This is a genomic window from Lysobacter sp. A289, assembly GCF_054072675.1.
The window spans coordinates 340,361-390,005 of record NZ_JBSVRN010000002.1; the positions used below are offsets into that span (position 1 = coordinate 340,361).

Sequence of the window (49,645 nt, forward strand, 5' to 3'; positions counted from 1 at the left end):
GTCACCGTCCCCGAGGCTCATGGCGGTGCCCAGCGTGTGGAGGATGTCGCGATGCAGATAGCTGTCGGAGAATCCTGCGGCGATGGCATCCTCCAGAACCTTGCGCGTCATGGTTTCCGCGGCCGCCGGGTCGAGGTAGACGGTCGCCTGGGCGACGCTCAATCGCGCGTCGAGCAGGTCTTCCTCCGGGACATCGTTGGCAGCGGCGATGGCGACCGCTTGCTCGCTTACATCGACGGCTTCCTTCAGCCTGCCGGAGTTCCAGTGGATCTCGGCCAGCTGGCGTTTCGCCAGTACCCGCTCACGCGCGCCCGCGCCTTGCCCCACGCGATGATCTTCGAGCAGGCTGAGGGCCGCCAGGAGATCCTCCTGGGCGAGATCGTAGCGACTGAGATGCTTGCGCGCCGTTCCGGTGAGGATGAGGATATCGGCGGCGGCCAGGGGATCATTGGCCAACAAGTCGGAACGCGCACGCCGTGACCCTTCTTCGAGCAGTTCCAGCGCATCAGGTACGTCCCCGACCGCAGGCTCGGTGGACGTGAACACCTGTTCGAGGAAGTCGCGCACCAGCACCGCGCGCTGTGCTTGCACGTTCGCGTTCTCGGCCTCGCGCCGGGCTTCGCCGGCCTGCCACAGCGTGGCGCCGACGCCCGCACCGAGGCTGGCCACCAGCAGCACCGCTGCGGCCACGCCGCCTTTGTTGCGTGCGACGAACTTGCGCACGCGATAGCCCAGCTTCGGCTTCTGCGCCAGCACCGGCTGGCCATCAAGCCAGCGGCGCAGGTCGTCGGCAAGCGCCTCGGCGGTGGGGTAGCGCTGCTCGGGTTCCTCGGCCAGGGCCTTGAGCAGCACCCGATCCAGGTCGTTCTTCAGCGGGACGTAGTGGCGGTGGTAGGCGTCGTCGATGCTGCGTACCAGCAGCGAGGGGCGGGTGGTGTCGGTGCCTTCGGTCGCCTCCTGCGGGGCGCGCCCGGTCAGCAGCCGGTGCAGCAGCGCGCCCAGCCCGTAAACGTCCATTGCGGTGCTGGGCGGGTCGCCGCGCAGCTGCTCGGGTGCGGCGTAGCCTGGCGTGAGTGCGCGCCACATCGTCTGCGTGCGTTCGACTTCGGCATCGGCGAACTGGCCGATGCCGAAGTCGAGCAGGCGCACGTGGCCACCAGTGTCCACCAGCACGTTGGAGGGCTTGAGGTCGCGGTGGATCACCAGGTTGCGGTGCGCGTAGGCCGCTGCGCCGCAGACCTGCAGGTACAGGCGGACGATCGCGCGTGCGTCCAGTGCGTTCGCGTCGCACCAGCGGTCGATGCGCTCGCCTTCGACCAGCGGCATCGCCAGCCAGAACGTGCCGTCATCGGCCACGCCCGAATCGATCAGCGCGGTGACGTTGGGGTGGTTCAGGCGCGCCAGGATCGCGGCCTCGCGCCGGAACCGTTCGCGCCCGGTGGCGCCGAGCGCGCCCAGGGTCAGGATCTTCACCGCGGCCTTCTGGCGCGTCATTCCCTGTTCGCGCCAGGCGCGGTAGACCACGGCCATGCCGCCGCGACCGAGTTCGCTGTCCAGCGTCCAGTCGCCCAGGCGGCATCCGGCCAGGTTGCTGCCACCGGGGTCGAGCGAGGCACGCGGACGCTCGTGTGCGGTGATCAGCTGGACGAGGCGCCGGCGCACCGGTTCGGGCAGCGCCTGCGCCGCCAGCCAGGCCTCGCGTTCGGTTTCGGTTTCGGGCAGGTCAAGCCACTGGCCGAAGGCGGCGTCAGCGGCCTGCCAGTGCGCAATCTTTTCGGGATCCATTGTCGTCCTCACGAGATTTGGCGGCGGGGACTGACAGGTCCCGCGAAGCCTCAGGGCAGCGTCAACTACAGGTGCGCGGTCACTTCAGGCTCAGTCGTCTCCATCGTCGAGCATGGCCTGCAGGAAGGCGCGGGCGCGCTCCCATTCGCGGTAGACCGTGCGCTCGGAGATCTCGAGCAGGCCTGCGATCTCGCCGAACTCCATCCCGGCGAAGTAGCGCAGTTCCACGATCTGCCGCCGCTGTGGGCTGATCGCCTCCAGCGCGTCCAGGCTCTGGTCGAGGATCAGCACATTGGTCAGCGCAGCTGGCGCGTCCGGGATCTGATCGTCGAGGCTGACCATCACCTGCCCGCCGCCGCGCTTTTCACTGGCGCGCTGGCGCGCGTGTTCGACCATGATCCAGCGCATCGCCTTGGCCGAGGCGGCGAAGAAATGGTTGCGGTCGGCAAGCGACATCGGCGAGGACTGGCTGATGCGCAGGAACAACTCATGCACCAGCACCGTCGGCGTGACCGTCGACTGGCGACCGTACAGGCGTGAGCCGGCGAGTCGGCGCAGTTGCGGGTACAGCGACTCGAACACCGCGCCCAGTTGCGCGGGATCACCGCCGCGAGCGAGCGCCAGCAGCCTGGTAATGTCTGCGTCGGACACGTCGCCCTATTCTCCTGTAGCCCCGATCCGAAGCTAGCAGTTGGGTGTGCACCGCGCAATCGCGCCCCACCGGCATTTGTGAACTACCCGGTTTTCTTTTGCACTGCAGCGTGCAACCCGACTAACAACTCCTTCACAGTTGAGCCGCATCCCGACGTGGGGGAGGGAGCAGGCCCGTTACCGGTTCGACCGGGACGGGCCTTTTAGTTCGCGCCTTTTTCTATGGACCGCAGCCGGACGCTCCAGTGCGATCATCTGTCGATGAACCCGTCCTCCGTACCCGATCGTCCAACCTCACATCGTGCGCTGTCCAGTCTCGACGAAGCCGCTCTGTCCCATCTGCAGCGCGCGTTGGAACAGTTGCGCGTCGGTGCGGCGACCAGCGGCGTTGTGCTGGATGATGCGGCAATCGAGCGTTGCCGCCCGGTTGCCCTTGCCAGTGATTTCGCGATCACGACCCTGGCGCGGCAACCCGGGCTGCTGGCGGCTGTGCTGGACGACGACGGTGCCGCCATCATGCCGCCGCCCGAATTGCACGCCGACAACCGCAACCAGTGGCCGATGCTGCTGCGCCGCTACCGGACCGCCCAGTCCACCCGATTGGTGTGGCGCGATGTGCACGGCCTGGACGATGTAAACGCGACCCTGGCCGGCAGCACCGCGTTGGCCGAAACCTGTCTGCGACTCGCCCTGGATGCGCTGGAGCAGGAATTCTCCGCCCGCCACGGGGTCGTGCGCGACGCGGACGGCAGCGTGCAGCGGCTGGTCGTGTTCGCACTGGGCAAGCTGGGAGGTGGCGAGTTGAACTTCAGCTCCGACGTCGACCTGGTGTACGGCTATGACCAACCCGGTGAGGTGACGCTGGCGGCCAGTGACGGCGCGCGCGCACTCGCGGCGGAAACCTGGTTTTCCCGCCTGGGACAGCAATTGGCCAAATTGCTCGACGAGGTCACCGCCGACGGCTTTTGTCACCGCGTTGACCTGCGCCTGCGTCCCTATGGCAACGCAGGACGGGTCGCGTGGTCGTTCCCGGCGATGGAGCAGTACTTCCAGCGCGAGGGTCGCGACTGGGAGCGTTACGCCTGGCAGAAGGCGCGGCCCGTGGCCGGCGATATCGAGGCCGGCGGACGCTTCCTGGAAACGCTGCGACCATTCGTGTACCGGCGTTACCTCGACTATGGCGCGCTGGACGGCCTGCGCACGATGAAAGCGGCCATCGCCGCCGAGGTGGCGCGCAAGGAGTTGGCCGATGACATCAAGCGCGGCCCCGGCGGTATCCGCGAGGTCGAGTTCCTGGTCCAGGCGCTGCAGCTGATCCGAGGCGGGCGGGAGCCGGCATTGCGCCAGCGCGCGCTGCAACCGGCGTTGGCGGCGCTGGTGGAAGCTCACCAGATAGAACCAGAGGCCGGTGCCGCATTGGCCCAGGCCTACCGGTTCCTGCGCCGGCTTGAGAACCGTCTGCAGATGCTGCGCGACCAGCAAACCCACGCGTTGCCCGACGACGCGAGCGACCGGGCCCGGATCGCGGCGGGCCTGGGCTATACGGACTGGAATGGCTTGCATGAAGCGCTGGACGGTCACCGCGCGGTGATCAACGAGGAGTTCAATGCACTGCTGGCGCCACGTGAACGCAAGCAGGCACCAGGTGCGCTGGCCGATTACTGGCTGGCCTTGCCCACCGCCGGCGATGTCGAGGTGTTGGCCGATGCCGGGTTTGATGATGCGGCACAGGCGGACGGGTTGCTGCGTGACTTCGCGCGCAGCCTGGGGGTGCGCGGGTTGTCGGACATTACCCGTGGACGTCTGGACCGGGTATTGCCGGCCTTGATCCAGGGGGCCGCGACCTCCAGCCAGCCGCTGCTTGGTCTGCGCCGGATGCTGGCACTGCTGCACAACATCCTGCGTCGTAGCGCCTATCTGGCCTTGCTGGATGAGCAGCCCGCCGCATTGGCGCGCCTGGTCGAGGTGGTCAGCCAGAGTGCGCTGCTGGCCGAGCGCCTGGCGTCATATCCGCTACTGCTTGATGAGTTGCTGGATGCCCGCATTGGCGGCCCGTTGCCGGGCCGCGAGGCGCTGATTGCCGCCTGTACCGCGGTGGCGAGCCACGTCGACGATAGTGCCGTCGATGCTCCGGAGGCGGTGCTCAACAAGTTGAACGAAGTACGCCAGGCGCTGAGCTTCCGCATTGCCATGGCGCACCGTGATGGCCGGCAACCGGCCGATGCCAGTGCTCGCCAGCTGGCGTGGTTGGCCGACGGTGTCATCCGGCGGGTCGTGGCATTGGCGGAGGGTGAGATCAATCGTGCCCACGGCCGCTTGCCGGGCGCCCGTTTTGCAGTGCTGGGCTACGGTTCCCTGGGCGGCGAGGAGCTGGGTTTTGGATCCGACCTGGACCTGGTGTTCCTGTATGACATCGACACCAGCAGCGAGCCCGGCGGGCACGATGGCGATATCAGCGACGGTCATGGCAATGACGTGATGTCCGATGGCAAGCGCCCGCTGGACGCGTCGCGCTGGTTTGCCCGACTGGCGCAGAAGGTGGTTGCACTGCTCGATACTCCGTCGGTTGCCGGTCGCCTGTACGAGGTCGACGTGCGCCTGCGACCCGACGGTGCCAAGGGCCTGTTGGTTTCCAGTTTGGCGAGTTTCTCCGAGTATCAAAGCCAGCGCGCCTGGAACTGGGAGCATCAGGCGCTGGTCCGCGCCCGCTGCGTGACCGGCGATCCCAGCCTGTGTGCCAGCTTCGGCAAGCTTCGTCGCGACATCCTCGCGCGCCCGCGTGATCCGGCGACCGTGCGCGCCGATGTATCGAAAATGCGCGTGCGGATGCGCGCCGAGCTCGACCGCAGCGAGAGCCCCGGGTCGCCCGGCGCGCGTTTTGATCTCAAGCAGGGCGAGGCCGGTCTGGTCGACCTGGAGTTCCTGTTGCAAGCGCTGGTGCTGGACCATGCTGATGTCGCGCCCGGGCTGTTGGGGCCGCGCGACACATCGGGCTTGATCGAGGCGATGCACGAGGCCGCGGTGTTCGACGACCCGACCCGGGCGTCGCTCCAGGCGGCGCATGCCACGCTGCTGGCGCGTGGCCTGGAATGCAGCCTGGATCGTCGGGAGCGTCGGCTGCCACTGGACGAATCCATCAACCTGGCGCGCACAGCGATCCGCGCCGCGGTGCAGCGCCATGGCCTGGAATTCAATTTCGCTGGAATTTAATCCTGCGGGAACTTAAACCCGATTGAGCCGGCGCTGTACTTCGGCGGCCACGCGCGCCGTCTCGCGCAGTGGGGTCACCGCAAAGGGCGCCATTGTGTCGTCGACCGGGCGCACCCGGCCGGAGCCGAGCAGGGTGTCGAGGAAGCGCCGGGGCCGGCCCTTCAGTTGCTCCAGGCCGGCGACGAACACCGGCACATTGGTAGCGCATGCCTCCGACAGCATGTTGACCGAATCGGCCGTGCACACGATGCGGTCCGCGCACGCCAGCAGCCCCGGATAGGGATTGGCGCCGTCGCCGGGCCCGCTCCAGACCATGCCGCTGCGGCCGGCGACATGGTGACGAAGCCGGCCTGCCAACTCCGCCGGTGTCCGGCGGGAAGTCGTAACCAGCAGGCAACCGTCTTCGGCTTCCGTGCAACGTTGCACGCGGGTGGCAATGGCCTCCAGCATCGCCGGCTCGTATCGTGCGTGCGCACTGCTACCGCCCAGCAACAGCGCGGTACGCGGTTGCGGCAGGGTCGCCAACGCGCTGAACCGGCGTCGCGCGGCAGCCAGCCATTGCTCGTCGACAGGATGCAGGCTGCCCAGCAACGGAATCACGTTGTCGCCTTCCAGTTGGTCATGCTCCGGGGCGATTACCAGATCCCAATGCCGGGTCGCGATCCGTGGGTCCAGGATTTGCACGCTGCGAGACCCGAGCCGACGCAGCAACCGGGTCGCCAGTGCGGCTTGACGGCCGCAGCCGATGGCCAGCTCCGGTGGTTTCGACAAGGCTTGGGCGAAGTCCGGGCCGAATGCCCAGCGTGCCAGGATGGATCCACGCGGCGCCGTCCACCGCCAGGGTGCACGGGCGTGCAGCGTCCAGTCCCGCGCTGGCCGAGACAGAGCGGCCGCCAATGCGTGGGCCTGGCGCAGATTGCCGGCGTGGCCATCGGTCAGGACCCAAGTGGATCCCTGCGGGTTCAATCGTTCCATTTTTGCACGTAATCCGTTTTAAAACGACCAATGGCAATGGATAATCGAGACCATACACTTGTCGGGTACGCGGCAATCCCGCCGTGCGGCCACCGACCAGCGGCAATGACGGCAGGTGCCGTTTCCCGACTCAGACTTGTCCGATCCAATGGAGATCATAAATGCCCCAGACCCGACACGACGCGCTCGATCAGCCGGCACTTGACCAGCTGTTCCGCACCGCCCGCACCCATAACGAGCTGGGAGGGGAGGTCAGCGACGCGACCTTGCGCCAACTGTATGACCTGGTGAAGTGGGGTCCGACCAGTGCCAACATGAGTCCGGCGCGTTTCGTGTTCGTGAAATCGGCCGATGCCAAGGCCAAGCTTGGCCCGGCGCTGGATGAGGGCAATCACGCCAAGACCATGGCCGCGCCGGTCACGGTGATCGTCGCCTTTGACGAGGACTTCCACGAGAAGCTGCCGTACCTGTTCCCGCACACCGACGCCAAGGGCTGGTTCGACGGCCCGCGCGAGAACCGCAGCCCGGCGGCGTTCCGCAACGGCAGCCTGCAGGGCGCCTACTTGATACTTGCCGCGCGTGCGCTGGGCCTGGACACCGGCCCGATGTCGGGTTTCGACAACGCGAAGGTCGACGAGGCATTCTTCAAGGGCACGGCGATCAAGTCCAACTTTCTGGTCAACCTCGGCCATGGCGACATCGGCACGTTGTTTCCCCGTTCGCCGCGACTGTCCTTCGATGAGGCGGCGCGGATTCTGTGAACCACTCAACACCACCTGACATTACGAGGAGTTACATCATGTTCAAGCGACTGATTCTTGTTGCCGCCCTGGCCACCGCCAGCACCGCGGCCTTTGCCGCTCCAGTCACCTACCAGCTCGATCCCGCGCATACCGACGTGATCGCGCAGTGGAACCATTTCGGCTTCTCCAACCCCAGCGCGCACTTCGGCAACGCCGACGGCGTGCTGGTGTATGACGCCGACAACGTTGCCGCATCCAGCGTGCAGGTGACCCTGCCGATGTCGGGCCTGGACAGCTTCACCGCCGACTTTGACGAGCACCTGCGCAGCGCCGATTTCTTCGATATGGCGGCATTCCCGGCTGCCACTTTCAAGAGCACCAAGGTCGAAGCCGCGGGCGAAGGCAAGCTGAAGGTCACCGGTGAGTTGACTATCAAGGACATCACCAAGGCGGTAGTGCTGGATGTGACCCTCAACAAGGCCGGCGAGAACATGGGCGGGCAGCTGGCCATCGGTTTCGATGCCACCACCACCATCAAGCGCACTGATTTCGGCGTCGGCATGTACGCCCCAGCGGTAAGCGATGAGGTGCGGATCCGCATCACCACCGAGGCAACGGTGCCCAAAGTCGAAACAGCGGAGTAACCTCCGCGCATGATCATCGAACGCCCTTCCGACAGTCGTGGCCACGGGCCGGAACAGGTGGATTGGCTGGACAGCCGGCACACCTTTTCATTCGGTAGTTATTACGACCCCGAGTGGATGGGCTTCGGTGTCCTGCGGGTCATCAACGAGGACCGCGTCGCCCCCGGCGCGGGTTTCCCGACCCATCACCATGGCAACATGGAGATCCTCAGTTACGTGTTGTCGGGCTCGCTGGCGCACCGCGACAGCAGCGGCGCCGAGGGCGTGGTCCCGGCGGGTGGCTTGCAGTGGATGGGTGCCGGCCACGGGGTGGATCACAGCGAGTACAACCACTCCTCGACCGAGCCGGTGCACTTCCTGCAGATATGGCTGCAGCCTGACCGGGTCAACGCGCCGCCGGGTCACGCGTTGCGGGAAGTGACCCGCGGCGAGGGCTGGCAACTGCTGGCCTCGCCCGATGGCGCAAACGGCAGTATCGCGATTCGCCAGGACGCTCGTCTGTACAAAGTCGAGCTTGAGCCAGGCTTGGCGGCGTCGCATGCCCTTGACCCCAAACGCCGCTATTGGCTGCATGTGGCCAGCGGTGAGGCGGTGGCGAATGGTCGCGAACTTGGCCCGGGTGATGCTCTGGGTTTCAGCCAGGAATCGGTGCCGCTTCAGTTGGTCGGCAGTGGCGCACGGACGGCCGATGTGCTGCTGTTCGACTTGCCCGGCGCAGCTGACTGGTAAACTGGCGCCCTCGCAGCAAATTCTCGATGCCCGCCATGACCGCAGCCCACGACCACCCCACCCAGGCTAACGCCGAACGGCATTACACCGTCACCCGCGCCGACCTGCCGTTGAGTTGCCCGTTGCCGTCCATGGCGTTGTGGAACTCGCACCCAAGGGTCTACATGTCGATCGAGGAAGACCTGGAGAGCGATTGCATGTACTGCGGCGCGCACTTCGTCCTGGTCGACTGATCCTCGCGCCATGCGCCCGTTGACCGTGGTCCAGCTGTTACCTGCGCTGGAGTCCGGCGGGGTGGAGCTGTCGGCCCTGGAGGTTGCCGGGGCGCTGGTGGAAGCTGGCCACCGCGCGATCGTGGTCTCCGCCGGCGGGCGTCTGGTGCCCCGCTTGCAGGCACTGGGGGCGGAACACGTCACGCTGGATATCGGGCGCAAATCATTAATGACCCTGGGCCAGGTGCGCCCGCTGCGAGCGTTGTTGAGCCGGCAACCCGTCGATATCGTCCACGTGCGTTCGCGCCTGCCAGGCTGGGTGGCCCGGTTGGCGCTGGGGCGCATGTCGCAGTCTCGGCGGCCGCATCTGGTCAGCACCGTGCATGGCCTCAACTCCCCATCGCGCTACAGCCAGGTGATGACCCGGGGCGAGCGTGTCATCTGCGTCTCCGATACGGTTCGCAAGCACGTGTTGCGGCATTATCCGGGCACCGATCCGGACAAGTTGCGGGTGATCCCGCGCGGGATCGACCCGGCCCGGTTCCCGCGCGCGCCGCAGCCCGATTCGGCGTCGCGTGAGTGGGCGGCCAAGCAACATCCGGCATTGACGGGTGAGGGCCCGTTGCTGTTGTTGCCCGGTCGTGGCACCCGGTTGAAGGGCCACGCGGACGCATTGGCCCTGTTGGCGCAGCTGCGTGGTGACGGTCTGGACGCGCGGCTGTGGTGTGCCGGCGCGCGCCAGCCGGGACGGGAGGCCTACATCGCGGAACTGGAAGCGAAGGCCGCGGCGCTGGGTATCGGCGCAGCGATCGCCTTCACTGCGCCCACCGATGCCATCGCACGTGCCTACGCGGCCAGTGACCTGGTGTTGCAGCTGTCGCGCAAGCCCGAAGCGTTTGGCCGCACCGTGATCGAAGCGCTGTCGGTCGGTCGGCCCGTGCTGGGGTGGGCGCATGGCGGGGCGGGCGAGTTGCTGGAGCAGCTGCAACCATGGGGAGCCGTACCGGCGTTCGACGAGCGCGAACTCCATCGGCGTGCCCGGTGCCAGCTTGCGCCGTCGCCGTCGCCGGGATCGACCGCGGCCGCCGCGATGCCAGCGGTTACGATGGACGACCTGTCGCACTACACGCTGCGCGCGATGCAGCAAGCCACCTTGGCCGTCTATGCCGAACTCATTGACTGACACCCCCATCGATACGCCGTCCCAATCGGGTCGTGCAGGTCATTCCGGCCCCGCTCAAGGGCCCGTCCAGGGCTGGCGCTGGGCACCCGCGTGGATCCTGGCCTATGTCATCTTGTGGCCGGCGCCTGGCTATGCCGAAGGGGTGCTGGTGCTGGGCGCACTGGTCGCGATCATCAAGCTGGTCGGTTCGCGGTTCCGTGGCGGCAGCGCGCTGTTGAGCGGACAGGCATGGGCGCTGACCAGCGTGCTGTTCTTCGCCTACTGGTTGCCGGAATTGTTTTCCGCGTTCGATGCGGTCGATCCGGGACGCGCGATGCGTGAAGCCGCTGTCGATCTTCGCTACTTGCCGTTCCTGTGGCTGGTGGCGTCGGCGGTGGCCAACGAGCGCGGTCGCCGGATCACCTTTGGTGGCCTGGCGATCATCGTGGGGGTCTGGACCGTGGATGCGCTGGCACAGGCGCTGACGGGTACCAGTCCGCTGTTCTTTGGTATCGACACCATCAAGCACGCGATCAGCGGTTACGGCATGTGCAGCGCAAAGGAGCTCGCCGGGCTGGATCGCCTGAGCGGCATCCTCGGGCCATGCAACCTGAAGCTGGGCCTGGTCATCGCCAGTTTGTCGCCGTTTATTTTGTACGCCGCCGGTCGCCGGTTCGGCAGTGGCGGCTGGCTGGTCGCGGCGGCAGCGGTCGGGGTGGTGGTGGTGCTGGCCGGCTCGCGCGCGTCGTGGCTCACCTACGCGCTGGTACTGGTGCTCTCGGGCTGGCGCCTGCTTGGGTGGAAGAAGCTCTTCGGCGTATTCGCCTTCGGTGCGCTCATGCTGGTGGTATTGGGGATTGCGTCACCGGATGTGCGGCAGCGGCTGGTGCGGACTACCCACGTATTTGCCGCCGACCAGGCGGGTGTCGATCGTGCCTTGTCGGGCCGTACCCGGATCTGGGGTGCGGCGGTGTGCATGGCCGGCCGCCATCCGGTCAACGGCGTGGGCGCCCGTGGTTTTCGCGAGGCGTTCCCGGCCTGCGATCCGCAAAGCGGCGAGGTGCCGCAATGGGGGGAGGGCCCGGCACTGCATGCGCACCAGATCGTGCTTGAGATACTCAGCGAGACCGGTGGCCTGGGCCTGTTGCTATGGCTGGCAGGCGTTGCCTTGGCCTGGCGCGCGTGGAGCTTTGCCGATGCGGCCGCGCGCGAGCGTGCCCGGCCGGCGATGTTGGCGTTGGTGGTGACCGTGTTCCCGATCAACACCCACCTGGCGTTCTACTCGACCTTCTGGGGCGGACTGACCCTGCTGCTGGCTGCCCTGTATGCAGGCAGCTTGCTGTCGGTGGGCAACCAGCAGGATCGATCGCCCCAGCCCTGACCGCATGACGCCATCGGCATGGTCTGGGCTCAAGACGATTCGCCGGCCTCCGATGGTAGGTACGGTGACCGCATTCCGGGCGGGCGCCGCTTGAACCGCCGATGGATCCATAAATACTGGGTGGGTGCTTCGCGCACCATGGCCTCGATCGCGGCATTGACCCGGGCACTGTCGACGGTCGCATCGGCCGATGGAAAATCCTCCAGCGGCGCACCCAGCCGCAACACATAGTCGCCACCCTCACGACGATGGAAGAACGGCACCACGGCGCAGCCGGTCAGGCGGGCGAACTGGTGGGTGGCGGTGATCGTGGCCGCTGGTACGCCGAAGAACGGCGCGAACACGGTGTCCTTGCCGCGCATGTCCTGATCGGGTGCGTACCACAGGATCCCGCCCTGCTTGAGATGGCGCATCGCCGGACGCAACTCGCCGTTGGCGAACATGGCACTGGCATAGCGCAACCGCCCGCGCTTGACTGCCCATTCCATTACCGGGTTCCGATGGGGGCGATACATACCGGCCAGCGGCAGGTGATCGCACATCAACCGGCCGCACATTTCCAGGGTCAGGAAGTGGCCGGATACCAGCAACACGCCGCGTCCCTGCGCGCGCAGCGCCTGGATGGATTCGACGCCTTCGATCCGTGCGGTACTTCGCATCGGCCTCGCCGACCCCCACCAGGCACGGGCAAATTCGAACAACCCGATGCCCAGGTCGCGAAAGGCCTCACGCAGCAGCACGTCACGACTGGCTGCATCGAGTTCGGGAAAGCACAGCTGCAGATTGATCGCCGCCGCGCGCCTACGCTCGGTTGTCAGCCGCAGCGCAATGGCGCCGATGCCGGCACCAAGCGCGCGTTGCGCTGCCCACGGCAAGCGCGCCACGAGCCATAGGCCGCCGAGCAGCAGCCACGTTGGCCAGTGGCGCGGACCGAGCGGGGCGGCGCCAGGGGAAACGGGAGAACGGATGGGAGCGGAGGTGGGCATGGCCCGATTCTACCGGCGCAGCCCGGATCAGGCTGCCTGTGCAGTATCCTGAGCCGATGCGAAGCGAGCTGACCGAGCGCCTGTTGCGCGGCCTGTATTCGGCCGTGCTGTACTTGTTGGTGCCGCTCACTGTGTACCACCTGATCTGGCGTGGCTTCCGCCAGCCTAGCTATCTGCTGCGCTGGAACGAGCGTTATGCGCGTTACCACGATGATCCCCACCGGCAAACGTTGTGGGTGCATGCGGTGTCGGTCGGTGAAGTCAACGCGGCTGTACCGCTGGTCAACGCGCTGCGTCGTGGCCGCCCCGACCTGCACCTGCTGGTGACTACCATTACCCCCACCGGCTCGGAGCGGGTACGCGCGTTGTGGGGCCACGATGTCGAGCATGTCTACTTGCCGTACGACCTGCCCGGTGCGGTGACACGGTTCATCGGCCACCACCGGCCGCGCGCGGGCCTGATCATGGAAACCGAGCTGTGGCCGAACCTGCTGTTTGGCTGCCGTGACCATGGGGTGCCGGTCTACGTCCTCAATGCGCGGCTGTCGGAGCGCTCGTTGCGCGGCTATCGGGTGCTCGCACCACTGGTGGGGCGAGCGCTGCGCACGGTGACCATGGTGGCGACGCAGTCATTGGCCGATGCGGTGCGCTTCGTGCGACTGGGCGCGCGAAGCGACCAGGTGGTCGAGGTCGGGAACCTGAAGTTTGACGTGACCGTCCCCGAGGGGTTGGACGAGTTTGCGGCCCGGTTCCGCGAGCAGTGCGGGAATCGGCCGGTGTGGATCGCGGCTAGTACCCACGAGGGTGAGGAGGCCGCGGTGATCACGATTCATCGTCACTTGCGCGAGCGGTTTCCGGATCTGCTGCTGGTGTGGGGGCCGCGGCATCCGGAGCGATTCCGGGTGATCGCCGATCATGCGCGCGCCGCCGGCTGGAAGGTATCGACACGCTCGCGCGGAGTGCTACCAGGATCGGACGATGTGGTGTTCGTGGTCGACACCCTGGGTGAGCTGGTGCACTTTTATGCCTGCGCCGACGTGGCCTTTGTCGGCGGCAGCCTGCAGCCTATTGGTGGCCATAACCTGCTGGAGCCAGCTGCGGTTGGCACCCCGGTGGTGACGGGTCAGCACCTGCACAACTTTGCCGAAATCTCCCGCCAACTCGATAACGCCGGCGCTTTGCGTATCGGTGCAGATGTCGATGGCGTGCAACAGGCATTGTCGATGCTGCTGGATGACCCGTCATTGCGTCGCGCCATGGCTGACAACGGTCGCAAGCTGGTAGAGACAGGGCGCGGCGCGCTGGCCCGGACGATGGCAATGCTGCAACCGACGCTGGCGCCGGGTGCGTCGGGGCGGGACGATCCGGCCGAGGATCGGCCCGCGTCGGCTATTGCCGGATTGGAGACTGGACCTGCGCCTCGGCGTCGGCGGTGAGCAGGCGGTTGATGTCCTGCACGTCGTCGATGTCCAGGGTGCCGGCGGCTTGTTCCAGAGTCAGGCGCTGCTGCAGGTAGTTGTAGCGCGCTAGCGCATACGCCTGTTGTGCTTGGAACAGGTTCTGCTGGTTGTTGAGCACGTCCAGGACGGTGCGGGTACCGACCTCCAGGCCGACCTGCGAGGCGTCGTACGCTGCCTGGGCGGAGACCAGCGCCAGGCGGCGTGCCTCGACCTCGCTGATGCCGGCAACCAGGGTCTGGTAGGCATTGCGGGTATTGCGCTCAAGCGCGCGCTTCTGCTGCTCCAGCTCGTCGGTGGCGATGTCGCGCTGGCTGATGGCCTGGCGAACCCGTGACTGGGTGGCGCCGCCGGAGAAGATCGGCACGTTGAGGGTGATGCCGATTTCCGGGCCCCGGCTTTCGCTCTCGATCGGGCTGGTGACCGAATCGGGCAGGTCGCTGCTGCTGAAGGTGCGGTCGCCGGTGGTCTTGCCCTTGCTGTAGCCGCCGTTGAGGTACAGGGTCGGCAGGTGGGCGGACTGCGCCGTGCGGACGTTGGCCTCGGCCGACTCGACCTGGAGTTGCTTGGCCTGCAGGGCCGGGTTGGTCTCGAATGCGGTCTGCACCCAGGAATCGACACCCTCGCTGACCGGTAACTGCGGCTGGAAGTCCGCCGGCAGGCCCTTGACGTTGTTGACCTCGGTGCCGGTGATCTCGGCCAGGGCCTGATAGGCATCGGCGACGCGGGTACGCGCCAGGATGGTGTTGGCACGCGCGCTGTCGTACTGGGCGCGGGCCTCATGGACGTCGGTGATCGGTGCCAGGCCGACTTCCAGGCGCTTGGAGGCGAAGTCGAACTGCTTCTGAAGCGCTGTCTCGGCGGCTTCTGCGGCGGCCAGGGTCTCCAGCTCGACCAGCACGTTGAAATAGGCGGCCGAGGTGCGGGTGATCAGGTTGTCACCGGCGGCCTGGAGCTGGAAGTCGCTGGCCCGGCTCAATGCGTTCTGGCTACGCAGCGAGCTGAAGCGGGACATGTCAAACAGCATCTGGGTGCCGTTGATGCCGACGCTGCGTGTGGTGGTCTCGCTTTCGATATCACCACTGAACTGGACCGGCTCGCCCTGGTCATTGAATTGGTTCTGGGTCGCCGGACCGTCGCTGCGCGAGCGACGGATGCTGGCGCTGCCGTCGATCTGCGGCAGCATCGCCGCGCGCGCCTGCACCGCGCCTTCCCGGGTGAACAACCGGTTGGACTCGGCGGCGGAGAACTGCGGGTCGCCGGCACGAGCCAGCTCGTAGGTCTGCAACAGGTCTTCCGCGGCGGCGGTTGCCGGCAGCAGGGCGAAGGCGAGGGCGAGAACGAGTGGGCGGTGGATCATGCGGAGTCCTTTCAATCAGAATTCGAAGGCGGGCACCGGAGCTGCGCCTGCAAGATAGGGAAGGTCGGTCTCGAACAACGATTCAATCCGTGGTCCGTTGGCCTCGTTGTATACCAGCACGGCCTCCATTGCCGGCGCCCGGCCGCGCACGATGAACATGCGTCCGCCGGGTTTCAGCCACTGCAGGAAGGCATCGGGAATGGTGTCGACCGCGCCGGTCACGCAAACGGTGTCGAAGCGGCGTTCGGTCTGGTATTCAAATGCGTCGGCATGCAGCACCTGGATGTTGGCCAGGCCACGGGCTTCCAGTCGTGCGCGCGCGGCATCGGCCAGGTCGGTGTGCCGCTCCAGGCTGAGCACCTCACGGCCGAGCCGCGACAGGCACGCGGTCAGGTAGCCGCTGCCGGTACCGATCTCCAGCACGTCTTCGCTTGCCGTTACCAGCAGCCCCTGCAACGCGCGGCTCTGCACGACCGGCTTCATGATGACCTCGCCATGGGCCAGCGGCAGGGTGATATCGGAATAGGCCAGGTTGCGGTGGATGTCCGGTACGAAGTCCTCGCGCGGAATCTTCACCAATACGTCGAGTACGCGTGCATCCAGCACGTTCCAGGGCCGGACCTGCTGTTCGACCATCAGTTCGCGGGCCTTGGCGTAATCAATCATGCTCATGGGGTCTCAAGGATTGCTGGTGTCAACTGACTATTGTAGCGGCGTGCGCGGCGAACAAATCAGGATCGGTTGAAGCATCGGTGCGACCAAGCACAGGATCGCCCTCCCGTGGGCCGGTTTTGAGTGCCGGAAGTCACCGCGACGCAAGTCATGGGCGGGCGGCATAGGCCCGCAGGAACATATCGACCGCGGCGACCAGGTGGGCGTGTGTCAACGCCGGATCGACGTCCTGGCAACCCAGCAGCAACCGCGCGTGTGGCTCGCCCTTGAGCAGCGAGATCAACTGGCTCGCCGCGTGATTGACCGAGTCGGCATCGGCAGCGTCAATCACCAGCTCGCCGGTAGTGACGCGACGTCGCAACAGCTCGGCCACCGCGTCGTGGATGCGTTGTGGCCCGGCCTCCCAGAATTTGCGCGCCAGCGCCGCGTCGGCCATCTGGGGGGTGCACAGCATGCGGTGGGCGGCAATGGCCTGCGGGCTGCTGATCAGGGCATGAAACGCGTGGGCAATATCCAGCAACCGTTCGCGCAGTGGCGTCTGTGGTGAGGGGGTGAACATGGCAGGCGGGAGCTGTTGGTCGCAGTACGACACCACGGCCGCCGAAAACAACGATTCCTTGTCGCCGAAGTGACTGTATACGGTGAGCTTGGAAACGCCGGCTCCGGAGGCGATCTGGTCCATGCTGGTGCCGGCGTAGCCGTGTTCGACGAACATCCGCTTGGCGGCGTCGAGGATGGCCGTGCGCTTGGCCATGTCCTTGGGTCGGCCCGGCCCGGCCGGTTTTGCAGGCAGTGGGGCGCCGACGTCGCGGCCGGCCTTGGTGCCCGGCGGCGCACGGTGATCGTCAATGGGTTTGCGCTCAGGCATGTATTAAATACTAGACTAAGAAGTCTTGTATTTATACAGTACCATTCGGTTCATTAATTCCTCAAAGAAGGTGCTTCCCATGCGCAGCCGCTTTGCGATTGAGGCGATCCGTGCCCGTTCACTGATGGCCGGCGCGCTTGTGGCTGGACTGCTTGCAGGGTGCGGTTCCAGCGAAACGGCCGACGTGTCGGCGCGGCCGGTGCTGGTGACCCAGCCAGTCGCCGCCGACGCCGTGCATGCCTCGCTGGCGGGGGCGATCCGTGCCCGCAAGGAAAGCCAGCTGTCGTTCCGGGTCGGCGGTCAACTGATCGAGCGCAAGGTGGACGTGGGCGATCACGTCAGCCGTGGCGATGTGCTGGCAACGCTCGACCCGGATGATTTGAAGGCACGGGCGAATTCGGCCCAGGCACAACTGGCAGCCGCCCAAGCTGAATTGGAACGCGCGCGCGCGGATCAGGCGCGCTACGCCGTACTGGCCAAGGACCAGTTGGTCAGCCGCTCCAGCATGGATGCGCAAAACGCCGCCGCCACCGCCGCGCAGGGCCAGGTGGATGCGGCACGGGCTGAGCTCGAGGTCGCCAGCAACCAGGCCCAATACAGTCGGCTGCGGGCACCCGCCGATGGGGTGATCGCCGAGCGACAGGCCGAGACGGGACAGGTCGTGGCCGCCGGACAAACGGTATTTACCTTGGCCGCCGATGGTACCCGCGAGGTGGCTTTTGCGGTGTCCGAAGGACAGGTGGCGGCCACCAAGCCGGGACAGGCGATACAGGTCGAGGTCTGGTCCAAGCCGGGCAAGCGCTGGCCGGGTGTGGTCCGCGAGGTCGCGCCGGTGGCCGACCCCGCTTCGCGAACCTTTGCCGCGCGGGCGAGCGTGGATGCGCCGGCCGGGGTGCTCGCGCTGGGCCAGAGCGCACGCGTATTCCTCCCGGGCCAGGAAACCGACGCGCTCAGCATCCCGCTTACCGCGCTGCAACCGGGGAGCAACGGGGTTGCAGTATTCGTGGTGGATCCGCAGACCTCGACCCTGAAACTGCTGCCGGTCAGCGTCGGCGCCTACGGCAGCCAGACCGTTCCGGTGCTGGACGGGCTGGATCCGGATGCCTGGGTTGTCGCCGCCGGTGGTCATCTGTTGCGCGAAGGCCAGACGGTCCGCCCGGTGGATCGAGATAACCGCGACGTGGCGACGGCCGGCGCGCGCCACTGACCGCCCGCGATACCGAACCGAGGATCTTCCAGACCATGCGTTTCAATCTTTCCGAGTGGGGTTTGCGGCATCGCAGCCTGGTGGTCTACGCGATGCTGGTGCTGGCCATCGCCGGTGCGTTTTCCTACCTGAATCTTGGGCGCAGCGAGGATCCGGCGTTTACCTTCAAGGCGATGGTGATCCACACCGTATGGCCGGGTGCGACCGCCGACCAGGTCGCATCGCAGGTCACCGAGCGGATCGAGCGCAAGCTGATGGAAACCGGTGAATACGATTTCATCCAGTCGTACTCGCGCGCCGGCGAGTCGCAGGTGATCTTCGCGGCGCGCGACTCGATGCGCTCGGCCGAAGTGCCCGAGCTTTTCTACCAGGTTCGCAAGAAGATCGGCGACCTGCGCCCGGAGCTGCCGGAGGACATCGTCGGGCCGTTCTTCAACGATGAGTTTGGCGATACGTTCGGCAACATCTATGCATTGACCGGGGAAGGATTTGATTACGCGGTACTGAAGGACTACGCCGACCGCGTCCAGCTCGCGCTGCAGGACGTGCCGGACGTGGGCAAGATCCAGCTGTTCGGGGTCCAGGACGAGAAGATCTGGATCGAGCTGTCCAACACCAAGCTGGCCACGCTGGGGGTGTCGGCCGCGGCGGTGCGCGAGGCCTTGCAGCAGCAGAATGCGGTGGTGCCGGCGGGCTTCTTCGAGACCGCCAGTACCCGGGTGCCGCTGCGGGTGAGCGGGCAGTTTGAATCGGTCGAACAGATCCGCCGCTTCCCGGTCCGGGTCGGCGATCGCACGTTCCGGCTGGACGACGTGGCCGAGGTCCATCGCGGCTTCTCCGACCCGCCCCAACCGGGCATGCGTTTCATGGGCAAGGACGCGATCGGCATCGGCGTGGCCATGCGCGACGGTGGCGACATCCTCGCCCTGGGCGAGACGCTGGAAGCCGAGTTCGAGCAACTGCAACAAACCCTGCCGGCCGGGATGGAATTGCACCAGGTGTCCGACCAGCCGGCGGCGGTGGAGGACTCGGTGGGCGAGTTCGTGCGGGTGCTGGCCGAGGCGGTCGCGATCGTGTTGCTGGTGAGCTTCCTGTCGTTGGGCTTTCGCACTGGTCTGGTGGTGGCGTTGTCGATCCCGCTGGTGCTGGCGATGACCTTCACCGTGATGGACGTGTTCGGCATCGGCCTGCACAAGATATCGCTGGGGGCGTTGGTGCTCGCACTGGGACTGATGGTCGACGACGCGATCATTGCCGTGGAGATGATGGCGATCAAGATGGAGCAGGGTTTCGATCGCTTGCGTGCAGCCGCGTTCGCATGGGAGTCGACCGCGTTCCCGATGCTGACCGGCACCCTGATCACCGCCGCCGGGTTCCTGCCCATCGCGATGGCCGCCTCCAGCACTGGCGAATACACCCGGTCGCTGTTCGAGGTAGTCACCATCGCGTTGCTGGTGTCGTGGGTCGCGGCGGTGTTGTTTGTCCCCTACCTGGGCGACAAGCTGCTGCCGCACATCGAGCGCGATGAAGGCGGGCGCGGCAGTGCGCCCAAACCCGGCTCGCTGGCGGCGCGCTGGCAAACGCGACGCCAGCGCTGGGCAGATCGACACCCCGCGTTTGCCGACTGGATCGCCCCGTTGCCACCCGACGATCCGGGTACCGGCGAGCATGATCCCTACGCGACCCGCTTCTACCAGCGCTTCCGCAGTTGGGTGGTCTGGTGCGTGCGCCATCGCTGGCTGGTGATCGGGGCCACCGCAGCGGCGTTCGTGGTCTCGCTGATGATGTTCCGCTTCGTGCCCCAGCAGTTCTTCCCCGATTCGGTGCGGCCAGAGCTGATGGTCGACATGGAGCTGGCCGAGGGCAGCTCGCTGCGTGCGACCCAGGCACAGGCCGAGCGGCTTGAGCAGATGCTTGCCAGCCGCGACGACCTGGTCAATTACACCGCGTACGTTGGCACCGGGTCGCCACGGTTCTACCTGCCGCTGGACCAGCAATTGCCGGCCGCCAACTTCACCCAGTTCGTGCTGATGCCCGAAAGCCTGGCCGCGCGCGAGGAGATCCGCCGCTGGATGATCGAGGAAGTGGTGCCGCGTTTCCCCGAGCTGCAGATGCGCGTGACCCGCCTGGAGAACGGCCCGCCGGTGGGCTACCCGGTGCAGTTCCGGGTCTCGGGCGAGCACATCGACCAGGTGCGGGAGATTGCCTACGCAGTGCGCGCGAAGATCCGCGACAACCCGCACGTGGCCAACGTCAACCTGGATTGGGACGAGCCGGGCAAGGTGGTGCGCCTGCAGGTCGACCAGGCCCGCGCGCGTGCGCAGGGCATCACCTCGGCGCAACTGGCGCAGGTGCTGAGCGGATCGTTGTCGGGCATCCAGGTCAGCACCTATCGAGAGGGCAATGAGTTGATCGGGGTGATCCTGCGCGGTGGCGATGCCGAGCAGGTCGATCTGTCGCAACTGGGCAGCCTGATGGTGCCGACCGCCAGCGGCCAGAGCGTGCCGCTGAGCCAGATCGCGACCCTGGAATACGGGCTCGAGGAGGGCATCATCTGGCACCGTGACCGCAAGCCGACGATGACCGTGCGCGCCGACATCTACGACGGCACCCAGCCGGCGACGGTGATGGCGCAGATATCACCCACCCTGGATGAGATCCGTTCCGGTCTGGCGTACGGCTACTCGGTGGAGATCGGCGGCAGCGTGGCGGATTCCACCCGCGGCCAGGACTCGATCACCGCTGGCGTGCCGTTGTTCCTGTTCGTCGTGTTCACCCTGCTGATGCTGCAACTTCGCAGCTTCTCGCGCAGCATCATGGTGCTGCTGACCGCGCCGTTGGGGCTGATCGGCGTGACCCTGTTCCTGCTGGTGTTTCGGGTGCCATTCGGCTTCGTGGCGATGCTGGGCACGATCGCGCTGTCGGGGATGATCATGCGCAACTCGGTGATCCTGGTTGATCAGATCGAGCAGGATCGTCGCGACGGACATGAAACCTGGGATGCGATCGTGGAAGCGACCGTGCGCCGTTTCCGGCCGATCGTGCTGACCGCGCTGGCGGCGATCCTGGCGATGATCCCGCTGTCGCGCAGCGCATTCTTCGGGCCGATGGCAACCGCGATCATGGGCGGCCTGCTGGTGGCCACGGTGCTGACCCTGCTGTTCCTGCCGGCGCTGTACGCGGCCTGGTTCCGGGTCAAGGTGCCGCAGGAACTCCAATGAAACGAAGGTAGGGCGCAATAGCCGCCTTGGCGGCGTATTGCGCCGGATGTCGAGGTCGCCGCGTCGTTGGCATTCCGGCGCAATGCGCTTCGCTTATTGCGCCCTACGGATACAAACGCCGGTAGTTATTCGGCGCCCCAGGGTGCCGGCGGCGTGTCGACGGGGTTGGTGAGGTCGAAGCGCACCCGGAACAGGCGGTCGGTGTCGGCACGCCCCAACTCGTAGGTGTAATGCGCGTCCGGCTCGATCTCGATTGCCCAGACGTTGCTATTGGATACCTGCATGCCCTCGCGGGTGAACATCTGCTGCGAGAACGCATCCACCGGGAACTCCTGGCGGTTGGCGGTGCCTTCGCTGGTGGTGTCTCCACCGTACATGGTCACCGGGTCGTCGCTGCCGTCGGCCAGGCGGTGGTCGTGCTTCAGGCGCAGGCCGTCGACGGTGCGGGTGACGATCCAGGTGCGCGAGCGATCGTCGCCGACGTGGAACGGGATACGGATCTCCTGATCGCTGCAGTCGCGCACATGCATGACCAGCGGCTGGCCGGCGAACGGATCGTCGCCAGTCGGCGCGGGAGTGTCGGCGACCACCTCGCCGGCGAAGGCCTTGCCGCACAGCATCGCGAGGTTGGCCATGAAGACATCCGCCGGAGCTTGCTCGCTTGCGGCGGTCGGCGTCGGAGCCGCGGGCCCCGGGGTGGCGACGTCGGCAGAGGGTGGGGAACCGATGTCGCACGCGGCGAGCGCGATGACAAGAGCGGCCAGGGCGGGTATACGCAGGATTTTGTTCATCCACGCAAGGTAGCCATCAACAGCGGTTCCGGCAAGCGGGCTCGCTCAACCCGTATGCAGTAGTTGGGATCTGTGGATCCTATCGCTGACTGCGTGGCACGAGTGGATTGAACCGAGTGGCTTCAAGGACTTTTTGACAGCACCAGACCTCAAACGCTGGCCCCAAGCCGCCCTGCATGGTCAAATGCTGATTGAAGCGGGGGTACCGGCGGACATCGCCGGTTGAGACAGACCCTTCGAACCTGACGCGGTTGATACCGCCGTAGGGAGCTTCGCCGGACGCTCTGCGTCCGTGCGCCGCCGCTTCGTGCGCCAAGCGAATCTCTCGCAACAGGCCGCCCGCACGCGGACTGTCCTCATGAAGCGGACGAAACCCATGAATGCAGCAATTCCTTCCGGCCCGTCTGGCCGTTCCGGCGACCAGCGTGAGCTGGTACAGCAAGCCGACAAACTGTCTGCCGACGTGATCCGGCCGATCCCCGGCTCGCGCAAAGTACACATTGCCGGCTCACGCCCGGACCTGAAGGTCGCGATGCGCGAGATCGTACTCGCCCCCACGCCGACCCTGTTCGGCGGCGAGCAAAACGCACCGCTGGCGGTGTATGACACCTCCGGTGCCTATACCGATCCGTCGGCTACCATCGACCTGGCCCGCGGTTTGGCGCCCTTGCGCGCGGTCTGGATTGCCGAGCGCGGTGATACCGAAGTGCTGGAAGGCCTGTCGTCGCAGTTTGGTCGTGGACGCGAAGGCGATGCGAAGCTGGACAAGGTGCGTTTCGGCAACCGCCCGCTGCCGCGCCGCGCGGTGGCAGGCGCCAACGTCACCCAGATGCACTACGCGCGGCGCGGCATCATTACTCCGGAGATGGAATACATCGCGATCCGCGAAAATCAGCGGCTGGAAGCGATCACCGAGGCGCACCTGCTCAAGCAGCATCCGGGGCAGAGCTTCGGCGCCAACATCCAGAAGGTCATCACCCCGGAGTTCGTGCGCGACGAGGTCGCCCGTGGCCGCGCGATCATTCCGTGCAACATCAACCACCCCGAAAGCGAGCCGATGATCATCGGCCGCAATTTCCTGACCAAGGTCAACGCCAACATCGGCAACTCGGCGGTGTCGTCTGGTATTGCCGAGGAGGTCGAGAAGCTGGTCTGGTCGATCCGCTGGGGCGCGGACAACGTGATGGACCTGTCCACCGGCAAGCACATCCACGAGACGCGCGAGTGGATCATCCGCAACAGCCCGGTACCGATCGGCACGGTGCCGATCTACCAGGCGCTGGAGAAGGTCGATGGCCGCGCCGAGGAGCTGACCTGGGAGATCTTCCGCGACACGCTGATCGAGCAGGCCGAGCAGGGCGTGGACTACTTCACCATCCACGCCGGCGTGTTGCTGCGCTACGTGCCGCTGACCGCGAATCGCGTGACCGGCATCGTCAGCCGCGGCGGGTCGATCATGGCCAAGTGGTGTCTGGCGCATCACAAGGAGAGCTTCCTTTACGAGCACTTCGAAGACATCTGCGAAATCATGAAGGCCTACGACGTGGCGTTCTCGCTCGGCGACGGCCTGCGTCCGGGCAGCATTGCCGACGCCAACGACGCCGCCCAGTTCGCCGAACTGGAAACCTTGGGCGAGCTGACCCGGATCGCGTGGAAGCACGACGTCCAGACCATGGTCGAAGGCCCCGGCCACGTGCCGATGCACCTGATCAAGGAGAACATGGACAAGCAGCTGGAAGTCTGCGGCGAGGCGCCGTTCTACACCCTCGGGCCGCTGACCACCGACATAGCGCCGGGTTACGACCACATCACCAGCGCGATCGGCGCGGCGCTGATCGGCTGGTACGGCACCGCGATGCTCTGTTACGTGACGCCCAAGGAACACCTCGGGCTGCCGAACAAGGACGATGTGCGCGAAGGCCTGATGGCCTACAAGATCGCCGCCCACGCGGCCGACCTCGCCAAGGGCCACCCCGGCGCACAGGCGCGCGACAACGCATTGAGCAAGGCGCGCTTCGAGTTCCGCTGGGAAGACCAGTTCAACCTTGGCCTGGATCCTGAACGTGCGACCAAATACCACGACGAAACCATGCCAAAGGACGCGCACAAGTCGGCGCATTTTTGCTCGATGTGCGGCCCGCAGTTCTGCTCGATGAAAATCAGCCACGACGTGCGCACGACTTTTGGGGGCGGTAGCGCCGCCGAGCCTGGGCCGGTTGAGGGCCAGGCAATCGAAGACGGCATGGCGCAGAAGGCGGCGCAGTTCCGGGCCGCCGGCGCCGAGGTCTATCGCAAGAGCTGACCGCTACCGGCCCGGAGGCGGTCGCATGGGACACGCGACCGCCTGGCCAACTTGTCAGGCGCCAGGGATTGGCGGTCAGTCGCGGGTACGGCACACTCGCGCAATGGGAAATTACGGCTATCTGTATCGGCGTTGGCAGTTGATCGCCAAACGCCACCCCTCGGCGTTCCTGCTGGCGGCCCAGTTGCTCAGCCTGTTGCTGTATCCGGTGTTCGACGGCCGCCACAGCCAACGGGTGCTGTTTGGTGCGTTCGGCGTGTTGGTGCCGCTGCTGGCGGTCTGGGTGGTGTGGCGCAGTCCGGCCATCAAGTGGGTGGCGTGGCTGGTTGCCGTGCCGGCGATCGGGATATCGGTCGCCTCGATCGTGATGGGTAGCAATGACTTGCTGGTGATCTCATCGGCGCTGGAATCGGTGTTGTATTTCTATACGGCCGGCAGCCTGATCGTCTACATGATGAACGATCACCTGGTCAGCGCCGACGAACTGTTTGCGGCGGGTGCGACCTTCACCCTGCTCGCGTGGGGTTTCGCCTTCGCCTACATGGTCTGCCAGGCGGTATTGCCGGGGTCTTTCAGCAGTTCCATCAACCCGGCGCAGTCGCGGCCATGGATCGAGCTGCTGTTCCTGAGCTTCACCAACCTGACCGCCACCGGGCTGGGCGACGTCACCCCGGTCAGTTCTTGGGCGCGGGTGCTGGTGATGCTGGAGCAATTCGTCGGCTTGGGTTATATCGCCGTGGTGGTGTCGCGCTTGATCGCGCTGACCGTGAGGCGGCACAGGGAAGACATGGTCGCAGCGGCCAAGGAGTTCCCAGAGAACCAAACCGAGTTCCCGGACTGAACCGTCCCTGAGCGCGAGGCGGGTCGGTTTCATGGCCGACGGGAGCTGTAACCCGCGTTGCTTGGCGCTAATGGGCGAAAGGCTTTGCGCAAGAGGCTGAGTCTTCGACTTTCGACACGGGACAGGTGGGGCGTGGAAGGTCAGACTTGCCGGCTCTGATGTTTTTCTTGTGGCAGCTCCCTTGTCTGAACGTTTGCGCGTAGGCCAATGTACGGTGGATATCTCCCTGCGCGAAGTGACGGCGCCGGGAGCACGCCGCCCACGCAGGATCACGCCCAAATCGCTGAGCGTACTGCTGGTGCTGGTTGCCAACGCCGGCAAGGTGGTCAGCCGCGATGCCCTGCTGGCCCAGGTCTGGCCGGACACCTTGCCCGGTGACGACGTGGTCACCCAGGCAATAACCCTGCTGCGGAAGGCGTTCAACGAGCTTCGCGAAAGCCCCCAGTACATCGAGACGATCGCAAAAAGCGGTTACCGGCTGCTGGCAGAAGTGGAGTGGTTGGACGACAACGTGGAAACCGCCACGGTCCCAGCCCCTGGGCTGTCGCCGGACGCCGCGAGCACCCGGGAGTTCTTCCAGGTTGATGCGGCGAAGACGCCTGCCGTGCCCAGTCTGCTTGCGCCGGTGGCGGTCACGGCCGGGGAGCCACGGCTGGATCGCGCCGACGATACTCCTGTGGCCGTGCGCGGCAATCCGGGCGTGATTGTTGGCGTGTTGGTACTGGTGGCAGGCCTGGTTGCGGCGCTGGTGTGGTGGACCTGGCCTTCCCGTGACGTGGCGACTTCCGTAGCGACGCAGCCATCACCTTTCCGGTACCAACTGAAAACCCGCCTGATCACCTCGGCGCCGGGCTTCGAGTTCTCGCCTACGCTCAGCCCGGACGGAGGAATGGTGGCCTATATCGCGGTGCCTGCCGGGCAGCGCAACATTGCGATCATGGTTCAGCCCACTGCGCCTACGGTGCCGACCCAATTGACCCATCCCGTTGGCGTGGCCGACGACCACAGCCCAGAATGGTCGCCCAACGGTCGCGAGATCGCGTTTTTGCGAATCGTGCCCGGACAGAGCTGCCACGTGCTCGTGGTGCCGGCCACTGGCGGTGCGGAACGCGTCGTGGGCACGTGCGACCCGTCCGATCCTCCAGGTTTCGATTGGACCCCGGATGGTCGTGGCCTGATCTTCGGTGGTGGCGGTCTGGTTGATGGGGGATCCGGGTTGCAGGTTCTGAACCTCGCCAACGGTGAGGTTCAGAACCTGGAATACGATGCTGATCCGAACCATCAGGACTTTGCCCCCCGTTATTCGCCTGACGGACGCTGGATCATCTTCGTGCGCAATTCGCCGTTGGGTGATTTCTGGCGCTTGTCGGCAACCGGCGGTACCGCCGAGCGATTGACCTGGATCAATGCCGAGATTCGCGGTTGGGACTGGAGCTCAACCGGTCGGGCGCTGGTCTATGGGCGACGCGATCACAGCAGCAGCGGACTCTACCGTTATGGCCTGGACACCGGGGCGCATACCAGTCTGGGAGTCGAGGATGGCGAGCAGCCAGTAACCGCGGCCAACGTGTCGTCATTGGCCTATGTTGTGCGACGCAGCTACTTCGGCATCTACCAATTTGACCTGGATGCAGGCAGCCCGGGCAAGCGTTTGTTCGCTTCCTCCGGTCGTGACCGGTTGCCCGCGATCGCGCCGGACGGGCGGCAGTTGGTGTTCACTTCCGACCGCTCCGGGGAGTTCGGCCTGTGGTGGGCGGAGTTGGATAAGCCTGACTCCTTGCGACTGATCGAAAGTCTGCAACCGGAATCCCGCTATCTGCCGGCATGGAATGCAGACAACAGGCGAGTGCTGGTGGTCGGACGTTCCGATGACGACCAGCGCTCCCAGGAAAACGGGGTGTATGAGGTAATCCCGAAACGGGGCACCGTCACACGACTTCCGGTTCCTGCGGCCCATCCGGTGCAGGCGGTATACCTGCCTGCGTCGGGTGGGAATGACGACGAGCGGCTGCTGGTATTGGCCGATGGTGGCGAAGGCCATCTGGGCTTGCATTTGTATGACCGGAGCGAGCAGCCATGGCGGCTGGTGGCGTTTCTGGATGGAGTGTCCAATGTCCAGATCGACAACGCGAACAGGCGGGTAGTGTTTTCGCGGCCAAGCGAGAGAGGCTTGTGGCAGGCTGATTTCCGCCTTGATGCGGATAGCGTCAGGGCGGTTGACTCGCTACGCTCGCTTGCCGTATCCGATCGCTCCTGGGCCCTGGCCGGCGATCGTGGGGTCTATGTTCGTCGCCGCACGGCGCGGTGCCCCGCGCTTTTGCTTGGTCAAGCGACACAACAAGACGGTTCGCAGTCGGGTGGCGCAATCGTCCAGTCGCGCTGTCTGGACCGGAACCGCCGCGCGGCGACCCACGGGTTCAGCATTGATGGGAGTGGCCGCCGGCTGTATATCACCCTTGCCGAATCCGACGGAGGCAACATCGGCTTCGCGACCTTCGAGACGCCGCCGGAGACGATGTGGCCTGGAGTTATCAAGTAATTGATTTTAAAGGGAAATAGCCTTTCGTAAGTCTTTCGCCACCAGAGTCGGCACAATTTCGGCCAAGTTTCCGCAAACCTTCAGGAGTCTGTGGACAGATTCGGCAAACCTATAGGCCTCTACAGGTTGCATAGGCAAGACATTGGACAACACATCGTGGGCCGATCGGGGCCAGCAGCTGCGGATCGATACGCCGGTGGTCAGTTCCCAGGCGAGTTGTATCGGCGTTTCGCGACTGGGCAGCATGCAGATGCCGGCCGGCACACTGACCATCTGGCTGCAACTGCGCGGCAGCTCTTGGGTGGAGGGGCGCGAAGGCCGGTTCCGGGTACGTCGGGGGGACTGGATTGCCTTTGACCGCGACTCCAAACCGCTGGTCCAGGCAGACCGGCACGGCGTTTGTGTTGGCTTGAGCCTGGGCGATGACGCATTGCGCGCCGCCGGTGCGCTGGCACAACCGGGCTTGTACGCCGGCCGGGGCCATATCGAGTTGCACGATGCGCGGATGGCGTTGCGGTTATGGCGCGCCTCCAGCCGGCGTCTGGCCACAGTCGATGGTGACGACGCTATCGCCTCGGTGGCCGCACTGCGTCCGCTTCTGCTGCAGTTGGCGCTGATCCAGAGTGAAATTACGGCCGGCATACCGCGCTGCCCCGGCCGCTCCCGGGCGCGCAAGCGCCAGGTGTTCGGACGGCTGCAGCGCGCCCATATGTATCTGGACGGCAACCGCGACCGGATCGTGCGCATCAGCGAGCTGGCCGAGTTGACCAGCTACTCCAGTTGGTACTTCTCCAAGACCTACCATGCGCTATATGGCGAAAGCCCGCAGTCCGCTTCTGCGCGGATGCGGATCGAGCGCGCGGCCGAGTTGCTGGGCAGCAGCCAAATGATGATTGGCGAGGTCGCCGCCGCCAGTGGTTTCGAAAACTGCTGCAGTTTCGCGCGGGCGTTTCGCGCCCGCTACCAGATGTCTGCGACCACCTACCGGAAAAGAATGGCCGCCTGACTCAGGCCGGATTCGGCAAAGTCAGGCGGCGGTTGCGGCAAAGCAGTAAAAGCTCTCGCGACGTAGCGTTGACGACGCGTTTAACACGCTCATAACGTTATTGGAGAGAGATCCATGAATCACCGCAATTTGCGCCCCTCGATGCGGCTTGGCTTGCTGCCGGCTGGTATCGCGATGGCACTTGTGCCGGCCTTTGCCGGCGCGCAGGAAGCCGCTCCCGCTGAGCAGGCAACCACCCTTGACCGGATCGAAGTCACCGGTTCGCGTATCCGCCAGGTCGATCTGGAAACCTCGCAGCCGGTGCTGACCATCAGCCGCGAAGACATCCAGAGGCAGGGCTTCAGCTCCGTTGCCGACATCCTGCAGAACATCACTGCCGCCGGCACCCCGCCGATCAGCCGCTCCGAGCCACTGGCCTCCGGCGAGAACGTTGGCGGTTCCTACATCGACCTGCGTAACCTCGGCGCATCGCGCACCCTGGTGCTGGTCAATGGCAAGCGCCTTGGTATCACGACCAGCGGCCTGCAGGACATCTCGCAGATCCCGACCGCCATGGTTGAGCGCGTCGAAGTGCTGAAAGATGGCGCGTCGTCGCTGTACGGCTCCGACGCCATTGCCGGCGTGGTCAACATCATCACCCGCAAGAACTTCGAAGGCGCGGAAATCAACGCCTATATCGGCCAGTACGGCGAAGGTGACGGCGTCAAGCAGAACTACGATTTCGTGGTCGGCTTCGCCGGTGACCGTGGCTCCGTCACCGTGGGCGCCGCGCAGCACAAGGAAGAGGGGGTCTGGGCAAAGGATCGCTGGTTCAGCGATGACACCTACCCCGGTTACCCGCAGCACAGCACCACGGTGGTCGGCCAGTGGGGCAACTTCAACATCAACAGCGGCAAGACGGGTCCGGATGGAAAACCGTTGGCTGCCCAGTGGTACGCACCGGACCGTGACGGCAACGCCATCGGCCTGGACAACTTCCACCCGCAGAACGCCGACGACACCAGCAAGGGTTCTGATCAGATGCACTTGATCAACCCGACCGAAAGCCGCACGTTGTTCGTCAATGCCAACCACGACATCACCGACAACATTCGCCTGGTCGCGGACATGTCGTACAACAAGCGCATGTCCGAGCGCCAGATTGCCGGCTACCCGCTGCAATCAAGTGCGGTTGATGCGGCAATGTCGGGCAACAGCTACTTCAATCCGCTGCCCGGCACCGACATTGACTGGCGCCGTCGTGGCTGGGAAGTGCCGCGTACCACCCAGAGCGACCTGACCACCTGGCGCATCACTGCCGCGCTGGAAGGCTCGATCGACTACGGTAGCCGTTACCTGGACTGGGATGCCGGTTATCTGTTCAACCAGAACAACCTGCAGGCGGTCTCCACCGGCAACTTCTACAAGCCGAACGTGCGCAACGCCGTGGGTCCGTCGTTCCAGAATGGCCAAGGCCAGATCGTTTGCGGTACCCCGGGCAACGAGATTGCCGGTTGCGTGCCGTGGAACCCGTTTGCGGGCTTTGGCACCGGCGACGCAGCGCATTCGCTGGGCGACAAGGCCGTGCAGGACTATCTGTACAAGACCGAGCACGCACTGGGCGAGACCGAGACCACCAGCTACTTCGCCAACGTTGCCGGCAACCTGTTTGCGTTGCCTGCCGGTGACCTGGCGTTCGCGGCAGGTTACGAGTACCGCAAGGAATCGGGGCGCTTCAGCCCCGATGCCATTGCCCAGACTGGCGATTCCACCAATCTGGCATCCGGTCCGACCCAGGGCCAGTACGCCGTGGACGAGTTCTACCTCGAGTTGAACATCCCGGTGCTGGCCGACCTGCCGTTTGCCCAGGAGCTGACGTTCAACGTCGCCAGCCGTTACTCGGACTACACCACCTTCGGTGATACCACCAACAACAAGTTTGGCTTCAAGTGGAAGCCGTTCGATGACTTGATGGTTCGCGGTACCCTCGCCGACGGTTTCCGTGCTCCGACCATCGACGATCTGTACGGTGGCAGTTCCGAGACCTTCTACACCGGTTTCCGGGACGTGTGTGACAGCGTCTATGGTGTCGTTGGCGGCAGCGCGGCTTGCGTGGCGGATGTCGGCCAAGGTTACCGTCAGCTGCAGCAGGGCTTCGTCCCGACCGACAGTGTCGCGGCCCAGACCCCGGTTCCGTTCAACTCGGGCTCCAACCCGCTGCTGACCCCGGAAACCTCCGAGTCCAAGTCGCTGGGCCTGGTGTACAGCCCAAGCTACGTCGACAACCTCAGCATGACCCTCGACTGGTGGAGCATCCAGATCGACAACACCATGGTCTCGGACAGCCCGAACCTGATGTTGGAAGATTGCTACGTCCGGGGCATCGAAGCACGTTGCCAGGGCTTCTCGCGTGATCCGGTCACCGGCATCGTCAACGAGTTGACCTACGGTCTGCGCAATGCGGGTTACGTCGAGACCGAAGGCTTCGACTTCGGCCTGGCGTACCGGTTCGATACCGCGAGCCTGGGCCAGTTCGGCATCAACTGGGACTCCACCTACGTCAGCAAGAACAACCTGAAGACCACCAACGACGCAGACACGCCGGAATCCCCGTCGGTCGGCTTCGGCGGCAACTTCCGGATCCGTTCCAACATGAACCTCAACTGGTCCTATGCTGATTTCGCCGTCAACTGGGGCATGCGCTACTACTCGTCGATGAAGGAGCAGTGCTACTTCGCGGATCGCTGCAACCTCCCCGACTACGCAGCGCCTGACACCTATGGCGAGAACGTGCCGTTGAACCAGGTCGGTTCGAACACCTTCCACGACCTGCAAGTAAGCTGGGATGCGCCGTGGAATGCCACCGTCTCGGTGGGTGCGAACAACGTGTTCGACCACCAGGGCCAGGCGATGTTCAGCCAGCCGAACTCGAACTACTCGTACTACGGTGGTTTCGACATCGGTCGCTTCATGTACATGAAGTACCAGCAGCGCTTCTGATCGATCCGTCGATCAAATTGCACTGAGTAACATCAAGCGGCCCCGGGAACGGGGCCGCTTTTTTGTTGCGCCGCGTGGCCATGGCAGCTGGGTTTATTCCACGGACAGGCACACATGAAGAAGGCCACCCGAGGGTGGCCTTCCTTATCTGTGCAGCAGCCCGGCAATCAGGCCCCGGGTTGATGGCCCTCAGCGTCGTGGCGCTTCATTGCATCGACCAGCAAGGCCTTTGCCTCGTCGGCGCCGCCCCAGCCGTCAAGCTTGACCCACTTGCCTTTTTCCAGGTCCTTGTAGTGCTCGAAGAAATGCCCGATCCGCTCGCACCAGTGGGGACTGACCTGGTCGAGGTCGTTGATATGGGCATAGCCGCTGAATACATCGGTGGACGGTACGGCCAGGATCTTCTCGTCGCTGCCGGCCTCGTCACTCATCCTGAGTACGCCAACCGGACGGCAACGGATCACTGAGCCGGGAATGAGCGGCAACGGCAGGATCACCATGACATCGGCCGGGTCGCCATCGCCGCACAGGGTGCGCGGAACATAGCCGTAGTTACACGGATAGCGCATCGGGGTGGACAGGATGCGGTCGACGAAGATCGCGCCCGATTCCTTGTCCACCTCGTATTTCACTGGCTCGGCATCCTTGGGGATCTCGATGATGACGTTGATCTCGTCCGGCGGGTTCTTGCCGGTGGTGACATGATCCAGACCCATGGTTTGCTCCGAAGCGGTGTGAGGGCGCGCCAACCGGCGGCCGGGTGAAGCCGACGATTTTACCTCGTCGGCTGCTGCGTCGCACCATCGGCGTGGTCGCGCACCTGGGCGAACTCGCGCGGACGGGGCGGGCGTCCTGTATTTCCAGCAACTGCCGTTGGGCCAATCAAGGTGCCTGCGTCGGTAGGACGGCGAATGCCGGCCGTTCTCCCGGCACACCATTGCGCCTCGACACAGGGCCGTCCAACCAAGGGATCGTGATGAGCGGAAGCAGCCTGTTCGCCGAACTCAAACGCCGCAATGTCATCCGCATGGCGGGGCTGTATCTGGTGGGGGCCTGGTTGATCACCCAGGTGGTGGACACCATCTTCCCGATGTTCGGTGCTCCGGACTGGCTGATGCGGAGCATCGTCATCGTGCTCGCGATCGGGTTTGTACCCGCACTGGTGTTTGCCTGGGTGTTTGCATTCACGCCGGATGGTTTCAAGCTGGATGCCGTGGTTGCTGCGGCGGACTCGATCGGGTCACGCACGGCTCAACGCATGAATCTGGCCATTGTCGCCGTGCTGTTGCTCGCGCTCACATATTTCGGGGTCGACAAGTTCGTGTTTTCCCCGCAACGCGAAGCAACGCTGCAACTGGAAGCCGAGAAGCAGGGTGCGGCGCGTGCCACCGAGCGGGTCGCGGGGAAAGCCGTCGCCGCCATCCCCGCCAAATCCATCGCGGTACTGCCGTTGGTGAACGGCAGTGGCGACAAGGATCAGCAGTACTTTTCCGACGGTCTTTCCGAAGACCTGATCACGGCGTTGTCGCAGTTTGATGGGTTGAAGGTCATCGGCCGGAACTCCGCGTTCCAGTTCCGCAACAGCAAGGACAGCAGCAAGGTGATCGGCGCCAAGCTTGGCGTCGCCCATTTACTGGAAGGCAGCGTGCGCCGGGCTGGCGATACCGTGCGCATCACCGCGCAGCTGGTCGAGGCGGCCGATGGCAGCACTCTGTGGTCGCAACATTTTGACCGGCCATTCAAGGATCTGTTTGCACTACAGGATGAGATCACCAGTGCGGTCGCCAGTGCACTCAAGGCCCAACTGCTGACCGGGCCCGACGCCGCGATGCAAAGTGATCACCCACCCAGCGGCAATATGGATGCATACACCGCGTACCTGCAGGGCAAGTTCTACCGCACACGCGGCACCCAGGCCGACCTGCGCAAGGCGATCGATGCCTACACCACCGCGACCCGGATCGATCCGCGCTACGCACAGGCCTACGCCATGATTTCCCACGCGTGGACGGATCTTGCGACGCAGTTTCTCGGCGGTACGCCGGCCCAACAGGCGTATGCACAAGCGCGTGCGGCGGCTACCAGTGCGTTGGCGCTGAATCCGGACCTGGCGGCGGTGCATGTGGCGCGCGGCCGCCTGCTTTCCACCGCGGACTTCAACTGGGCCCAGGCCGAAACCGAGTACCGCCGCGCGGTACAGCTGGCGCCCAACGATGGCGACGTCAAATTTTCACTCGGTGTGTTGCTGGCAACTCTGGGTAATCCCGGGCAGGCGGTCGATCTGACCCGGCAAGCGTTGGCAGCCGACCCGTTGCATGCGAGCTGGTACTACTGGCTCGCCACCTATCTTGCGCCGGTCGGGCGTCTCGACGAGGCGGAGCAGGCGATCCGCAAGGCAATCGAGCTGCAACCCGAGGCGGCGGTCTATTACGAGCAACTGGCCGTCATCGAAATCCTGCGCGGTAATGCCAAGGCCGCCCTGATCTCGGCGGGACAGGAACCGGCAGGGGTCTGGCACGACATTGCACTCGCGCTGGCGCTGCAGATCGGTGATGACCGTGAGGCCGCCGATGCCGCATTGCAGGCCCTGGTTGACGCCCAGGCCGATGTTGCCGCGTATCAGATCGCCGACGTGTATGCCCTGCGCAATGACGCGGACAAGGTCTTTGAATGGCTGGATCGCGCGTGGGTCAACCGCGATCCGGGAGTCGCCTACCTGCTCTACGATCCCTTCATCCTGCGTTACCGGGATGACCCGCGTTTTTCTGCGTTTGCCCGCAAGATTGGATTGCCGATGCCAGGTGCCACTTCGGCATCAATGGGGTCCGGGCACTGAAAGGTAAACATCACGTCGGTGGTGGTGCCGGCGTCACGGAATCCATGGCCCACCTGTAAAAAAGGGCGGCCCGAAGGCCGCCCTGGATATCCGTGATGCCGGTGTGGCTACAGCAGCGGCACCATCAGCAGCGCGACGATATTGATGATCTTGATCAGCGGGTTGATTGCCGGGCCGGCGGTGTCCTTGTACGGGTCGCCGACGGTATCGCCGGTTACCGCCGCCATGTGCGCGTCGCTGCCCTTGCCGCCGTGATGACCGTCTTCGATGTACTTCTTCGCATTGTCCCAGGCACCGCCGCCGGTGGTCATCGAGATCGCCACGAAGATGCCGGTCACGATCGTGCCGATCAGCAGCCCGCCCAGCGCCTTCGGCCCCAGCAACAGGCCGACCACGATCGGTACGGCCACCGGCAACAGTGAAGGCAGGATCATCTCCTTGATCGCCGACTTGGTCAGCATGTCGACCGCGCGCGAATAATCCGGCTTGCCGGTGCCTTCCATGATCCCGGGGATCTCGCGGAACTGTCGGCGTACTTCCTCCACCACCGCGCCCGCAGCCCGGCCGACCGCCTCCATCGCCATCGCACCGAACAGGTAGGGAATCAATCCGCCGATCAACAGGCCGATGATCACCATGTGATCGGAAAGGTCGAAACGCATGGCCTCGTAGGCGACGCCGGTGAGGGCCGCCTTGGCTTCACCGGCGGTGTTGAGGTTGTGGGTGTAATCGGCAAACAGCACCAGTGCCGCCAGTGCCGCCGAACCGATCGCGTAGCCCTTGGTCACTGCCTTGGTGGTGTTGCCGACCGCGTCCAGCGGGTCGGTGATATCGCGCACCTCCGGCGGCAGGTCGGCCATCTCGGCGATGCCACCGGCGTTGTCGGTGATCGGGCCGTAGGCATCAAGGGCGACGATCATGCCGGCCATCGACAACATGGCGGTTGCGGCGATGGCGATGCCGTACAGGCCGCCGAGCGCGTGCGCGCCCCAGATCGCCGCACAGACCACCAGCACCGGCCAGGCGGTCGACTTCATCGAGATGCCGAGGCCCGCAATGATGTTGGTGCCATGCCCGGTCGTGGACGCCGCAGCGATGTGCTGCACCGGCTTGAACTGGGTGCCGGTGTAGTACTCGGTGATCCACACGATCAAGCCCGTCAGCACCAGGCCGATCAGACCGCAGTAGAAGATGTTGGTCGATGACACCGCCAACGTGCCATCCAGCGAGGTCAGCCCGTCCGGGAACATGTCCGCGGTAACGAACCAGAACGCCACCGCCGACAACACGGCAGACACGATCACGCCCTTGTAGAGCGCGCCCATGATCGAGCCGCCAGCCTTCACCTTGACGAAGAACGCGCCGATGATCGAGGCGATGATCGATACCGCGCCCAACATCAGCGGATACAACACCGCGTTGGTGTCGGCGGCGAACATCAACCCGCCCAGCAGCATGGTGGCGATGATCGTCACCGCGTAGGTCTCGAACAGATCCGCGGCCATGCCGGCACAGTCGCCGACGTTGTCGCCGACGTTGTCGGCAATCACCGCCGGGTTGCGCGGGTCGTCCTCGGGGATCCCGGCCTCGACCTTGCCGACCAGGTCGGCACCGACGTCGGCGCCCTTGGTGAAGATGCCGCCGCCAAGACGGGCGAAGATCGAGATCAGCGAGCTGCCGAACGCCAGCCCGAGCAACGCATGCAGTGCAGGCTCGCCAACGATGCCGATCTTCTCCAGTACCAACCAGTAACCGGCGACCCCCAGCAGGCCCAGTCCGACCACCAGCATCCCGGTGATCGCGCCGCCCCTGAAGGCGACATCCATCGCCGGCCCGATGCCGCGCCGTGCCGCCTCGGCGGTACGCACGTTGGCGCGCACCGAGACATTCATGCCGATATAACCGGCGGCACCCGACAACACCGCGCCGAGTGCAAACCCGATCGCGGTTGGCCACCCCAGGAAGATGCCGATGACGACGAACAACACCACGCCGGCGACCGAAATCGTCAGGTACTGCCGATTGAGATAGGCGCGAGCGCCTTCCTGGATCGCGCCGGCGATCTCCTGCATGCGTTCATTGCCGGCGGGCTGCGCGCTGATCCAGCGCGCCGAGATGATCCCGTACAGGATCGCGATAACGGCGCACACGAGCGCCAAGGTCAAACCGTACTGCTCCAGCATGGACCCCTCCCCAATAGAAAGTGGACAACAACATGGAATTTCGGATTACGCGCCTTACAACGCCACGACTATGGCACATTCCGGCGGCCGTTCAGGCGCGTCGTGGCAGCCTGCGCTTCAACCCGTAGCCGACCGGAGCGCGCCCATGCGCCTGATGTCCTTGTTACTTCTCGTCGCGGCACTGCCCGCAATGGCCGCCGACCCCAAGCCGGAGATTGACCGCCCGGCTGCCACTGCCCAGGCCGTTGGGGTGGCGCATACCCTGCGCACAATCCCGGAGGCCTGCGCCCGCCTGGAAGGCGTGTTTACCGGTGAGGCCGCCGATCCGTACCGGTTCGCGGTCGTTCGCACCAGCCCGAACTGCCAGCCACGCGCCCGTTTCGTGGATGCCGCCAAGGCGAAGCCTTCGCTTGCCGGCGGCTGGATACTCAACGACCTGATCAGCGTGCCCAACGCGGCCTGTCCATCGCAGCAGGCCATCGTGCACGTGTGGCGCAATGCTGCCGAAGGAGCCACGCCGGAGCTGGACGCACAAGGTCGCGTCCGGGTTTACCTGGATGGTTCCAAGCCCGCATCCAGCGCCGACAAGCCAGCGGCGGTTAGCGTGTTTGCGGCGGTGATGAAGGTGGAAGGCAAGACCTGCAACGACTGAGTTGCCTCATCCAGGCGAGTTTCAACCCGTTTCGACATCCCACGGCGGCAGTTGCGCCTTCACCGCGATATTTTTCAGCGTGACGTACCTGGGCAACCCGTCGCGTCCGTATGGCGGCGGTGCTTCGCCGCGGATCAGCGGCTCCAGGTAGGTGCGGGCTTTTTCGGTGATGCCGTAGCCGTCGCGGCGCAGGAATCCCGCCGGCATCTTCTTTTCCTTGTTGGCGATCTTCGACAGCGGTGCCGGCTCGATCTTCCAGCGATAGGGCGCGTCGCCGGTGCGCACGATCACCGGCATCACCGAATTCATGCCTTTCAGGGCGAACTCGACCGCCGCCTTGCCGACGGCCTGGGCATGGTCCAGATCGGTCCTGGAGGCCAGGTGCCGCGCCGAGCGCTGCAGGTAATCGGGCAGCGCATAGTGAACCTTGTAGTCCAGCACGCGCTGGACCCGGCCGGTGAGATGGGAAGCCACGCCGCCCAGTTGGGCGTGGCCAAAGGAGTCCTTGCCGCCGCCGGCATCGGCGACAAACGCACCATCGGCGTTGCGGATGCCTTCGCTGGCGACCACCACGCAATAGCCGACGCGCTTGACGACGGAGTCCACCTTGGCGAGAAAAGCCGCCTCGTCGAACACGCGCTCCGGGAACAGGATGATGTGCGGTGCCTCGTCGGGTCCGTTGCCCGCCAGTCCCGCCGAGGCCGCCAACCAACCGGCATGCCGGCCCATCGCCTCGTACACGAACACCTTGGTCGACGTCTCGGCCATGGCCGCCACGTCCAGCGCTGCCTCGCGCACCGACACGGCGGTGTACTTGGCCGCCGAGCCGAAACCGGGACTGCAGTCGGTCAGCGCGAGGTCGTTGTCGATCGTCTTGGGCACGCCGATGCAGGTCAACGGATAATCAAACTCGGCGGCGATCCGGGACATCTTCAAGGCGGTATCAGCCGAATCATTGCCGCCGTTGTAGAGGAACCAGCGCACGTCATGGGCGCGCAGCACGTCCAGCAGGCGCTCGTACTTCGCCCGATCCTCGTCCAGTGATTTGAGCTTGAAACGGCATGAGCCGAACGCGCCACCGGGCGTGTGGGCGAGGGCGCGAATCGCGGCGATCGGCTCTTTCGAGGTGTCGATCAGCTCCTCGCGCAATGCACCCAGGATTCCGTTGCGCGCGGCCAGTACCTTGACCTTGTGGGTGCGCGCGGTCTGGATCACCGCCGAAGCGGTGGCGTTGATGACGGCGGTGACACCGCCGGACTGGGCATAGAGCAGGGTTCCCGATGGCATGGGGTTTCCAGAGGTAGGTGCCGGGACAGCCCCAGGATGCGGTAAGCTGGGCGCCGTTTGCCCCGGCAGGTTGACAGGTCGCTGCAATTGTAGCGCCGGCCCCGTGAGGCCCAGATTCAGGAGACAGTGATGCGATTGGTACTTCTCGGCCCGCCCGGTTCCGGCAAGGGCACCCAGGCCACCCGCCTCAAGGATCATTTGCAGGTACCCCACATCTCCACCGGCGATTTGCTGCGTGCGGAAGTTGCCGCCGGCACCCGGCTTGGCCTTGAGGCAAAAGAGGTGATGGCTCGTGGTGAGCTGGTGAGCGACGCGATCCTGCTGGGCATGCTCGAGGATCGTTTCTCGCGAACCGACACCCAGGGCGGTTTCATCCTCGACGGCTATCCGCGCAACCTGGCCCAGGCCGACGCACTGAACACGTTGCTCGAGCGCATTGGCCAGCCAATGGACGCCGCGGTACAGCTGGAGGTGCCGACCGAGTTGCTGGTTGAGCGGATCGCCGGTCGGGCCCAGGCAGAAGGCCGCGCCGACGACTCGCCCGAATCGGTCCGTACCCGTCTGCAGGTCTACGTTGACCAGACCGCGCCGGTGGTCAATTTCTTCCGTCAGCGCGGCAAGCTCAGCGTGGTAGATGGGGTGGGCTCGCTGGACGAGGTGTTCGCGCGGCTGATCGAGGCGCTGGCGCCGGTCCCGCAGGTCGGCTGACCGGGTAAAACCAACAGACGCATGAAACTGCACATTCTTGGCATCGCCGGCACCTTCATGGGCGGCGTCGCGGCGCTGGCGCGCGAGCTCGGCCACCAGGTGGAGGGCAGCGACCAGGCGGTATACCCACCGATGTCGACCTTGCTGGAGGAACTGGGCATCGAGCTGCGCCAGGGCTACGACCCGGCCAACATCTCCGCTGGTTGCGACGAGATCGTAATCGGCAATGCGCTCTCGCGTGGAAACCCGGCCGTGGAGCAGGTGCTGGACGACAACCGCAAGTACATCTCCGGTGCCCAGTGGTTGGCCGAGAACGTATTGCCGGGTCGCGACGTGCTTGCCGTCGCCGGCACCCACGGCAAGACCACCACGACCTCGATCCTGGCCTGGTTGTTGGAAGCGGCCGGCCGCGCGCCGGGCTTCCTGATTGGCGGCGTGGCCGAGGATTTCGGGGTCTCGGCGCGGGTGGGTGGCGGCGCGCCCTCATCCACGGCGCCGGGCTCCTTGTTCGTAGTCGAGGCCGACGAGTACGACACCGCGTTCTTCGACAAGCGCAGCAAGTTCGTGCATTACCGGCCGCTGGTGGCGATCCTCAACAACCTGGAATTCGATCACGCCGACATCTTTCCGGACGTGGCCGCGATCCAGCGCCAGTTCCACCATCTGGTGCGTACGGTGCCACGGCGCGGCCGGTTGATCGTCAACGGCGAGGACCCGCACCTGGCCGAGATGCTGGCAATGGGCTGCTGGACGCCGGTGGTGAGCTTTGGCCTGGATGCATCGCTTGCCGTGAGTCCGGTCACCCCGGATCAGCCATTCCACTGGACCGCCCGTTTGCTGTCCGAGGACGGCAGCGCTTTCATGGTCATCCACGACGGCGTCGAGCTGGGCGAAGTGCATTGGTCGCTGTTGGGTCGCCATAACGTGATGAACGCATTGGCGGCGCTCGCTGCCGTGGACGCGGTCGGCGCTGATGTCGCGGCCGTGTTGCCGGCATTGACCAGCTTCCACAGCGTCAAGCGGCGAATGGAGTTGATTGGCCAGGACGCAGGCATCACCGTTTACGACGACTTCGCCCACCATCCCACCGCGATCGCGACCACCCTGGCCGGGTTGCGGGCCAAGGTCGGCAAGGCACGTGTCATCGTGGCGATGGAACCGCGCAGCAATTCGATGCGGCTGGGTGCCCACGCCGACGCGCTGGCACCGTCGCTCGACGAGGCCGACGTGGTGGTATTCCTGCACCGGCCGGAGTTGGCGTGGGATGCCGGCAAGGTGATTGCCGGCCTGCGCGGCGAGGGCATTGCCGCGCCCGATACCGACGCCTTGCTCGCGTTACTGGGCCAGCAGGCGCGGTCAGGCGACCACGTGGTATTCATGTCCAACGGTGGCTTTGACGGGGCGCCGCGGCGTTTCCTGGCGGTGCTGCAGGGCCGACTTGGACTGCGCTAGGCTGGTGTCAATGTCGAACCAGACCGATCCCCCATCGCTGTCATTGTTTCCGTTGCCGGCTGTCCTGTTCCCGGGCGGCACGCTGGGACTGCGGGTATTCGAGCCGCGTTACCTGGATCTAGTGCGGGAGTGCGGCCGCAACAGCTGCGGCTTTGGCATCTGCCTGATCCTGGAAGAGGACGCCATGGGTTCCGCGGCGGCTTACGGCACCGAGGCGCTGATCGAGGATTTCGACACCGGTGACGATGGGCTGCTGACCTTGCAGGTACGCGGCGCGCGGCGCTTCCACGTGCGTCAGGTCGCAGTCCGTGACAACGGCCTGCAGGTGGCCCAGGTGGATTGGTGCGATCCCGACCCGGTCGAACCATTGCGTCCGCAACACGGCTTGCTGTCAACCTTGCTGAAAGGGGTGATCGAACAGGTGGGCGGCGAGTACGCGAAGCTGGCCGATGCGCACCTGGACGACGCGGCCTGGATCGGTTGGCGACTGGCCGAGATGTTGCCGTTGGCCGACCCGCAGCGCCAGCAACTGCTCCAGACCGACGATCCGCACGAGCGACTGGACCAACTGCTCTCGTTGCTTCCGGACAGCTGAGCCTAAGGGTTGATGCGTACCCGGAGCACCGGTACGCCATTGTGCGGGTGTTGCGCCTGGATCGAGTCGAACCCTTTCAGCGCATCGGCTACTCGCCCATGCGCCTCACCGTTGTGGGGGGCGGGCAGCCACAGCACCGCCGCTCCGAGTGGCTTGCTGGCCTGCAAGGTTTGGGTGGTGCCGATCCACAACGGGGTGGCGTCGTCCAGCGCGGCTGGCGCTGGCCACAAGCGCAACGCGTACTGCTCGCCCGGCTCGGCTCCGGGGTGCAGCATCAACAGGGTCTCGGCGTAGGCATCCAGGGTTGCCGGAAGTACGACCTGGTCCGTTATCGGCGTGTCGTCATCGAGCAGCGTAATGGCGGCGGTCCAGTCGGCCTGCGGTTGCACCCGCCACCCGGCGGCTTCCATCGCCGTCTGCAGCGGTGCCAGTGGGCCGGCTACCTGCATGTCCAGCGGCCAGCGTCGGCGTGCATCATGCTCGTTGCGTTGCGCGGGCAGCCCGGCCCAGCCGTCGTGCCACCAGTCGTCGTTGCTGACCTGCACGCTGGGTGGTGCGGTTGGGAAGCGGCTCAGCAGCGCGTCGGCCGCGTGCGGGGCGTGCCATGCCGCGGCGATCGCGAAGCTGCCGTAAAACAGCGCCGACAGCGGATGCATCCAGAACGAGCGTGCCACGTGGCTGCGGTAGGAAATGCCCAGGATCAACAGCCAGATCAGGCCGAACAATGTGCCGCCGACCAGGTCGCTTAACCAGTGCGCGCCCAGGTAGAGCCGGGCGAACCCGACCACGGTGGTGATGACGCCGGCCAGCAGGTATGGCCAGACCCGTTTACGCCCGGGCAGCTCGCGCGCAATCAACACCGCGAAAAAACCGAAGATGATCGTGGTCATGGTCACCGCCACGGACGGGAAGCCGAACCCCGGGGGGGCGGTTGGCGGCCGCGGCATGTCGATCACCGCCTCAAGCAGACTGGTCAGTGCCAGGCCAAACGCGAGCGCCGCGATCCAGTGGGCGGCCGCCATCCAGCGCCGTCGCCACAAAAGGTAGGCAAGCGCCACGCTTGCCGCCACACCCAACACCTGGATGTCGCCCAAGCTCGCCAGGCCCGCCATCAGGTGATCGGCCAACGGGTTGCGCAAGCGCCACATCAGATCCTGCAGGTGGTGGTCCACTGCCAGTGGACCACCGCTGGCCAGCAGCAACGCCAACAAGGTGAAGCAGATCCAGCTGATCGCCAGCAAACACGCCGCGAGCATCAGCAACGACGCAGAACCGGGCCGATTCGGATCGACCAACGCGCCTGCGTAACGACCGAGCAGGGGATGGGCATTGATCCAGCGCAACAAGCGCGCCAACAGGTGGTCGGCGTTGTTGGCAAACCAGCGCCAGGTGTAGAGCACCGCGGCCCAGACCAGGGCAACGGCTACCGCCAGGCCACCCAGTGCCAATGCGAGTCGATCAGCAACCGCCGCTGCGGCATCGTAAGAGGCTCCCAACACCCAACCCGGTGCCAGGAATACTGCCGCCCAGGCCAGACTGGCGAATGCGCTGGGTAGGGCGTATCGCCGCAGCGGCATCTGCAGCATGCCCGCGATCACCGGTACGAACGGCCGCACCGCGCCCACGAATCGGGCAATCAGGATGCTTTTGATTCCGTGGCGACGAAACAGGGTCTCGCCGCGATCCAGCCATTGCGGGTAGCGAACGAATGGCCAGTGCTGGCGCAGCCTGCGCGGCCCGAGGTGGCGTCCAAACCAGTAGCTGAGTGCGTCGCCGAGGAATGCACCGCTGGCCGCGCACATCACTGCATAGGGACCGTTGACATGACCCAGGCCCACCAGCGCGCCGGCGGCAAACAGCAACGGCAATGCCGGAACCACGATGCCGATCACCACCAGCGCGTCGCAGAAGGCGATCAGGAAGATCAAGGCGCCGGCCGCTACGGGGTGCGTGCCAATCCACGCGGTGACGCTGTCGATCCAAGCCGGATTCATCGGCTCATTATGTCAGTGTCATGCTGGTTTTGACGCCCTGTTGGGCAAGCTTGCGGCTACGGGATTCAGGAACCAACTGTCCGCCGATGTGCGGACGGCGCCGGACGAAAGCTGCCGAACCAGGCGGCTGCCGGTAAAGTGGCGTGATGAGCACTTCGCATCCCGCTGTTGCATTGGAAGTCACCGCGCTGAAAGCCGACAGCTTTGGCCGGATTTCGCTGATGCGCGACCACAGCGGATTATTCATACGTCGTGACCTCGCCCATGTGCCAGCATGGCTGCGGCTTCCGGCATGGTGGCTGGCCCGACGCGAAGCGCGCGCCTTGCAGTGCATTGATGGAATGCCGGCTACGCCACGCTTGTTACGCTGGGACGGCCGACGCCTAGAGCGCAGCTACATGGAGGGCGCGGCGATGTACCAGGCTCCGCCGCATGGTGACCTGGCGTATTTCCAGGGTGCCCGCCGTTTATTGCAGCAGCTCCACCGGCGCGGGCTGGCCCACAACGACCTGGCCAAGGAGGCCAACTGGTTGGTGCTGGTCGATGGGAGCCCGGCGATCATTGATTTCCAGCTGGCCGTTCGTGGCCACCCGCGCTCGCGCTGGATGCGCCTGCTTGCACGCGAAGACCTGCGCCATCTGCTCAAGCACAAGCGCACTTATTGCCCGGAGATGCTGACCCCGGTCGAGTTGCGTGTGTTGAAGCGCCATTCCTGGGTGCGCCAAGCGTGGTTCGCCACCGGAAAGCCGGTATATCGCTTCATCACCCGCCGGCTGCTGCATTGGGAGGATAACGAGGGCATGGGCCCGAAGCCCTGAGATCGCGAAAGGTGCTCCCACGAGGTCACTGCCTACAATGGGCTGACCCCACGACTGGAGCATTCATGCCCACCTTGTCAGGCAAGACCTTGTTCATCACCGGTGCTTCGCGTGGCATCGGTCGTGCCATTGCATTGCGGGCGGCGCACGACGGCGCCAGTATCGTCATCGCGGCCCGCTCGTCGTCTGCCCATCCCAAGTTGCCTGGCACCATCCACACGGTCGCCGCGGAAGTTGAGGCGGCAGGTGGAAAAGCGTTGGCGGTTCAATGCGATATCCGCGATGAAGTACAGGTCGACGCGGCGGTCGCCGCCGCGGTCGAGACGTTCGGCGGGATCGATATCCTGGTCAACAATGCCAGTGCGATCTGGCTGAAAGGAGTGCTGGACACCCCGATGAAGCGTTTCGACCTGATGCACCAGGTGAATGCACGCGGTAGCTTCCTGTGCGCGCAAGCTTGCCTGCCGCACCTGCAGAAGGCTGCCAACCCGCACATCCTCACCCTGGCCCCGCCGCCCAGCCTGGATCCAAAGTGGTGGGGGCCGCATACCGGATACACCCTGGCCAAGATGGGGATGAGCTTCGTGACGCTTGGCGTTGCGGCGGAGTTCGGGCCACAAGGCATCGCGGTCAACGCGTTATGGCCACGCACGATCATTGCCACCGATGCGCTCAACATGATCCCGGGTATCGATGTAGGCGGCTGTCGCAAGCCGGAGATCGTCGCCGATGCCGCGCACGCGGTGCTGGTGCGTCCGGCCGCCGGCTTCCACGGCCAGTTTCTGATCGATGAGCAGGTGCTGGTCGAGGCGGGCGTCGAGGACTTTTCCGTCTACGCGATGGATCCGGGGCAACCGTTGTTGCCGGACCTTTTTTTGTGATTTGAGGAGCGTTTGATGAAATACCTGCACGCCATGATTCGGGTCCATGACCTGGCCGCCACCAGCCGATTCTTCACCGAAGGGTTGGGCCTGGTGCAGACCCGCCGGATGGATAACGCCGAAGGCAAGTTCTCCCTGGTCTATTTCGGTGCCCCGGAAAACCCCGAAGCCGAGATCGAGCTGACCCACAACTGGGGTTCGCAGGAGGACTACGGGAACGCGCGCAACTTTGGCCACCTTGCCTTCCAGGTCGACGATATCTACGCGACCTGTGCCCACCTGCAATCGCTGGGTATTGCGATCAACCGGCCGCCGCGCGATGGCCGGATGGCGTTTGTGCGTTCGCCGGATCTGATCTCGATCGAGTTGCTGCAAAAGGGCGAGGCGCTGTCGGTGGCCGAGCCGTGGGCGTCGATGCCAAACACCGGGCAGTGGTGATCGACTGCGGCCGCTCGCATGCAAGTGGCCGCTTACTCGAACGGTTCCGGTAGCTCGGTGCCGCAGTGGCGGCAGAACAGCGCCTTGGGGTCGTGATGCTCCAAACCGCAGGTCGTGCAGCCGCGGTCGTCGCGATGTTCGCCCGGCTCGGGTTGCGCACTACTGCGCATGCTGTTGGCCAGTTCAGCGGTGTAGATGCCGGTAGGCACCGCGATGATGCTGTAGCCAATCAGGATCAGCGCCGAGGCGATCAGTCGCCCGACAGGAGTGTGTGGGGTCAGGTCGCCGTAACCGACGGTCGCCATGGTCACGATCGCCCAGTACATGCCGGTCGGGATCGTGGAGAAGCCGTACTCGGGCCCTTCCACCAGGTACATCAGCGCGCCAAAGACCATGGCAATGGTTATCAGGACACTGACGAACAGGAAGATCTTGCGCCGACTACGCCATAACGCCCGGGTCAGTTGGCTGCCTTCATCCACGTAGTGCGTCAGCTTGAGGATCCGGAACAGCCGCAGCACGCGCAGGATCCTCACCACCAGCAAGGCCTGGGTGCCGGGGAAGAAGAACGACAGGTATGTCGGCAAGATCGACAGCAAGTCGATGATGCCCCACCAACTGAGGGCGTAGCGCAATGGCCTGCGCACCACCAGCAGCCGGAGCACGTACTCGCCGGTGAACAGCAGGGTGAAACCCCATTCGATCGTGTACAGCGCACGCGCATGGTCGATGCGCAGCCACGGATCGCTGTCGAGCATGATCACGATCACGCTGGCCAGGATCGCCACGATCAGCAGCAGGTCGAAGTTGCGCGACGGCGGCGTGTCGTGGTGATAGATGATGTCGAACCAGCGGCGACGCCAGCCGGTTTCGGTCGCCGGGTTGAGCTGCGGGTTGAACAACAGACGCATGCGTGATCCTTCGTCGGCAGTTATGCGCGAGCGCCGTCAGGCAGCCGGTTTCAATCCTTGCACGCCGCGAACGCCTCTCGCGCGGCGCTCACGGTGACGGCGATATCGGCTTGCTCGTGTGCACTGGACATGAAGCCGGCTTCGAAGGCCGACGGGGCGAAATACACGCCTCGTTCGAGCATCGCATGGAAAAAGCGGCCAAACCGGGCGGCATCGGATGCGGTGGCATCCGCGAACGATTCCACCGGACCTTCGCGGAAATACATACCGAACATCCCCGGCGCGCGGGTGGTGTGGAATGGTACGCCAGCCTCGCGCGCCGCTGATTCCAGCCCATCGCACAACGCATTGGTGCTGGTTTCCAGCCCATCATGGAAACCAGGCGCCTGGATCAGGCCAAGCGTTGCCAATCCGGCGGCCATCGCGACCGGGTTGCCGCTCAACGTGCCGGCCTGGTAAATCGGCCCGCTTGGCGCGACCTGGCTCATCAGCTCGCGCCGGCCGCCGAAGGCGCCGACCGGCATGCCGCCGCCGATGATCTTGCCGAACGTGCTTAGGTCTGGACTGACCTGATAGCGCTGCTGCGCGCCGCCCAGCGCGACCCGGAAGCCGGTCATCACCTCGTCAAAGATCAGTAGCGCCCCGTGCTGTGTGCATAGTTCGCGCAGGTGCTGCAGGTAGCCGTCGCGCGGCAGGATGCAATTGGCGTTGCCGACGATCGGCTCGATGATCAGTCCAGCGATCTCGTCGCCGATCTCCTCGAACATCGCTGTCGCGGCGTCGAAGTCGTTGTATGGCAGGGTCGAGGTCAGATCCGCGAGCGCCTTGGGCACCCCGGGCGAGTTCGGCAGGCCCAGGGTCAACGCGCCGCTGCCGGCCTTGACCAGGAAGCTGTCACCGTGGCCGTGGTAGCAGCCTTCGAACTTGACGATCCGCGACCGTCCGGTAGCGCCGCGCGCAACCCGGATGGCGGACAGCGTCGCCTCGGTACCGGAGTTGACCATCCGCACCATCTCGCAGCTGGGCATGAGCCGGGTGATGGTCTCGGCCATCGTCACTTCCAGCTCGTTGGGTACCCCGAAGCTGAGGCCGTCGCGCATGGTTCGTGCAACCGCGTCGAGCACCTGTGGATGCGCATGTCCGGCGATCATCGGCCCCCAGGAGCCGACATAGTCGATGTAGCGGTTACCGTCGACATCGAACAGATACGGACCCTGCGCGCGCTGGGCGAAGAACGGCTCCCCGCCCACCGACTTGAACGCGCGTACCGGTGAATTGACGCCGCCGGGCAGCAATTGGCTCGCGCGGGCGAACAAGGCATGCGAGTGGTCGTGGTTCATTCGGGAGGTGCTCCAGCAACGGTGAAACAGGAAAGGTAGGCGCGGGTCGCGGCGACCGGGTCGGGGGCATCGAATATTCCGCCCACGACCGCCAGCAAGTCGGCGCCGGACTCGACCAGTACCCGCCCATTGTCCGGGGTGATCCCGCCGATGGCCACCACGGGCACTCCCAGGCGCGCCGCTCGTCGCAGCAGTTCCGGTGGGGCGCGGCGAGCCAACGGCTTGGTCGTCGAGACGAAGAAAGCCCCAAAGGCGACATAACTGGCGCCCTGCGATATGGCGTCAACCGCACGTTCCAGACTGTCCTGACAGGTGGCGCCCAGGATGGCATGCGCTCCGAGCGCCGCACGTGCAGCGGCCAGGTCGCCGTCGCCTTGGCCCAGGTGCGCGCCGTCCGCACCCAGTGCGACCGCCAACTGCCAATCGTCATTGATGATCAGTGGCACACCGTATTGCCGGCACAGCGGCTTCAGTGAAAGTACTTGTTGCTTCTGTAAGACGGCGTCGGCGGATTTGTTCCGGTATTGCAGCCAACCCGCGCCGGCGCGCAGGACCGGTTCGATCCGGGCAAGCAGTCGTGCGGTGTCCGGTTCATCGGGCGTGATCGCGTAAAGGCCCTTGCACGGCCAAGCTGGGTTCATGGGGAAGCTTTCACCTGAGGTGGGGGGATGGGATAATGAGGTCTTCACCCTTCAGTTGAGCATTATCCGACCATGTCCGAGATCGCCTCCATTGTGGAGTTCCGCACCTGGATGTGTGTGGTGTGCGGCTTCATCTACGACGAAGCCTCCGGTCTGCCGGAAGAGGGCATCGCGCCGGGCACCCGCTGGGACGACGTTCCAGAGACCTGGACCTGTCCTGATTGCGGTGTCACCAAGGATGACTTCGAGATGATGGAGCTGTGACACCGATGCCCGGTGATTTGATGCCGCAGGCCAGCCCCTTTGGGGAACGCCGCGCCCAGAACCGACAGACCGGCTTTCGTCAGTGTGTCGGGATATCCGGACCTAGTCGCAGTTCTGCGCCGTTCTGCAGTCCCAGTCGAGCAGCCTGGCCAGCATTGAGTTCCAGCACGTATCGCGCCGGCGCATCACTGGGGTAGGGCGGACAGGCGTTACCCGCCGAACACGGCGGGACATCACGTTGCTGTGACACCAGGCGGCGGTCGTCGTCGAAGTACAGGATGTCCAATGGGATCCTGGTGTTCTTCATCCAGTAGGCTTGCGGTGCCTGACGCTCATGGATGAACAGCATGCCGCGGTCATCGGCCATGTGATCCCGAAACATCAGTCCTCGGGCACGTTCCTCGTCGTCGTCGGCAATTTCCACCGCGTAGCGAGCGTCGCCCAGTTCAATCCACAAGCCATTGCCCGACGCACATCCGGACAAAAACAGGGCGCCAAGCAGTAGTACACCAGCGGAAATGTCTCGCATCCGGGTCATTGCCAGTCCTCTTGATCCATACATCGCGAACCTTCCTGCACCACCGAGGGTGCGTCAAGCCGGCAAGTGAGGGAAATGCGGCGCCGGGTCTTCCCTGTTCATCCCCACTCGTGCAGACTACGCGGCCGCGCCGAGGGGTGAGTAGGACGGCGGAGCGGGGTTGATGGGTTGCGGGGGTTCACGAGGTGTTGACGTGCCCTGAAAACCGGTTAAGATGGTCGGCTCGACGCAGCAACAACGCGCCGGGGCAGCGGTAAAAAATCAGGCGAACAAGGTGTTGACGTTCTCCGGATCCGCTGTAAGATGTGCGGCTCGCTTGACCACTTCGGTGGCGGGCCAGGAACGCGGCGCTGAGGCCGGTTCCGATGATCTTTGACAGTGTGCGC

Annotated in this window: 40 protein-coding genes, 1 pseudogene and 1 riboswitch (1 of these 42 only partly in view); of the genes and pseudogenes, 24 read left to right on the forward strand and 17 right to left on the reverse strand. The window is 65.1% G+C overall.

Translation table 11 applies throughout. The annotated features are described in order from the left end of the window. Positions 1-1,785, reverse strand: partial view of a protein kinase domain-containing protein gene (locus tag ACW5DN_RS13700; RefSeq protein ID WP_456963366.1) — the 5' portion only. The gene continues 840 nt to the left of window position 1, outside the view; 1,785 of the gene's 2,625 nt are visible here — the first part of the coding sequence; its start codon is at positions 1,783-1,785; the stop codon falls past the left edge of the window. Positions 1,786-1,875: 90 nt separating this feature from the next. Then, complete coding sequence (locus ACW5DN_RS13705) at positions 1,876-2,436, reverse strand: ECF-type sigma factor (protein ID WP_456963367.1); 561 nt, start codon at positions 2,434-2,436, stop codon at positions 1,876-1,878. 261 nt (positions 2,437-2,697) lie between these two features. Between ACW5DN_RS13705 and glnE the strand changes: the two genes are divergently transcribed. Continuing rightward, positions 2,698-5,646 carry a bifunctional [glutamate--ammonia ligase]-adenylyl-L-tyrosine phosphorylase/[glutamate--ammonia-ligase] adenylyltransferase gene (gene glnE, locus ACW5DN_RS13710; protein ID WP_456963368.1) on the forward strand — a complete coding sequence of 983 codons (2,949 nt, stop codon included), beginning with the start codon at positions 2,698-2,700 and terminating at the stop codon, positions 5,644-5,646. A gap of 12 nt (positions 5,647-5,658) precedes the next feature. Here glnE and ACW5DN_RS13715 read toward each other — a convergent pair whose 3' ends face one another. Next, a complete protein-coding gene (locus ACW5DN_RS13715; RefSeq protein WP_456963369.1) occupies positions 5,659-6,621 on the reverse strand; it encodes a mitochondrial fission ELM1 family protein in 963 nt (320 codons plus the stop codon). Positions 6,622-6,782: 161 nt separating this feature from the next. On the opposite strand from ACW5DN_RS13715, the gene ACW5DN_RS13720 reads away from it, so the two are divergent. From ACW5DN_RS13720 to ACW5DN_RS13745, 6 genes are read left to right on the forward strand one after another with little or no spacing between them, the layout of a single operon-like run. Beyond that, complete coding sequence (locus tag ACW5DN_RS13720) at positions 6,783-7,382, forward strand: malonic semialdehyde reductase (protein WP_456963370.1); 600 nt, start codon at positions 6,783-6,785, stop codon at positions 7,380-7,382. Positions 7,383-7,420: 38 nt separating this feature from the next. Next, on the forward strand, positions 7,421-8,008 hold the full coding sequence (locus ACW5DN_RS13725; protein ID WP_456963371.1) for a YceI family protein: 588 nt from the start codon (positions 7,421-7,423) through the stop codon (positions 8,006-8,008). Positions 8,009-8,017: 9 nt separating this feature from the next. Further along, positions 8,018-8,737, forward strand: a complete 720-nt coding sequence (locus ACW5DN_RS13730) for a pirin family protein (RefSeq protein ID WP_456963372.1) — start codon at positions 8,018-8,020, stop codon at positions 8,735-8,737. Positions 8,738-8,772: 35 nt separating this feature from the next. Then, complete coding sequence (locus ACW5DN_RS13735; RefSeq protein ID WP_456963373.1) at positions 8,773-8,970, forward strand: zinc-finger domain-containing protein; 198 nt, start codon at positions 8,773-8,775, stop codon at positions 8,968-8,970. Between the two features lie 10 nt (positions 8,971-8,980). Further along, positions 8,981-10,132 (forward strand): glycosyltransferase, encoded by a 1,152-nt coding sequence (locus ACW5DN_RS13740; RefSeq protein ID WP_456963374.1) that lies wholly within the window; start codon positions 8,981-8,983, stop codon positions 10,130-10,132. Beyond that, a complete protein-coding gene (locus tag ACW5DN_RS13745) occupies positions 10,113-11,492 on the forward strand; it encodes an O-antigen ligase family protein (RefSeq protein WP_456963375.1) in 1,380 nt (459 codons plus the stop codon). Before ACW5DN_RS13740 ends, ACW5DN_RS13745 begins: the two co-directional genes overlap by 20 nt. Before the next feature lie 29 nt (positions 11,493-11,521). On the opposite strand, the gene lpxL is transcribed toward ACW5DN_RS13745, so the two are convergent. Next, entirely contained in the window at positions 11,522-12,478 is a 957-nt protein-coding gene (lpxL, locus tag ACW5DN_RS13750) for an LpxL/LpxP family Kdo(2)-lipid IV(A) lauroyl/palmitoleoyl acyltransferase (protein ID WP_456963376.1), read from the reverse strand. Between the two features lie 56 nt (positions 12,479-12,534). On the opposite strand from lpxL, the pseudogene waaA reads away from it, so the two are divergent. Continuing rightward, positions 12,535-13,830: pseudogene (gene waaA, locus ACW5DN_RS13755) on the forward strand (lipid IV(A) 3-deoxy-D-manno-octulosonic acid transferase); the annotation flags it as partial. Between the two features lie 37 nt (positions 13,831-13,867). On the opposite strand, the gene ACW5DN_RS13760 reads toward waaA, so the two are convergent. The 3 genes from ACW5DN_RS13760 to ACW5DN_RS13770 form a co-directional block, all read right to left on the reverse strand. Further along, the gene (locus ACW5DN_RS13760) at positions 13,868-15,295 is read right to left on the reverse strand and encodes a TolC family outer membrane protein (RefSeq protein WP_456963377.1); all 1,428 of its coding nucleotides are present in this window, start codon (positions 15,293-15,295) and stop codon (positions 13,868-13,870) included. Between the two features lie 15 nt (positions 15,296-15,310). After that, complete coding sequence (locus tag ACW5DN_RS13765; protein WP_456963424.1) at positions 15,311-15,961, reverse strand: protein-L-isoaspartate O-methyltransferase family protein; 651 nt, start codon at positions 15,959-15,961, stop codon at positions 15,311-15,313. Between the two features lie 154 nt (positions 15,962-16,115). After that, a complete protein-coding gene (locus ACW5DN_RS13770) occupies positions 16,116-16,835 on the reverse strand; it encodes a TetR/AcrR family transcriptional regulator (RefSeq protein ID WP_456963378.1) in 720 nt (239 codons plus the stop codon). A 79-nt stretch (positions 16,836-16,914) separates the two neighbouring features. Here ACW5DN_RS13770 and ACW5DN_RS13775 point away from each other — a divergent pair, with 79 nt between their 5' ends. Continuing rightward, positions 16,915-18,042, forward strand: coding sequence for an efflux RND transporter periplasmic adaptor subunit (locus ACW5DN_RS13775; RefSeq protein WP_456963379.1), 1,128 nt, complete (start codon positions 16,915-16,917; stop codon positions 18,040-18,042). A 35-nt stretch (positions 18,043-18,077) separates the two neighbouring features. Next, entirely contained in the window at positions 18,078-21,263 is a 3,186-nt protein-coding gene (locus ACW5DN_RS13780; RefSeq protein WP_456963380.1) for an efflux RND transporter permease subunit, read from the forward strand. A gap of 125 nt (positions 21,264-21,388) precedes the next feature. Here the strand turns inward: ACW5DN_RS13780 and ACW5DN_RS13785 are convergent, their stop codons facing one another. Then, complete coding sequence (locus ACW5DN_RS13785) at positions 21,389-22,054, reverse strand: hypothetical protein (protein ID WP_456963381.1); 666 nt, start codon at positions 22,052-22,054, stop codon at positions 21,389-21,391. Between the two features lie 188 nt (positions 22,055-22,242). Beyond that, a riboswitch (TPP riboswitch) is annotated at positions 22,243-22,340 on the forward strand. A 90-nt stretch (positions 22,341-22,430) separates the two neighbouring features. On the opposite strand from ACW5DN_RS13785, the gene thiC reads away from it, so the two are divergent. The 5 genes from thiC to ACW5DN_RS13810 all read left to right on the forward strand — a co-directional run bounded on the left by thiC (position 22,431) and on the right by ACW5DN_RS13810 (position 31,721). Next, complete coding sequence (gene thiC, locus ACW5DN_RS13790; RefSeq protein ID WP_456963382.1) at positions 22,431-24,356, forward strand: phosphomethylpyrimidine synthase ThiC; 1,926 nt, start codon at positions 22,431-22,433, stop codon at positions 24,354-24,356. A 103-nt stretch (positions 24,357-24,459) separates the two neighbouring features. Beyond that, a complete protein-coding gene (locus ACW5DN_RS13795; RefSeq protein WP_456963383.1) occupies positions 24,460-25,197 on the forward strand; it encodes an ion channel in 738 nt (245 codons plus the stop codon). A gap of 214 nt (positions 25,198-25,411) precedes the next feature. Further along, a complete protein-coding gene (locus ACW5DN_RS13800) occupies positions 25,412-27,736 on the forward strand; it encodes a winged helix-turn-helix domain-containing protein (protein WP_456963384.1) in 2,325 nt (774 codons plus the stop codon). 142 nt (positions 27,737-27,878) lie between these two features. Beyond that, on the forward strand, positions 27,879-28,742 hold the full coding sequence (locus ACW5DN_RS13805) for a helix-turn-helix domain-containing protein (protein ID WP_456963385.1): 864 nt from the start codon (positions 27,879-27,881) through the stop codon (positions 28,740-28,742). Between the two features lie 114 nt (positions 28,743-28,856). After that, positions 28,857-31,721 (forward strand): TonB-dependent receptor plug domain-containing protein, encoded by a 2,865-nt coding sequence (locus tag ACW5DN_RS13810; RefSeq protein WP_456963386.1) that lies wholly within the window; start codon positions 28,857-28,859, stop codon positions 31,719-31,721. Between the two features lie 167 nt (positions 31,722-31,888). Here the strand turns inward: ACW5DN_RS13810 and ppa are convergent, their stop codons facing one another. Beyond that, positions 31,889-32,437: an inorganic diphosphatase gene (ppa, locus tag ACW5DN_RS13815; protein ID WP_456963387.1), complete on the reverse strand. Its 549-nt coding sequence runs from the start codon at positions 32,435-32,437 to the stop codon at positions 31,889-31,891. A 260-nt stretch (positions 32,438-32,697) separates the two neighbouring features. Here ppa and ACW5DN_RS13820 point away from each other — a divergent pair, with 260 nt between their 5' ends. Further along, positions 32,698-34,557, forward strand: a complete 1,860-nt coding sequence (locus ACW5DN_RS13820; protein ID WP_456963388.1) for a tetratricopeptide repeat protein — start codon at positions 32,698-32,700, stop codon at positions 34,555-34,557. 107 nt (positions 34,558-34,664) lie between these two features. Here ACW5DN_RS13820 and ACW5DN_RS13825 read toward each other — a convergent pair whose 3' ends face one another. Continuing rightward, positions 34,665-36,740: a sodium-translocating pyrophosphatase gene (locus ACW5DN_RS13825; RefSeq protein ID WP_456963389.1), complete on the reverse strand. Its 2,076-nt coding sequence runs from the start codon at positions 36,738-36,740 to the stop codon at positions 34,665-34,667. A 145-nt stretch (positions 36,741-36,885) separates the two neighbouring features. Between ACW5DN_RS13825 and ACW5DN_RS13830 the strand changes: the two genes are divergently transcribed. After that, the gene (locus ACW5DN_RS13830) at positions 36,886-37,392 is read left to right on the forward strand and encodes a hypothetical protein (protein ID WP_456963390.1); all 507 of its coding nucleotides are present in this window, start codon (positions 36,886-36,888) and stop codon (positions 37,390-37,392) included. Between the two features lie 21 nt (positions 37,393-37,413). Here the strand turns inward: ACW5DN_RS13830 and ACW5DN_RS13835 are convergent, their stop codons facing one another. Next, complete coding sequence (locus tag ACW5DN_RS13835) at positions 37,414-38,679, reverse strand: 6-phosphofructokinase (RefSeq protein ID WP_456963391.1); 1,266 nt, start codon at positions 38,677-38,679, stop codon at positions 37,414-37,416. A gap of 129 nt (positions 38,680-38,808) precedes the next feature. On the opposite strand from ACW5DN_RS13835, the gene ACW5DN_RS13840 reads away from it, so the two are divergent. From ACW5DN_RS13840 to ACW5DN_RS13850, 3 genes are read left to right on the forward strand one after another with little or no spacing between them, the layout of a single operon-like run. After that, a complete protein-coding gene (locus ACW5DN_RS13840; protein WP_456963392.1) occupies positions 38,809-39,387 on the forward strand; it encodes an adenylate kinase in 579 nt (192 codons plus the stop codon). A gap of 21 nt (positions 39,388-39,408) precedes the next feature. After that, positions 39,409-40,839 (forward strand): UDP-N-acetylmuramate:L-alanyl-gamma-D-glutamyl-meso-diaminopimelate ligase, encoded by a 1,431-nt coding sequence (gene mpl, locus ACW5DN_RS13845; protein ID WP_456963393.1) that lies wholly within the window; start codon positions 39,409-39,411, stop codon positions 40,837-40,839. 1 nt (position 40,840) lies between these two features. After that, a complete protein-coding gene (locus ACW5DN_RS13850) occupies positions 40,841-41,434 on the forward strand; it encodes an LON peptidase substrate-binding domain-containing protein (RefSeq protein ID WP_456963425.1) in 594 nt (197 codons plus the stop codon). A 2-nt stretch (positions 41,435-41,436) separates the two neighbouring features. Here the strand turns inward: ACW5DN_RS13850 and ACW5DN_RS13855 are convergent, their stop codons facing one another. Further along, complete coding sequence (locus tag ACW5DN_RS13855; protein ID WP_456963394.1) at positions 41,437-43,428, reverse strand: bifunctional DedA family/phosphatase PAP2 family protein; 1,992 nt, start codon at positions 43,426-43,428, stop codon at positions 41,437-41,439. 146 nt (positions 43,429-43,574) lie between these two features. Here ACW5DN_RS13855 and ACW5DN_RS13860 point away from each other — a divergent pair, with 146 nt between their 5' ends. From ACW5DN_RS13860 to ACW5DN_RS13870, 3 genes are all read left to right on the forward strand, one after another. Next, positions 43,575-44,246, forward strand: coding sequence for a serine/threonine protein kinase (locus ACW5DN_RS13860; protein ID WP_456963395.1), 672 nt, complete (start codon positions 43,575-43,577; stop codon positions 44,244-44,246). Between the two features lie 65 nt (positions 44,247-44,311). Continuing rightward, positions 44,312-45,127 (forward strand): SDR family oxidoreductase, encoded by an 816-nt coding sequence (locus ACW5DN_RS13865; protein WP_456963396.1) that lies wholly within the window; start codon positions 44,312-44,314, stop codon positions 45,125-45,127. A gap of 15 nt (positions 45,128-45,142) precedes the next feature. Continuing rightward, positions 45,143-45,565 (forward strand): VOC family protein, encoded by a 423-nt coding sequence (locus ACW5DN_RS13870; protein ID WP_456963397.1) that lies wholly within the window; start codon positions 45,143-45,145, stop codon positions 45,563-45,565. Positions 45,566-45,597: 32 nt separating this feature from the next. Here the strand turns inward: ACW5DN_RS13870 and ACW5DN_RS13875 are convergent, their stop codons facing one another. The 3 genes from ACW5DN_RS13875 to thiE are packed head-to-tail and all read right to left on the reverse strand — an operon-like array spanning position 45,598 to position 48,457. Beyond that, positions 45,598-46,476: an ion transporter gene (locus tag ACW5DN_RS13875; RefSeq protein WP_456963398.1), complete on the reverse strand. Its 879-nt coding sequence runs from the start codon at positions 46,474-46,476 to the stop codon at positions 45,598-45,600. 50 nt (positions 46,477-46,526) lie between these two features. Beyond that, entirely contained in the window at positions 46,527-47,816 is a 1,290-nt protein-coding gene (hemL, locus tag ACW5DN_RS13880; RefSeq protein ID WP_456963399.1) for a glutamate-1-semialdehyde 2,1-aminomutase, read from the reverse strand. Beyond that, positions 47,813-48,457 (reverse strand): thiamine phosphate synthase, encoded by a 645-nt coding sequence (thiE, locus tag ACW5DN_RS13885; protein WP_456963400.1) that lies wholly within the window; start codon positions 48,455-48,457, stop codon positions 47,813-47,815. The genes hemL and thiE overlap by 4 nt, the downstream gene beginning before the upstream one ends. Before the next feature lie 72 nt (positions 48,458-48,529). Between thiE and ACW5DN_RS13890 the strand changes: the two genes are divergently transcribed. After that, positions 48,530-48,721, forward strand: coding sequence for a rubredoxin (locus ACW5DN_RS13890; protein ID WP_456963401.1), 192 nt, complete (start codon positions 48,530-48,532; stop codon positions 48,719-48,721). Between the two features lie 79 nt (positions 48,722-48,800). Here ACW5DN_RS13890 and ACW5DN_RS13895 read toward each other — a convergent pair whose 3' ends face one another. Further along, the gene (locus tag ACW5DN_RS13895; protein ID WP_456963426.1) at positions 48,801-49,250 is read right to left on the reverse strand and encodes a DUF192 domain-containing protein; all 450 of its coding nucleotides are present in this window, start codon (positions 49,248-49,250) and stop codon (positions 48,801-48,803) included. 187 nt (positions 49,251-49,437) lie between these two features. Further along, positions 49,438-49,645, reverse strand: a 208-nt coding sequence (locus ACW5DN_RS13900; RefSeq protein WP_456963402.1) for a hypothetical protein, incomplete at its 5' end; no start/stop codon positions are given.

Bases quoted from the DNA above. Each gene is read 5' to 3' on its own strand.
- ACW5DN_RS13875 (WP_456963398.1), bottom strand. From the start codon at position 46,476: ATGCGTCTGTTGTTCAACCCGCAGCTCAACCCGGCGACCGAAACCGGC.
- ACW5DN_RS13810 (WP_456963386.1), top strand. From the start codon at position 28,857: ATGAATCACCGCAATTTGCGCCCCTCGATGCGGCTTGGCTTGCTGCCG.
- ACW5DN_RS13765 (WP_456963424.1), bottom strand. From the start codon at position 15,961: ATGATTGATTACGCCAAGGCCCGCGAACTGATGGTCGAACAGCAGGTC.
- ACW5DN_RS13780 (WP_456963380.1), top strand. From the start codon at position 18,078: ATGCGTTTCAATCTTTCCGAGTGGGGTTTGCGGCATCGCAGCCTGGTG.
- ACW5DN_RS13830 (WP_456963390.1), top strand. From the start codon at position 36,886: ATGCGCCTGATGTCCTTGTTACTTCTCGTCGCGGCACTGCCCGCAATG.
- ACW5DN_RS13860 (WP_456963395.1), top strand. From the start codon at position 43,575: ATGAGCACTTCGCATCCCGCTGTTGCATTGGAAGTCACCGCGCTGAAA.
- ACW5DN_RS13820 (WP_456963388.1), top strand. From the start codon at position 32,698: ATGAGCGGAAGCAGCCTGTTCGCCGAACTCAAACGCCGCAATGTCATC.
- ACW5DN_RS13795 (WP_456963383.1), top strand. From the start codon at position 24,460: ATGGGAAATTACGGCTATCTGTATCGGCGTTGGCAGTTGATCGCCAAA.
- ACW5DN_RS13785 (WP_456963381.1), bottom strand. From the start codon at position 22,054: ATGAACAAAATCCTGCGTATACCCGCCCTGGCCGCTCTTGTCATCGCG.
- ACW5DN_RS13840 (WP_456963392.1), top strand. From the start codon at position 38,809: ATGCGATTGGTACTTCTCGGCCCGCCCGGTTCCGGCAAGGGCACCCAG.
- lpxL (WP_456963376.1), bottom strand. From the start codon at position 12,478: ATGCCCACCTCCGCTCCCATCCGTTCTCCCGTTTCCCCTGGCGCCGCC.
- ACW5DN_RS13855 (WP_456963394.1), bottom strand. From the start codon at position 43,428: ATGAATCCGGCTTGGATCGACAGCGTCACCGCGTGGATTGGCACGCAC.
- ACW5DN_RS13770 (WP_456963378.1), bottom strand. From the start codon at position 16,835: ATGCCTGAGCGCAAACCCATTGACGATCACCGTGCGCCGCCGGGCACC.
- ACW5DN_RS13730 (WP_456963372.1), top strand. From the start codon at position 8,018: ATGATCATCGAACGCCCTTCCGACAGTCGTGGCCACGGGCCGGAACAG.
- ACW5DN_RS13835 (WP_456963391.1), bottom strand. From the start codon at position 38,679: ATGCCATCGGGAACCCTGCTCTATGCCCAGTCCGGCGGTGTCACCGCC.
- ACW5DN_RS13870 (WP_456963397.1), top strand. From the start codon at position 45,143: ATGAAATACCTGCACGCCATGATTCGGGTCCATGACCTGGCCGCCACC.
- thiE (WP_456963400.1), bottom strand. From the start codon at position 48,457: ATGAACCCAGCTTGGCCGTGCAAGGGCCTTTACGCGATCACGCCCGAT.
- ACW5DN_RS13715 (WP_456963369.1), bottom strand. From the start codon at position 6,621: ATGGAACGATTGAACCCGCAGGGATCCACTTGGGTCCTGACCGATGGC.
- hemL (WP_456963399.1), bottom strand. From the start codon at position 47,816: ATGAACCACGACCACTCGCATGCCTTGTTCGCCCGCGCGAGCCAATTG.
- ACW5DN_RS13735 (WP_456963373.1), top strand. From the start codon at position 8,773: ATGACCGCAGCCCACGACCACCCCACCCAGGCTAACGCCGAACGGCAT.
- ACW5DN_RS13895 (WP_456963426.1), bottom strand. From the start codon at position 49,250: ATGCGAGACATTTCCGCTGGTGTACTACTGCTTGGCGCCCTGTTTTTG.
- ACW5DN_RS13745 (WP_456963375.1), top strand. From the start codon at position 10,113: ATGCCGAACTCATTGACTGACACCCCCATCGATACGCCGTCCCAATCG.
- ACW5DN_RS13740 (WP_456963374.1), top strand. From the start codon at position 8,981: ATGCGCCCGTTGACCGTGGTCCAGCTGTTACCTGCGCTGGAGTCCGGC.
- glnE (WP_456963368.1), top strand. From the start codon at position 2,698: ATGAACCCGTCCTCCGTACCCGATCGTCCAACCTCACATCGTGCGCTG.
- ACW5DN_RS13825 (WP_456963389.1), bottom strand. From the start codon at position 36,740: ATGCTGGAGCAGTACGGTTTGACCTTGGCGCTCGTGTGCGCCGTTATC.
- ACW5DN_RS13720 (WP_456963370.1), top strand. From the start codon at position 6,783: ATGCCCCAGACCCGACACGACGCGCTCGATCAGCCGGCACTTGACCAG.
- ACW5DN_RS13725 (WP_456963371.1), top strand. From the start codon at position 7,421: ATGTTCAAGCGACTGATTCTTGTTGCCGCCCTGGCCACCGCCAGCACC.
- mpl (WP_456963393.1), top strand. From the start codon at position 39,409: ATGAAACTGCACATTCTTGGCATCGCCGGCACCTTCATGGGCGGCGTC.
- ppa (WP_456963387.1), bottom strand. From the start codon at position 32,437: ATGGGTCTGGATCATGTCACCACCGGCAAGAACCCGCCGGACGAGATC.
- ACW5DN_RS13775 (WP_456963379.1), top strand. From the start codon at position 16,915: ATGCGCAGCCGCTTTGCGATTGAGGCGATCCGTGCCCGTTCACTGATG.
- ACW5DN_RS13865 (WP_456963396.1), top strand. From the start codon at position 44,312: ATGCCCACCTTGTCAGGCAAGACCTTGTTCATCACCGGTGCTTCGCGT.
- ACW5DN_RS13890 (WP_456963401.1), top strand. From the start codon at position 48,530: ATGTCCGAGATCGCCTCCATTGTGGAGTTCCGCACCTGGATGTGTGTG.
- thiC (WP_456963382.1), top strand. From the start codon at position 22,431: ATGAATGCAGCAATTCCTTCCGGCCCGTCTGGCCGTTCCGGCGACCAG.
- ACW5DN_RS13760 (WP_456963377.1), bottom strand. From the start codon at position 15,295: ATGATCCACCGCCCACTCGTTCTCGCCCTCGCCTTCGCCCTGCTGCCG.